Raw genomic sequence first — 57,671 nt, 5'->3', positions numbered from 1 at the left:
CGCGCCAGGTAATCGGCATAATCCTTCGCATTGCGAAAGGGCGTGCTGCCGACGAGCTGGCCGAAGAGGATTTGTACGCCGTTCATCTGATCCACCGGCATAAGCTCGGTCGGGAAGCGTGCGCCTTCGACACTGAGACGCTTGTCGCGCAGGAAGAGATCGTAAGAGATGACGTCCTGGCCGGCGAGCTTGGCGCGGTCGATCTTCTGGATGCGGTCGAGCATCTCGCGGTCGTGGGCCTTGTTGCGCGCCAGGGCCTCGGGCGAGTAGTCGGTGAGGCGGTCGTTGTAGCGGTCGTCGCCCAGCAGCGTCGCCATCTCCGGGAACTGCTTGAGGCCCCACTGCCAATCTTCATCAAACAGCGCGTGGAGCTTCTTGGCTTCGTCGCCGGGCGTCACGACCTGCGCCAGTGCGAAGGAGGCGCCAAAGAGTAGGAGCGAGATGAAAGCGGTGTTGCGGGTCACGTGTCCTCCCGATGGGTGAGGCGGCGCGGGCGGCCCGTACCTCTCACAAGGATTCTATGGCCGGGGGGTGCCGCGGGTCAAAGAAGGCGTTGTGAGGCGTGGGTCGCCTGGCTCAGTCGGCGTCGCTGGCCGCGGCGCGCTCGACTTCAGCGCGCCTGGCTTCGGCAATCCGCTTGCGCCGTTTGTACAGTTGGAAGCCGACGATCAGGACGACGACAGCGCCGGCCATCACGAAGCCCGCGCCCTTGATGTACTGCTCAAGCAGGTCCCAGCTCTTGCCGAAGAAGTAGCCGAGCAGCGTCATCACCACCGCCCACGAGATGGCGCCGAGCACGTTGAAGATGAAAAACGTCCGCCAGCGCATGTGCGACGCGCCGGCAAACAGCGCCGTGAAGACGCGAAAGCCGGTGATGAAGCGCGCCACCAGCACGGTCTTATCGCCGTGCGAGGCGAAATATTTTTCCATCGCGACAAAGCGCGTCTCGGTCAGCATCACAAAGCGCCCATACTTGATCAGCACGCCGCGCCCGACCCGGTGGCCGACCCAGTAGCCGCAGTTGTCGCCGAGGACCGCGCCGGCGGTGGCAATCAGCATGACCAGCGGCATTGAAAAATCGCCCTCGCTGGCAAAGAAACCGGCGGCCAGCAGAATCGTTTCGCCGGGCACCGGCAGGCCGGCATTCTCTAGCATCACGCCGAAGAAGACGATCCAATAGCCGTAGCTCTTGAATAGTCCCAGCAGCGTGTCGAGTAAGCTCATCTGGTTCATGCGCAATCAATCCGCGAGCGACTAACATCATAGCATTGCCGCGCGATTATTGATTGGCCGCAGGCTTGGGGACGTCGAGCGCCGGGTTGCGGGCGAAGAAGCCCGCCGGCATGAGCTTGAAGCCGGCGCGGTGACAGGTCATGACGGGCCACTCTTCGGGGCGCGGGATGTGCGTGACGCCGAGCGTGTACCACAGCACCAAATCCTGATTGTCAATCGGGCGATTGGCCGCCGTCCACTTCGGCAAGCCCTCGCCGCCCATGCTCTGATTGATGTAATCACCGGCAGCGAATTGCTCGTCCTGTTTATAAGGCGTCGCCCAGAGGTGTGCGTTGAGGAAGCCTGCACGCTTGCGCACGCTTGATGTCGGCGCGGCGTATGGCACCGCGTTTTCGCCAGGGAAGAGAATGTACCCGGTCGGCTCGCCTAGCTGGTTCTTCACCGCCGGGTTGATCACTTTCCACTTGCGGCTCGTCGCCATGCTCATCTGTCGTTGCGCGGCGCGCTCTGTAAGCAGAGGGGTCTCGATCATGGTGAAGGAATTGTTATGCGGGTTCTGCGGCCCGGCCGCCGACGCCTGCGTGTTCATCTCGACCAGGCGATTGTTTGCGCCGTCAACGTCCATGTCGAGCCTGAAGTTGAAGAAGTGCTGATGGTGTACGGCCTCGACACCCGGCGCGACTTTGTGCCCGTGGCCTTCGCCGTTGTGGGCCGGGTGGTTCTCGGTTTCGTCAATGCCGCGCGCCGCCATGATGCCGGTCAACTGCACTTCCATCTCGAGCGAGCCATCCTGATGAAATATCCAGTTAAACCCGTATTCGTAATTGCCGACGTTGGCGAACCACGCGAGCACCAGATCGCGCGCCCGCCGCGATTCATTATGCATAAACGGAAACGATGAGTAATCGGCATGCTTCCACAGCACGCCGCCGTCGCGTTCGTAGAGCGCCACGGCGCGCTTGACCGGCAAGACGCCGCCGCCGGTCTCGCCGGGGAAGACCGCGTCAAAGGTCACGGCGTTGTCGGGCGTGTCGGTCTGCGGCTCAAGCGACAAGGCCAGCCGCCCGATGCCGTATTCGCCTTCGTCGAACGCGTTGCGAAAGAACCATCCGGCCTGCGGGTCACCGTACGGCACGACCATCTCTGCCAGCGACGCGCGGTAGAGGATCGGGCGCACGCGGCCTTCGTCTTCGTAACCGACCGTGTGCAGCACCAGCCCTTCGCGCGGCGTCATGCTGAAACGGAAACGCCACTTCTGCCAGCGCACTTCGCTGCCATTGACTTCAAAGCTCGCGCCCTGCGGCTGAACGATCTGCAAAGGCTTCGGCGCTTCGCGCTGCTTGCCGATTGCCTGCATGTCGAGGTCGGCCTTCTGTGGCGGTATCGGCACGACGCCCGTATCCACAAGCTTGTAGACGTGTTTGGTGTTCAGGTTCACATAAGCAATGACGCCCTCAATGGGCCGTGCGTCAGCGTTCCGCGTGCCTTCGTTGTAGTAAGAGACGACGCGTGCGGTGCGCGCGCCGTTTTCGTCGGCGGTGCCGTAGAAGCCCGATGCCCACGCGTCCGCGTTTACATTCTTGAAGTCGGTGATGCCGCGCTTGCGCATGGCGGCCTGCCACTGCGGGTCGGCCTTAACGATCTGCTCCGCCATGATGAGGTCTTCGATCAGAAACGCCGGCTGCACACCCGGCGCTTCTTTCCACGACAGCAGCGCCTTCTTGTTCAGATCAACGACGGCCTCGAAGGTTTTGTTAGTGGCGCGCTCGTAGACGACCGCGAAGGCTTCGCGGCGAAAGGCGCTGCCCGGTTTGAAGGCCAACACCTCGGCCTTCGGCGGCTCGCGCAGCATGATCGTGGCGTAGCGGCTGGCATCTGTGGTTTTGCCGCCGGCCTTGAGGATTTCGACAGTCGTTAGAATCTCTTCACGACTCAGCGAATCGAGCGGGTGCGTAGGATAATCCGCCGCGCGCGCGAGCAGAGGGCAGAGAATCAGCAGCGCCAACGACAACGGCAAGCACTTGAGCGACAAGGAGCGTGATTGCATAGCAACCTCACCTATCGAGTTGGTTTTGAGAGCCCAGAGGGTGCAGCGATGATTATTCCGGCGGCGCGGCCTTGTCAAGACCGGCGGCGATGCGGCGGATGCCCTCTTCAATCAAGTGCGGCGCAATCGAGAACGACAGCCGCAGGTAGCCTTCGCCTTCCGAGCCGAAGGCCGCGCCCGGCACTGTGATGACGCGATGCTTGAGCAGGCGCATCGCCGTATCCATCGAAGGGCCAAAACTGGACACGCCGAGCATGATGTAATACGCGCCTTCGCCCTGCACGAATGGCAATTGCAGGTCGCGCTCGATGGCGCGGGCCATCACTTCGTTGCGGCGTTTTAATTCGTCGCGCATCTCGGCGGTCGCCCTTCGGCCCTCGTCGGTGAAGGCCGCCAGCGCCGCGCGCTGTGACACGCCTGACGCGCAGGTCGAAATATACTGGTGCATCACCGTGATGTGACCGATCACTTCCGCGGGGCCGACGCACCAGCCCAACCGCCAGCCGGTCATGCTCATGCTCTTCGACAGGCCGGAGATGATGATCGTCCGGTCATAGAACTCCGAGATCGTCGCGGGGCGCTCGGCAAAATAGAGCTCGCGGTAAATCTCGTCGGCGATAACGTAGGCGTTTGTGCCGCGCAAACGCTCGGCGATGAATCGCAAGTCGGCGGCGGCGATCACGCGGCTCGTCGGGTTGGATGGCGATAGCAAGATAACGAGCTTCGTCTTCTCGCTAACCGCGGCGGCAAAAATTTCGCGGTCGAACATGAAGCCGCGCGCCGCGGGCATTCGGTAGTAAGTCGCCCGCGCCCCCGCCAACTCAACAATCGGCGGATAGGCGAGATAGCAGGGGTCGGGCAGCAGCACCTCATCGCCCGGCCCGGCAATCGTCATCACCGTGGCAAACAGCGCCTCTTCGGTGCCGTTCATCACGCAGACCTGATCGGCCGTAAACGGCGCGCGCGCCCCTTCGCTGTGATAAGCGGCGATCTGCTCGCGCAATGGCAGGATGCCGGCGTTCGGCGTGTAGCCGACAAAGCCCTCTTCAATAAACTCGATGGCGGCGCGGCGCGCGACCACAGGCGTCGGAAAGTCCGGCTCGCCCAGACCGAGATTGATCGAGCCCGGCGGCGCGTTGTCGTATAGCACGCGCGTCGCGCTCTTGCGGACATTCTTCAATCGCTCGGCGGGAGAAAACATAGTCAGGAGTCAGAAGTCAGGAGTCAGAAGTCAGAAGTCAGAATAAAAGTGGAAGGCGCTGCGTGCCGACTTCCTTATTCATTCTGACTTCGGTCTCCTGACTTCTGACTTCTATCTTAGAAAGTCTTCCAGGCGCACGGCGGCGTCGGTCTTCTCGTCGCGGTACTTGACGATGATGGGCGTATAGATCGCCATGCCGAACTCAGGCCCGCGGCCTTTGGTGACGGCGCGCGTGCCCGGCACGACGACCGCGCCCGCGGGGATTTCGAGCGGCGCGGCGGCGGTCTTGCGATAGAATTCGTCGCGCACCAGATCATAGACCACCGTGCCGCCCGTCAGGATCGTCCCCGGCGCAAGCACGGCGCGCTCGCGGACAATGGCGCCTTCGTAGACGCCGCAGTTGCCGCCCACCAGCACGTCGTCTTCGATAATCACCGGCATCTGGCCGATGGGTTCGAGCACGCCGCCGATCTGTGCCGCCGCCGAGATGTGGACGCGACGCCCTACCTGCGCGCACGAGCCGACCAGCGCGTGCGAATCGATCATCGTGCCTTCGTCAACATAAGCGCCGACGTTGACGTACATCGGCGGCATACAGGTGACGCCGCTGGCAATGTAACATCCGTCACGCAGCGACGAGCCGCCCGGCACCACCCTCACGCCGCTGTCCGCGGTCAGGTGTTTGAGCGGGTAAGTGTGCTTGTCATAGAAGCGGAATTGATTGTTGATCGAGAAGTTTTCTATCCGCCCCATGCGAAAGCCGAGCAGGATGCCTTGCTTGACCCAGAAGTTGACGCGCCACTCGCCGTCGCGCTTTTCGGCAGCGCGCACCTCGCCGGCATTGAGCCGCTGCTTGAATTCGTCGAACAGCGCGAAGTGCTCGTCGGTAAATTCGCCGGGCGGGTTGTCGAAGAGTTGTTGAATGCGCTCTGCCAGTTCCATCCGTTTACCCGTGTCGTTCAAACCAGTTTCAGCTCAGTCAGCACGCCGCGCAGCCTGTCTCTGGTCGCCGTCGTCACCGGCACGATGGGCAGCCGGTAGTTTTCTTTGATCTTGCCCATCATCGCCAGCGCCGCTTTGACCGGGCCGGGGCTCGCTTCGATGAAGTTGACCTTCATCAGCGACCATAGCTCGCGATTCAAGCGCCGCGCTTCTTCCCAATCATTCTCTAAGGCGGCGCGCGCCAGCGCCGTCATCTGGCGCGGCGCTTCGTTCGACGCCACCGAGATCAAGCCGACGCCGCCGACGGCGACGACCGGCAGCGTCATCGAATCATCGCCCGAAAAAACCTTGAACCCTGCCGGCGCGCGCGTGACGATCTCAGCGATCTGCGAGATGTCGCCCGACGCTTCCTTGACCCCGATGATGTTCGGCAGCTCGGCCAAACGGATGAGCGTGTCAGGCAGCAGGTTGACGTTGGTGCGCGGCGGCACGTTATAGACGATGATCGGCAACGCGGTCGCTTCGGCGATGGCGCGATAGTGCTGATAGAGCCCTTCCTGCGTCGGCTTGTTGTAGTAAGGCGTGACCGAGAGCAGCCCGCGCGCGCCGAGGCGCTCGTATTCTTGCGCCAGCTCGATGACGTGCGCCGTGTTGTTGCCGCCGGCGCCGGCCACCACCTGCACGCGGCCCTGCGCCGTCTGCAAGACGATCTCGACGACGCGCCGCATCTCGTCATCGCCGAGCGTCGCGCTTTCGCCGGTCGTGCCGCAGGGCACCAGAAAGTCTATGCCTTCGGCAATCTGCCATTCGACCAGCGCCCGCAGAGCGGCTTCGTCAACTGTGCGGTCTTCATTAAATGGCGTGACGAGCGCCGTGCCGCAACCGTTCAAGTTGGCCATCTCTAACATTATGACTCATCTCTTTCTTTAAGCTGTTCGGCGATGATTTCAGAAAACTCGTAAAAGCCGCGGCGCGGGGCGATCCACTCGGCGGCGACGATGGCGCCATCGGCAAAGCCTGCGCGGCTGCGCGCCGTGTGGGTGATCGCCAGGGTGTCGGCTTCGGAGTCAAAGCCGACGGTGTGCGTGCCGGGAATGAAGCCTGCGCGCAGACTGGCGACCGGCACGTCACGCTTCGTTTCGGCTTCGACTTCGCGCTTCAGGAAGATCGCCGTGCCTGATGGCGCGTCTTTCTTAAACTGGTGATGCGCCTCGGTGAGAAACGGCTCGTGTGAGTTGAAGCGGCTAAACAGGCGAGCGCTGTAGCGGGCGATCTTGAACATCAGGTTGACGGCGATGGAAAAGTTCGAGCCGTAGACGAAACCGACCTGCCCCATGTCTACGATGCGGCGCACCTCTTCGATGCGGTCATACCAGCCGGTGGTGCCGACGACCATCGCCCGCCCGGCAGCCGCGACCCGTTTGATGTTATCGATCACCGCCGCCGGTTCAGAGAAATCGATGCACACGTCGGCGTCTTCGAGCCGCCCGCGCGAGCCGGCCAGCGGATCAATGACGCAGACGACTTCGATCTGCCGGCGGCTGGCCGCCTCTTCAACCATCCGCCCCATCTTGCCGTAACCGAGCAACGCGATTTTCATAGTGACAAGTGACAAGTGACAAGTGACAAGAAGTGGCCGAGTGGTGCGTCTTGGCACTCGTCACTTGTCACTTGTCACCGCCCTAGAAGACGCATTCCGTGTTGACCGCCAGGCGCTGAATCTCGGCGCGCGACGGCTGATAGATGATCGTTTCCACCGTGTCGTCGCCGCGGCGCATGCGGTAGGCGATGCCGGCGTCATTGACCAGATAATAATAGCCAGGCGTCTGCTGCTCCTTGCACACTCTGAAGCTGGCAGCGAGTTTCAGGTCGGCGCGCTCGATGCGACCGAGCGGCGTGAAATAGATCGTGAAGAGCTTGCCATGCAGGGTGCGCGGCGCGCGGTACATTTTAGCAAGGCTCGGCGTCAGGAACGAGAAGGTCACTTCGCCGCCATCCACTTTGTAAGGCCCGCCGACCGGCGCATTCGACAGGTCAGCGTCCGTGCCGACCAGTTGCGCGACCTCGCCGGCGGAAGACTGCAACGGCGTCAGGCCGCGCCAGGTGTTTTTGACTACGGGTGCCGGGGCGCTCGGCTTGACGCTGCGCGGCGGCGATTTGAGCCGCGCCGACTGCGCCGCGCTCGATAGCGCCAGCAAACCCGTCACCATTAAGACAATCAGTATTCTTGTTTTCCTCAGCATACACATACGACATTCAACCATTGGGACGACCGGAGAAAATAAAATCAACCGACGGTGATTATAACGCATCGGGCATGCACGGTGCCCGATCAATCATACCGAACCGCAGATGATCAGCCAAACCATGATATGGAGCGATGGCCGGTCACTATTCAAACACCTGCGGGTCGGGAGAGGCGAAAAAGACCTTGTGCAAGCGCGCAATCACCTCGGCGACGGCGGCTTCGGCGACGACCAGATTCATGCTGATGGGCGACGAGCCGTGCAGGATGACGCCGATTTCGGTTTCGTCAATGGCCGCAAAGACGCGGCTCGCAAGCCGCGTGTCGGCGCGCAACTCTTCGCCGACCAGTGAAACGATGGCGCAGTCGCGGTCGAGGCTTACGGTCGCGAACCTGCCGATCTCTTCAAGCAGATCGCGCTGGCGCGCTTCGGTCAATTCGCGCCCGTCAACCGCCGCGGCGACGCTCGAAGCCGAGACGCCGACCAGCAGCGGACGGGCCGCGTGCCGGGTCAGCGCATTGAGCAGCGTCTTCAGGAAATCTTCCGGCGCGACCGCCCGCGTGTCGTTGCTGATGCTCTCGCCTTGCGCATGGATAACCGTGATGGGCCGCTTGTAGGCGATGGACTTGATCAGGTTGGCGCAGCGCGGCGCGGTCGCATTGATGGCGGTGCCGGTCGCCTCAGGCTGCTTCGAGTTATAGATGTGGACGGGGATGTTCTGCCGCGCCGCCGGATGAATGGCTTTCGGGTGCAGCACCTTGGCGCCAAAGTAAGTCAGATCGGCGGCCTCCGCGAACGTGCAAGCCTTGACCGTGCGCGCCTCGGCAAAGATGCGCGGGTCGGTGGTCATCAAGCCTGAAACGTCTTTCCAGATTTGAATGTCGTCTGCGGCGAGCGCCGCGCCGACGACTGCCGCCGTGTAATCCGAGCCTTCAAAGCCGAGCGTTGTCGTCGCGCCTTCGCGGGTCGCGCCGATGAAGCCTTGAATGACCGCGACCTCGCCCCGTTCGATGACCGGTTGAATGACCTCGCGCGCCTTCGCGTTGGTGATGTCGAACAGCGGCGATGCGCCGCCGAAGCGATCATCGGTGATCATGAAGTCGCGCGCGTCGAGCAAGCGCGCCGGCACGCCGCGCTCGGCCAAAGCGTCTGCGACGATTGCCGACGACAACAGCTCGCCGTACGAGAGAATCTTGTCGAGCCCGCGCGGCGGCACTTCGCCGAGGATGGCCAGCCCTTCGAGCAGTTTTTTCAGCTCGTCGAAATGGCGATCAATGATCGAGAAGACGGCGCGCTCAGCAGACGACCTCACGAGCGCGCGGGCTTCGCTCAGGTGGCGAGTCTTCAGGTCGGCGACGATGGCAAGCGTCGTGCGAGCGTCGCCCGCGGCGCTGGCTTCGGCGGCCTGCAAGAGCTTGCGCGTCGTCTTGCCCATTGCCGAGACGACGACGACGGGCCGCTGCTGCAATCGCGCCCGAATGATTTCCGTAACCCGCTCGACGGACGCGGCATCTTCGACCGAAGTGCCGCCGAATTTCATCACAATCATGGTGTAATCCAAAGGAGGCAGGAAGCAGGAGGCAGGAGGCAGGCAGTTGATCTGCAAGCTCCGTTAGGAGTGCGATGTTTATAGTTACCGCCCCCCTAAAGGATGCAAGCTCCGTAGGAGCGCAATGTCAAGATTTCGCCCCTACGGGGCTTCATCATTTTCGCCATCTATCACTATAAACATTGCGTCCCTGCCGGGACTGCCTCCTGCCTCCTGCTTCCTGCCTCCTAATCAAGATAGCCTTGCACCTTCATCAGCTCGGCGTTGAGGATGGCCGCGCCCGCCGCACCGCGAATCGTGTTGTGCGACAGCACGACGAAGCGCAGGTCGAAGACCGGGCACGGGCGCAGGCGACCGACGACGGCGCTCATGCCATTGCCGGCGTCGCGGTCAAAGCGCGGCTGCGGACGGTCGCGCTCGCTCATCACGATCACCGGGTGCTCAGGCGCAAACGGCAACCGCAGCTCTTGCGGCAGGGAAGTGAATTCGGCGAGCACGCGCGTGACTTCTTCGATTGACGGTTTCTTTTCAAACTCGACCGACACGCACTCGCTGTGACCGTCTTCGACGGCGACGCGATTGACGTGCGCGCTGATTTTGCAATCGAGCATCTCGACGTGGTCGCCGGCAAGCCGGCCCATGATCTTGCGCGGCTCGGTTTCGATCTTGTCTTCTTCGCTGCCGCCGATGAACGGAATGATGTTGCCGACGATATCTGTGGCCGACACGCCGGGATAGCCCGCGCCCGACAACGCTTGCAGGGTGACGACGACGGCGCGCTTGATGCCGAAGGCGCGGTCGAGCGGCGCAAACGGCATCACCAGCCCGATGGTCGAACAGTTGGGATTCGTAACGATGGCCCCCGACCAGTTGCGGCGCGCGCGCTGCGTTTTGATCAGGCCGAGGTGGTCGGGATTGACTTCGGGGATCAGCAGCGGCACGTCTTCGTCCATGCGATGGTTCTTCGAGTTGCTGACGACAATGTAACCGGCGCGCGCGAAGTTCTCTTCGACTTCGCCTGCAACCGACGAGTCGAGCCCTGAAAAGACGACACGAGTGTCGAGCGTCGGCTCGCACGGCTTGACCACGCGGTCTTTGACCCGGTCAGGGATGGGCGTGTATTGCCGCCAGAGCGTCGCGTCTTTATAAGGCTTGCCGGCAGAGCGGTCAGAGGCCGCCAGCTCGGTCAGCTCGAACCACGGATGATTCTCTAATAGCTTAACGAATTTCTGTCCGACGGCGCCGGTCGCGCCGAGCACGCCGACGGGTATTTTGTTCGCCATGAGTGACTCCCCAAAGTGTGCGCCCGCTAGATTCAAGCCGGTCGCGCGCCGTCCGCGATTCTCGCTCGTAGCGTCGTGACTATCGCTGTGTAAACGTCCACGGCGCGCAATAGCTCTGACTTTGAAATTCTCTCATGCTCGGTGTGCGCGTCAAGTATCGAGCCGGGGCCGAACAGCAGCGGCTTGCCCCAGTTACTGAGCAGCGGAATGTCTGTGGTGAAGGCGACGACTTCGGTCTCGAAGCCTTCAAGCGCCTCCATAAACACCGCATCACAGGCGAAGCTGTAAGCGATCTCGGCCCGCCCGTTGACCGTCGCTTCAAACAACCGCTTGACCGTCGCGGCATCGGTGACGATGCGAAAGAGCAATTCGGCTTCGGCTTCGGGCGCGATGACGTTCGTAGCGACGCCGCCACGGATGATGCCGATGTTCAACGTCGTAGGGCCGAGCCTCGCATCGGTCGGTAATTCAAGGCGGCGCAGGTCGGCGAGAATGTCGAGCAGCTTATCAATCGCGGACTCGCCAATGTGCGGATAGGCCGAATGCGCGGCGCGCCCTACGGCCTTTAAAGCGGCTCTGAGAGCCCCTTTCGAGCCGAGCGCCAGGCGCGATTCGGTCGGCTCGCCGTTAATCAGATAGCGCGAGCGATTGGCGATCTGGTTGGCGGCGCGCGCCCCGGCGCTGCCGGCCTCTTCACCAACGACAAGCAGCAGCCCGAAGTCCGTACCACCCGCGGCAAGCAATTGCTCGGCGGCTTTGACCATCGCCGCAATGATCCCTTTGGCGTCGCAGGCACCGCGCCCGTAGATGGCTTGCTCGTCTTCGCGAAACTCGACGTAAGGCGGCACGGTGTCTGTGTGCGTGGACATCACGACCCGCGGCTCGCCGTGGCGGGCATAGAGGTTCGGGCGGTTGGCTTCGGCTTCCTGCAATTCGACCTTGAAGCCCATGCGGCTCAGGTAGTCGGCCAGGAATTCGGCCACGGCTTTTTCCTCGCCGCTGATGGATGGAATCTCGATCAGCCGGCGGGTCAACTCGAATACATTCATCATGTGATGATCAGGGGGCGGGCGGCGCGAGCCTTATTGAATCGCATCGCTCTGGTGCTGGAAGGCGTCGTCCTTCTCCGGCGTCGGCTTGGCGATGTAAGGCTCGAAGCAGACGCGGCAGCGCGCCTCGTAAGAGATATCGCCGACTTCGATCTGCGAATTGCCACCCGAGACGCGCTGCGAATAATGCGCCGGGCCGCCGCAGCGCACGCAGACCGCATGCATCTTGGCGACGTATTCGGCCACCGACAGCAGCGCCGGCATGGGGCCGAACGGGCGGCGCATGTAATCCTGATCCAGCCCGGCGGCGATGACGCGGATGCCGGCGTCGGCCAGTTCCATACAGAGGTCTACGATGGGGTTATCGAAGAACTGCACTTCGTCAATGCCGACGACCTTGACGCCAAAGACGAGGTTGGCGCGCAGCTCGGCGGTGTTGGCGACGGCGATGGCATCGATGCCGCGGTTGTCGCGCGAGATGATGCGCTTGGCATCGAAGCGGTTATCAATGGCCGGCTTGAAGATCTGCGTGCGCTGGCGGGCGATCTCGGCGCGGCGCACGCGGCGGATCAACTCTTCGCTCTTGCCGCTGAACATGCCGCCGGCGATTACTTCGATCCAGCCGCCTCGGTGAGTCAATACGTCCATTCGTTCTCCCCTACTCTGCTGCCGTCCGCTGCTCTACGGATGATTGGAAATATGCCCTTCGACGATGCGGATGAGCGCGTTGATTCTCTCGTCCTGCTCTTTCCCCTGTTCGCGCAGCGCGGCGATCTCCTGCGTGTTTTTCTCGGCGAGCCTGCGGCTTTCTTCCATCAGCCTGCCGGTTTCTTCTTGCTGCTTTTCGATCCGCTCAAGCCGCTCATCATGACTGCGGGCCACCTCGATCAGCGCGACGAGTTGTTGGCGGCTTTCCTCAATGCGCGTATTTTGGATGCGCTCTACTTTTGGGAGTTCGGCTATCGCTTCGCGAAGATTTGCTTGTAATTCAACGAGGGCCTCTATCTTGTTGTTGATTCGCCGTTCTAATTCGTCATTGCTCATTTTCGCCTCGCTTCAATTCAGCTTGCTCTGCAATCGTCTGAGGGCGCGCGCCGCCAGCACGTACTGCGGATTCAACTGAAGCGCCGCCTGATAATGATCGAGCGCGTCGTAATAGCGGCGCTCGGCTTCATAGACCCGACCGAGATTGAAGTGCGGATAAAAGCTGGCTTCATAACGCGGCGCCGTGAGCGCGCGCCGCAACCAGGGCAGCGCCCCTCTCAGGTCGCCTCTCTCAATCAGGTAAGCGCCGATGTCGTTATACGGATTTCCGAAGTCGGGGTCAACCTCAATCGCCCGATGGCATTCGGCAATCGCTTCGTCGGTCAGCCCCATGAAACTGTACGTCCATCCCAGGAAGGTGTGCGCCTCGGCAGTCGGGCGCGCCGCAAGCGATTGTCTGTAAAGCTCGGCGGCCTCGTCCAGCTCGCCGCGCATCTGCGCTTCGTAAGCCGCCTGGAACAAGCGCAAAGCCTCGCGCTTGGCGGCCTCTTCGTCGGCGCTCAGGTATTCGGCGCGACCGAAAGGCATGTCGCCGATGCCGGTTTCGAGCGCCACCAGCCGGCGGCCCTCGGTTAAAGGTGTCTGTGACATAAGGGCTCTACATTTTGGATTTTGGATTTTGGATTAAGGGAAACGCACCCGATAGAATCTGTAGCCCTCTGCCAATCTAAAATCCAAAATCGCCGGCGCGAAGCGCCAAGCCATGAAAATCCAAAATTCCTACTGCGCTGGTCGCTGCTGGCCGCGATGGCAGGTGTAACAACTGACGCGCGCCGCGCCGATCTTGGCGTTGGCGTCCCTGACCAGAGCGATCATCTTGCGCGCCGTCTGCTTCTCCGGCTTGTCGTCTTTCTCGAACTGGTCTTTGATGTGACAGAAGGTGCAGTCAACGCCGAGCGAATCTTTGAAAGCGAACATGATCTTCATCAAGCGTTCGGCGGGCAGCCCCTTGAGCATCTGGATGTTTTTATACTTTTGCTCGGTGCGCTCTTCTTTGTTGCCGGCAGGCAGCGGGTCGAGTGACGGCAGCGACACGCTGGTTGCGCCGGCGTTCGAGCCGGGAGCCGCGGCAGGGGTTTCGCCCGCCGGCGCATCACTCGCGCCCGGCGGCAGCGGCCCGGCGGGGACGGTCTTGCCCGGCTCGATGGTCGGGTGATTCGGCGGCAGTTGCTGATTCGGGCCGCCGTTGACCGACAGATTGCCCCCGCTCGCGGCGACGTTCTGCTGCGAAGCGCTGGTGCCCGGATACATGGCATTGCCGACAAAGAAGCCAATGACCAGCCCGGCCACAATGCCGATCAAGCCATAGCCGACGTATTCTTTCTTCATGGCGGTTTGCTCCAGCCGCGCTGCCTGCGCCTCTGGCGCAATCTGTCGGATTGCGTCACCCCAGGCGAAATTCGATTTAATGCCCGTCGCGGCCGCGGTTTTAAATTCCGGATTGCTTGCCCTTATAATGACGGCTTCAATCGCCAACCATTTTAACACAGCAAGGAATCGAGAACGAATGCGCCCGCCGATCATGACGGACTGAAGAAACGGCGCGGCGCACCTCTTTGCCTGCCTTTCTGCGACTGGTCATGCGGCCGTGCTGAAGCTGTGGTTTCTTCTTTTGCTTTGCGATAAAATGCGGCGCGAAGGGGGGCAGTCGAGATGGAGATTAAAACCGTGTTGGCCGAAGACGCGCCGGCGCCGGGCGGGCATTACTCGCAGGCGGTCGTCTACAACGGACTGGTCTTTGTCGCCGGGCAATTGGCCATCAAGGCGAACGGCGAGCGCGTGCTCGATTCCATCGAGGCGCAGACCGAGCAAGCGATGGCCAACGTCGCCGCCATCTTGCGGGCCGCCGGTAGCGACCTGGGCCGGCTATTGAAAGTCACGATCTACATTTCGGACATCGATCTATGGGGCGCGGTCAATCAAGTCTATGCGCGGCTGATGGGCGAACATCGCCCGGCACGCGCCGTCGTGCCTGTCAAAGAGCTGCACTACGGCTTTCAGATCGAGATCGAAGCCATCGCCGCGCTGGGCGATTGACAGGAGCAGTGAAGGATGGCGGATTGGGTGAAGGACGAGCTAAAGCTCAAGGAGAATCACACCTGGCGCGCGCCCAACGGTTATCGCATCTTTGTTGCCGACCGCGGCGCGGTGCGTTTCAACATTCCCGAAGGCTGGGTCATCGAGCCGGACTCTGATTCGATCAAGTTCTACGATGCCAAACCGCCGGACGACAACTGCCGGCTCGCCTGCTCTTACCTGCGCCTGCCGCCGCAGGTGGATTGGAGCAGCCTGCCGCTCGCCGACCTCATCAACGTCGCCTTGAACGGCGATGAAAGAGGGCCGCGGCGCACAGGCGAGATCACCCACAAACAGCGCGCCGATCTGGAAGTCGCCTGGGCCGATTACACCTTCACTGACCCTGTGTTGAAGCGCCTGGCCTATACGCGGCTGTGCATCGCCCGCGGCTCGCTCATCCAGGCGCTGATTACATTCGAGTACTGGCCCGAAGACGCGGCGCGGCTGGCGGCGGTCTGGGCCGAAGTGATCCGCTCGCTGCAACTGGGCCGCTATGTCAAAGACCCGACCGTCGGCGATGTCTTGCATTAGATTCTGATCGAAGGGGGTGAGCGATGCGCCAAACTCTATTGATTGCCCTATTGATTGCGATGATGATGATCGGCAGCGCCGCGGCTTGCTACGCGCAGGCGAGCGGCAACGTCGCCTATTCGCAGCAGGGCGGCCAGGCGCGCGCCGAGCAGAACGAGCGCAACAAACGCGTCGTCGCGCCGACCGAAGCGCCGCCCTCTGCGACCACGATGTTTGTCGAAGCCAGCGTCTTGATGAACGTCAAAGCCGACGAGTACGTTGCCATCTTCGGCGTCAACCAGGAATGCATGACGGTGCCCGAATGCAACCAGCAGATGGACACGACGGTCGGCGGTTTCATCACCGAGCTGCAACGGCTCGGCGTCGGCAAAGATGATGTCTTTGTTGATTTCGCAGCGCAGAACAAGATCTACTCGTATCAGCTCTCTGGCTCGGTCGCCAAGCAGCGGCTTTCGGGCTTCGAGCTGAAGAAGAACGTCGCCATCCATTATAAAGACAAGCTGTTGCTCGACCGCCTGGTGATCGCGGCGTCGCGCTCGAACATCTTCGATCTGATTAAAGTGGATTACCTCGTCCGCGACACGGCCGGCGTGCAGAACCGTTTGATGGAAGAGGCGGCGCGCGTCGTCAAGCAAAAAGCGGCGCGCTACGAGCGCCTGCTCGCCATTCAGCTTCAACCGCCGGCGCAGGTCTACGCCGAGCGCCACAGCATCTACTTCCCGACAGAGATGTACGACTCTTACACGGCCTATGAAACGGATGATGTCAGCCCCGACTTCTACCGCGAGCGCTACACTGTGCAGAGCGCCCGTAAGAGCCGCACCTTCTTTTTCAACCCGCTGAACGCCGACGGCTTCGACGCAGTGGTCAACCCCGTCGTCATTGAGCCGGTCGTACAGTTCACGCTTTATCTCAAGGTGAAGTACGAGATCGAGCCGCCGAAGAAGTAAGCCGGCGCCGGCTCGCTTCAAAAGCTGAGAGGCGATGGGCGGGGCATCCCATCGGTGACTCACCTGAACCGGATAACCTGCGGCTATTTCCTGGGAGAACAATCGATGCGACTTGTAAGAACGCTTGCGCGGCTCTTCGTCATTGTGCCGCTCCTCCATTTAGCGACACACGCCTACGCGCAACCGCCGAGCGCCGACGAGGTCAAAGCCAGTTACACCAAGACAGAAGTGCGGATCACGATGCGCGACGGCGTCAAACTCTTCACATCCATTTACCTGCCCAAAGACCAGGCGCAAAAATATCCGATTCTCATGCAGCGCACTCCCTACAGCGTTGCCCCTTACGGAGCTGACGCCTTCAAGACTTCGCTGGGGCCGTCACCGCTGTTTCAGAAGGAAGGCTACATCTTCGTTTACCAGGACGTGCGCGGGCGCTTTATGTCCGAAGGCGGCTTCAAAATGATGACGCCGTACAAGACTGTGAAGGCGGGGCCGACCGACGTTGACGAGTCCACAGACACCTGGGACACGATTGAGTGGCTGATTAAGAACGTGCCGAATAACAACGGGCGGGTCGGTGTCTGGGGCATCTCCTTCCCCGGCCATTACGCCGCACAGACCGTCATCGATGCCCACCCGGCGCTGCGGGCGGTGTCGCCGCAGGCCCCGATGGCGGACAATTACCTGGGCGACGATCTGCACCACAATGGCGCTTTCTGTGTGGAGGACGCCTTCCTCTTCGCTTCCTTCTTTGGCCCGCCGCGCCCTGGCCCGACGACCGAAACGCCGAGCCCCTTCGACTACCCCACGCCTGACGGATACAAGTTCTTCCTTGAGATGGGATCGCTTGCCAACGCCAACACCAAATACTTCCACAACCAGATCAGCATCTGGAACGAGTGGATGCGGCACGGCAATTACGATGATTACTGGCAAGCGCAGAACGTCCCGAAGAACCTGACGCAGGTTAAATCCTCGGTCGCGGTATTGACGGTCGGCGGCTGGTTCGACGCTGAAGATTTACAGGGGCCGTTGAAGATTTATGAGGCGGTCGAGAAAAACAACCCGAAGACTTACAACGCGATTGTCATGGGGCCGTGGTTTCATGGCGGCTGGGCGCGTAGCGATGGCGAAAACCTTGGCAACGTACATTTCGGCTCGAAGACTTCGGAATTCTACCGGCAGAATATCGAGCTGCCGTTCTTCAATTATTTTCTGAAAGACAAGGGCGAGAATAAATTGCCCGAAGCTTATGTGTTCAACACGGGCGCGAACCGGTGGCGGTCGCTATCCGAGTGGCCGCCGAAGAATGTCGAAGCAAGGCGCTTTTACTTCGACGCCAGCGGCAAGCTGCCGGCGACAGCGCCGGCGGCGAAAGGGTGTTTTGCCGAATACGTGAGCGACCCGGCCCGGCCCGTCCCATTCGTCAACTACACGACGATCTACACGCCGCGCGAGTACATGACCGACGATCAGCGCTTTGCGGCGACGCGCCCTGATGTTGTGGTCTTTCAGACCGAGCCGCTGGGCGGGGAGATGACCGTGGCCGGGCCGGTCCACATCAGCCTCGACGTTTCGACGACGGGTACGGATTCGGATTTCGTCGTCAAGTTGATCGACGTCTACCCCGACGACGCGCCCGACAACGAGCCGAACCCGGCGGGCGTGAGGATGGGCGGCTACCAGATGATGGTTAGAGGCGAGCCGTTCCGCGCCAAGTATCGAAAGAGCTTCGTTAAACCCGAAGCGATGGTCCCAGGAAAGATGACACGCATCGAGTTCGACATGCCGGACATCTTTCACACCTGGCTGAAAGGGCACCGCTTGATGGTGCAGGTGCAGAGCAGCTGGTTCCCGTTTGTCGACAGGAATCCACAGCGGTTCGAGGACATCTATAGCGCCAAAGACACGGACTTTCAGAAAGCGACCCAGCGCATCTACTGCTCGTCGCATGTGACGCTGCGGGTCGTGAAGCCGACCGAAGCGGGCAGGTAAGAAATCAGACGGGCGTAGCAAGAAGCGTCGCCATGAATCTGCACCGCTGCCCGCTGGCCGGCGTTCAGGCGCTCAGACGCCCGGTCGAGTGGGTGAGCGTTTCAAGTGCTGAAGCGTCTACTAATCAGAGTTGTGTCAGGGCTGCCTGAGAGAAGAAGTTTCCCGTGCACCCGTCTGCACTTTTCCGCCGCCCGACTTCGGGTCAATCATATTTTGGATTTCATCCAGTAGCCCTTTATCCAGGGGCCCCTCAATCTTCTTGCTGTTAGTTACCTTATCTTTGGCTTGCTTGATGCTATCTATCCGTTGACGTAACTCGGAGAGGTGATCGGCGGAGATGAGGTCCCAGACCTTCGTCGTTTTGTCGTCAGCGCTAATCGTGGCGAGGTAAAGATGTTGGCCAGTTCGGTTCGGCTGGTTGCCCTGATCCCAGAATGCAAGGCCCGTGACATGGCCATGATGCCCATTCAGGGTCAGCAATAACCTCGGCTTTGTTTTGTCGTTCCCCGCAGCATCCCAGATTTTCACGGTTTTGTCTTGACTGGCCGTGGCGATGAGTTTTCCGTCGGGGCTGAAAGCGGCTTGTACGACCGCGCCATCGTGAGCCCTGGGACCACCTTCAGTATTCCAGGAGGCATCTGATAGATCAAAACTCGCGGGCTTTGGTTGCTTAGAGCCTGCTTTACACGACCCCAGTTCAATATCCCACACCTTGGCCGTCCTATCCTTGCTCACCGTGACCAGGCGGGACGCATTAGGCTTAGACGCATTAGGCTTAACGGCAGGATCAAAGGCGACGCCGATCACCGCCTGGGTGTGACTATCCCACTTCAACCGACATTGACCACTATGCACATCCCGAATTTCGGTTTTACCGTCTTCGTGAGCAATCGCAACGAGACTCCCGTCTTTATTGAAGGCCATACTGTTTACGAGATAGTTGTTTCTCGTCCCGAACAATATACTAGGCCAGGCGAGAAGGTTTGGCTTTCTCCAACTGCGCTTCGGATGACCACGTAAGTCCCCTACTGCCCAGGACCAAAATATACTTGCGTTAGCTAATAGATAACCCTTCTGCTGCCCATGTCTTAGCTTTGGGAAGTCGATTTCGTTGCTGAAAGCCATCCCATTAATCGGGTGATAGTGGCGAGTTATTTTTTCGGGGAGGATTTCCTCATTACCGCTCTCTATTTTACCGAATCTCAGATCCCCGTGATCCGAGCCGACACCGAACATCTCGCCGTCCGGGCTTACAGAGGCGACGGTTATCTTACCGAACTTCTTATCCTTATTCTCCGGATCAATTTTAATCTGGTGCTTTTCATAAGGAACCCCGGCGTTCACAAAATCATTGTCGATATGATCCGGGAGCTTCCAGACACGGGCCTCTCCGTCTATTCCAACAGTCACCGGTTTTCCGTCCTTATTGAACGCGACGTCGGTAACTTCTCTGTTCTCCTTGAAACTGGCGACCAGGTGAGATGCCCGTAGCGCTTTCTCTAAAGCTTCGAGCCCATCCGATATGGCCTGCTTGCGGTCCCGCTCATACCCGGCTTGATCCGGCAGCGCTTCGCCGCCAACGCTCAGAAGTGGCTTCACCGCCTGCATCGCCCATTGAATTCGCTGCGTTCGCGGTTTGAGCCATGGATTCGGCTCGTCTTGCGCCGCTTTATCCGCATTCGCATGCGACTTGGATAACTTTTGTTCGGCCTGCGCAATGGTTAGTGCCTCCTTGGCTTTGTTTTTTGACGCCTCGGCGGCGTCCTTTGACGCCTGGGCGGCGGCCAGTGAAGCGCGTAATGCTCCCTCAGCTATCTCGGCCTTTTTCTGCGCCGCGTAGGCCCTTTTGCTGTCGGCCTCAGCCTTAATTTGCAGATCCTTTGCTTTTGAAGCGTTCGCCTCTGCTATTGCTTTCTGGCGGACCGCATCTTCAGCATTCTTCTTAGCTAACGCCGTTGACTTGGTTGCCACCTTTTCTGCATCTCTCGCCATCTTCAACGCTGCCTGCAACTCGTTATTCTTTGAGTACAATTCATTCTTACTTATTTCCATATCCTCGTTTTGTTTCTTAATCACCGCCGTCTGTTTATCGAGTTCCGTATTCCTTGCTGTCAATTTGTCGTTCGTCTTGTTCAAGCTGTAGGAAATGGCGAGCAAAGCAACTATAAAAATTAAATTCAACGCCAGTCCCAGGATGCCCAGTCGCCTGAGCCAGTCTATCCCCAGGTGCTCCCTGATCCACTTTCTGTTGAATACTTTTCTGTAGATGCGATTGCGCACGCGCAGCGTGCCCCGTTCGGCCTTGACGATGCCCGACAGCTTCAAACGGGATTTGACCCGCGACCGCTCCTCGTCGCGCACCGCCGGCAAGCCTCGCCGCACCTTTCTGTAGGCGGCCAAGACCTTGGCCGGTTCCCTCGTGCGCTTGGTTAGCAGGTCGCGCACGGCGGTCAGGTTGGAATCTTTCCTGGTATTCTCGCCGAAGAAGGTCTTGGCCACCAGGCGGTCAACATCACTCTTCAACCATTTCTCCTGACCTCCGTTGGCTATCGCTCGACAGAGGCGCTGGGTCAGGAACGGGTGGCCTTGCGTCCATTTCAGCACGTAGCCGAGCACCCGCGCGGCCTCTTTGGCCGGCAGCCCGAAGCCTTCGGCGAGCGGCAAGGCTTCTTCAAAGGTGAAGTCCGTCAAGTCGACGGCAGACATATTGATGTTGAAGGATGTCCGGTTCGGGTCGCTGATCAGATCTCCCGGCGTCGCTACGCCGATGAGCACGAAAGACAGGCGGCGCAGGTTGTGCGTATTCGGGCGCGCGTTAAACAGGTGGCGGATGGCAATGAAGAAATCGTCCGAGAACGCCAGCGACAGCGTCGTGTCGATCTCGTCGATGAAGATGACGACCCGCTCCTTGATTCTGCTCAACAGCACATCTTCAAAAAACAAGGCGAGCCGGTCCGTCTCCCCCAAATGATCATTCTCCTGCCACCAGGTCTTCAGGCAATCCCACTCGGGTATTAATTTTTGCGCGATCCGGTTCAGTATGCTCAGATACCACTGGTCACGGGTGACTTCGACGCCTATTCTGGAAAGATCAATGATGGCTGAGCAGATGCCTTCATCGGCGAGCCTTTTAGCGGTTCGAAACATCAGGCTCGATTTGCCGACCTGGCGCGTCGCCAGTACGTAGGCGTACTCGCCGCGGCGGCATAGCTCCAAAAGCTTCGTGTCGCCCTTGCGTGAGATGTAAATCCCGTTGCTGACCGGGCCGCCCGGCGTGTAAAGCTTATTTGACATTGAAGTACTCCTTGAAATACCGGTTATACAATTCACAGCGCGGCACAATCGTGTTGCCCTGAGGGCGCACCAGCCCTCGCCTCCGCAGCTTGAAGCGCAGCGGCTCGTCGCAGTCCTCGTGACGCAGCACCTTGATCATCGCGTTTCTCAACGATTCATTTTCACGTAACCACGAGCCGTAAGCAGACAAGTGCGTGCCGAAGGGGCCTTTATCCTGATAAGCCGCGTCGATGAATTCATCCAGCCCATAAGTTCCCCTGGCGATCAGGTATAGCGTACTCTGCCAGAGGTACGGATGTCCGCCGATAATCCCCATCAGCTTCATCAGGTGCGAGACCTTCAGCGGCGACCCGTAACATTGGTTCAGCCTTTCCACCTCCTCCTTGCCGAAATCTTGCAATTCGACAACCTCGGTTACGTTAAACGGCGATTGATTGGGATCGTCGATCAGCTTGTGCGGCTCGAGGGAGGTTACCAATACGAGATCAAGTTTATTGAAGCATTCCTCTGTGTGGCGGTCGTTGTGCCAGTTCCGCAGGATGGCAAAGAAACTGGAACGGAACCGCGTATCAAGTAACCGATCAACTTCATCCAACGCAATGACCAGGGGGCGTGGACGAGGTTGCAAAAGGCGCCGTACATAATTGCTGCAATTGTCCCCGAGACTCAACCACTCGTCCCAGTCGTCCATGCGGTTTGGGACGCTTAAACGATTCGCGAGCACGGCACAGAAACGCCGGTGAAAGGCGACGCTGTCTCCAAAGTCCAGGTCATTAAAGGCGGTCGTGAAATTGATTAGAGCCACCTCTTTCCCGGCCTCTTGCGCCGCCTCGATCATACGGCGCAAGAAGGAGCTGCCGCCGGCCTGCCCGCAAGCCTGAATCGAGATGGTGACGCCCTCGTCTTTTTGTCTGATCGAGGCGAGCGCCGGGCTGTCAACGCCGGAGCGCTCGACGTAGAAGCGCGATTGGGGTGACAAGGTCCCCGAAGGGACAGCGGGCGGCAGCCCCATCTCCGGCGGCAGTTTCACAGCGAGCTGTTGTTGGCTCGGCTCACTGAGCGCTGGCGGCGCACTTTCGTCGGCTGAATCGCCTGCCGGAACAATGTCGAACAGGCGGGAGTTGGGCGCCCGCAGGTAAAGCACCGGCGTCCCCCATTCGCATCCCAAACTTTTTTTGCTGAACATCTGCTCACGGGCACAGGTCAGCGCCGACTCCACGGTCTCGCCCCTGGCCAGTGACTCATAGAAGTTACGCGCGAAAACAATCGCCGCCTCATCGGAAATCTCAAACTGCATGGCAATAACAGCGGGGATGCCCATCTTGGTCAGGCTCTGCGCGACCCCGGAGAAGATGTCTGTCGAGGTTGCCTGCGCGCTGTCGCAACAATTCAGAATGGCTAACCTGAGCGTGCGGTGATTGTGCAGTATGGTCGCTAATCTGTCGCCGCTCTCAAACTCGCTGTGCTTCTCATCATTCTCCAGGACGACCGTCCCTTCTTCTGCTGCCCGGTCGAACCACCCATGCCCGATGTAATGAAAGACGTGATAGGGTTCCCGTCTAACCTCGGCCTCTTTCAGCTCTCTTTGTAGTGCCTCCAGGGATGGGGTCTCCAATTGCTTGATCCGCACCCTGTTCCCAAGTTTAGCGACGACTCCCTGCATGTAATCTAGCTCTTGATCGCCTGCCACACTCTCCTGGTTGTCGGGGGTTGAAATCAGCACCAGGATCGAGAGTTGCTCCACTTTTGCTAAAGGCGGGTCTTCGAAAGGCAGGTCAATATAACGGACAAGCGAAAATTGATTGTCCAGGGCCAGGTGCTGTCGGTACTCGTCATATAAGAACTCCCAGGGGAGGTTGGCCAGTTTCGGGACGTCATTCAGCCGCAGGCGGATGCGCAGCTTGGCGTGTTTCTTGGAAGCCGATGCCTGGCTCTGATGAAGGCAGTGACCGACCGGCCCATTAAACAAAGCCTGGTACAAGTTATTCCCGAATCCTCTGGGCGTCACTTCATCTGGCCGGACAGCGCTGCGCACACGCCGGGGCGGTCCGAACAGCTCTAAGTAATCATTCAAGTTCTCGTCCGTGAATGGGAGATCAAATGTGTGGGTGAACACGCCCTTCGCCAACTTGGATTCGGCGCGGGCAGAATAGCGGGGCGTTCCTCCTGATAGCTGAATCAGCACGTCCAGGTCATAATAGTTATCCGTCATACTACCTCCTCGACCGGGCTAATGGGGATGGCGTTGAATTAAGGCTCGTGCCCCTCCGCCTTATTACGCTTCCAGGTTAACGACACCTTGAAGTTCGCTTCCGCATCTGAGGATGCAATAAACGCGCTCGCCTTGGCGCTTAGCTTGATGCCGAATTCGACGCCGATCTGGTCAGGCGGGTCACTGATGCTTTTTAGCTTATCAACGATTGCTGAGGCCGCCGGCTTGATCTTCTCTAACGCACTCTCAAATGTTTGTTTCGCCTGTTCTGCAACCTCGGTCGGGCTGATCGAGCGAATCCCGGTTCGTATCTCAGGATCATCGACCTCAATTAGAAGAGTGCCGCCCTGTTCTAAAGGGACTTCAACAATACGTTTCATGATGTCAGCCTCGGGATGGAGGGTTTTGCCTATACTGCCAAAAGAAGGAAGCTTTGATAACTCACCGCGGTAGGATAACCGAGAGGTTTATCAAGCTCTCCACAATCACAACCACTTTCGAAGAGTGACCACGAGCGGGCGGCATTATATCACCAGAGAAGCCTTTTGCAACATAATTATGAAAAAGGTTACAAACCAGCGTGTAGCCCGGCAAGGCAATGACAAGAACGATAGGAACTCACGCTGGCGAAGCTGAAGATCGATCATTTCAAAAGTTGGCTGGCGATGACCAGCTTTTGAATCTCCGAGGTGCCTTCGTAGATGCGCAGGGCGCGGACGTCGCGGTAGAGATGCTCGACCGCCGCGCCGCGCACCAGCCCGGCGCCGCCATGAATCTGCACCGCCGCGTCAATAATCCGTTGCGCGCTCTCGCTCGCATACAGCTTGGCCATCGCCGCTTCGGCGGTGATTCGTTCAGCGCCCTGGTCTTTGCGCCACGCGGCGCGATAGACCAGCAAGCGCGCCGCGTCTAATTCAACCGCCATCTCGGCAATCTTCATCTGCGTTGCTTGAAAGTCGGCGAGCGCCCGCCCGAACTGCACACGCCGCTTCGCGTACCCGATTGCCTCGTCCAGCGCCCGCCACGCCAGCCCGCAGGCGGCGGCCCCGACCGTCGGGCGAAAGGTGTCGAGCGTCTGCATGGCGATCTTGAATCCCGCGCCCTCGTTGCCCAGGCGGTTCGCCGCCGGCACGCGACAACCATCAAAGCGCAGACGGCCAATCGGGTGCGGCGCGATCAGCTCAAGCCGGGCTTCGACCGCAAAGCCCGCCGCGTCGCGCTCGACTAAAAATGCCGAGATGCCGCGATGCCCGGCCTCCATGTCAGTCTTCGCAAAGACCGTGTAGAAGTCGGCCAGCCCGGCGTTCGAGATGAACGTCTTGGTGCCTTCGATGACATAGCTGTCGCCGTCGCGCCGCGCCGTCGTCTTGAGCGCCGAAACGTCCGAGCCGGCGTCGGGCTCGGTGATGGCGAAGGCGGCGATGGCCGCGCCCGATTTGACGCGCGGCAGCCAGCGGCGCTTGAGCGCGTCGTCGCCGGCAATCGTCACGGGGAAGCTGCCTAGACCCTGCATGGCGAACATCAAATCCGAAAGTGACGAATCATACGAAAGATGCTCGCGGGCGACGCACAGCGCCCGCACGTCGAGCGGCGCGCTAAGGAAATCCGCCGGCACCGCGTAAGCGAGCAAGCCCTCGTCGGCAAGCGCCCGCACGAGCCCGCGCGCCTGCTCGTCTTCGCCGGCAGTCGTCTGGCGCGGGCGTTCGCGGTTGAAGCGGTCAACCTGTGCGGCAAGCTCCGTGTGATGAGTGTCGAGAAAAGGCGTGTCAATCATAAGCAGCTCAACTTTCGTATGTGGCGCAAGCTGTTAGCTTGCGCGAGTCTTTGCGCAGTCTAACAGCTTGCGCCACATCAAGCTCTAAAGGGTCAAACCACCTGGTTTTCTTCTGCGAGTAACTGTGTGACCCGCGCCACACAACTGGCGCCGCCGTCGCGCGCCAGCAATCGAATGCGTGTGCGGCGCGCTAAGAAATCTTCGACCGTGACCGTCATCTCGCGGCGCGCGGCATAAACCGTTTCGGCCTCGATGTGCGGCAAGTCGGCGATCAGTCGTCGCTTTAACACTTCGCGCCGGCGCGTCAGCTCAAGCACGGCGACGCCGTTGCCGCCATAACTTTGCAGCAGGTGTTCAGCCGTCTGCCGCGGCACGGCATACTCATCAGCGAGACGGGCGGCTTCCGCGCCCAGGTCACCCGTCAGAAGTGCGCTGCCGGCCAGCTCGATCTCGGCGGTGCGGCTGTGCGTTGACGTGAGGCGCGCAGGGGCGTGCGCCGCCAGCCGCTTGAGGGCGAGGTCAACCGCGCGCTCGGCCATTGCCCGCCACGTTGTCAGCTTGCCGCCGATGATCGAGATCATCCCTGCTTGCGTTTCAATGATCGTTTCGCGCCGCGACAGCTCTTTGGTCGCGCTCGCGCCGCCAGCGGCCAGCGGGCGCAAGCCGGCGAATGTGCTGATGACATCTCGCATCGTGATGCCCGCGTCGGGAAAACTTCGCGCCGCCGATTCGACAACGCGGCGCACTTCCGCGGCAGTCGCCCGCGGCTCTTCGGGATGGCCGACATAGTCCGTATCAGTCGTGCCGATCACCGTGCGATTCTGCCACGGGATGACGAAAAGAAAACGCTGCTCGCCCAGCGACGGGATCAAGACCGCCGCCCGATTGCTCAACTTCTCGGCAGGCAACACGGCGTGAATGCCTTTCGATGGGCGCAAGCTTTTCGGTGCCGCCGCATCGCTCATGCGGATGACCTGATCGGCCCAGACGCCTGTGGCATTGATTACAATTCGCGCGGCGGCGGTCAAACGCTCGCCGCTCAAGCGGTCGCTGATTTCAACGCCCGCGATGTAGCCGTCACGCTCGACGAAGCCGGTGGCGGCGACGTAATTGGCGACCACTGCGCCGTGCGCCGCTGCCGTCTTGATGATCTCGATGACCAGTCGCGCGTCGTCGGTCAGGCCATCGTAATAGAGGAAGGCGCCGCGCAATCCCTCGGCTGACAGGTGCGGCGCAAAGGTCAGCGCCTCGGCAGGCGGCAGCCAGCGATGGCGGGCGAAGTTTTGCCGGCCCGCCAAGCCGTCATAGAGCGTCAGCCCGGCGCGCAGTTTTAGCACCCGGTTGCCGAGCGGCGAACGTTCGCCGGTTTTATAAACTGGAACCAGAAACGGCAGCGGCGCGCTCAGGTGCGGCGCGTTTTTCCGCAAGCGCGCGCGCTCGCGCAAGCCTTCGCGGACGAGCCCCAGCTCGAAGCGCTCAAGGTAACGGAGGCCCCCATGAATGAGCTTTGACGAGCGCGAGCTGGTGCCGCTGGCAAAGTCACGCTGTTCGACCAGCGCGACCGTCAGGCCACGCGCCGCCGCGTCGAGCGCCACACCCGCGCCGGTCGCGCCGCCGCCGATCACGACGACATCGAACCGCTCACGCCGCATGCGCTCAAGGTTCGCCGCGCGCGTTCTCAGCGAAAGCTCCGGCGCCGTGCTATTTCTCGCATTGCTCATCTGCGACCCTCCCCAACTGTAGTCGAAGCCTGCCGGCCAGGCAAAGCGCGCCGCCGCGCGCGGCGGCGCGCTTGCGCCGGCTTCATCGAGCAGGTACGATGCTGCGCGATACGCCGCAAAGGATCAACATGCCCGGACTGCTCGAAGGCATTCGCGTCATCGATTTTGGGCGCTTCATCGCCGCGCCCTACTGCGCCATGCTGCTTGCGGATTTCGGCGCCGACGTTATCCGCGTCGAGCGGCGCGAGGGCGGCGAAGACCGTCGGCTCGGCCCGGTCACCGGCAGCGGCGAAGGCGGGCTCTTCTTGAACCTCAACCGCAACAAGCGCGGCATGACGCTCGACCTCGCGCACCCGGTGGCTGAAGAAATTGTCCGCCGCCTTGTCCACAGCGCCGACATCGTCATCGTTAATCTGCCTATTGGCGTGATGCGAAAGCTCAAGCTCGATTACGACCGCCTGCGGCAGATCAAAGAAGAGATCATCCTGGTGCGCGCGTCAGCCTTCGGCCCCGACGGGCCATACCGCGACCGTATCGGCTTCGACGGCGTCGTGCAGGCGATGAGCGGCGCGATGAGCCTGACCGGCTTTCCTGATGGCCCGCCCGTGCGCTCCATCGTCTCGTGGGTGGATTACGGCACGGCGCTGCACGCCGCTTTCGGGGCGATGGCGGCTCTGTATCATCGCTTACAAACCGGGCGCGGCCAGGTCATAGACGTTTCGCTGCTGGCGACCGGCGTGACGTTCATGATGCCGCTGCTCGCCGAGCGCCAGGCGACGGGGATTCGCCGCGAGCAGTCGGGCAATACAGGATACTACGCCGCGCCCGCCGACGCTTATCGCGCGCGCGACGGCTGGCTGCTGGTGCCGACCATCGGTGATGACATGTTTCGCCGCTGGGCGCGGCTCGTGGGCCGCGCAGACTTGATCGAAGACCCGCGCTGCAAAGACGACATCATGCGCGCCGCTCATGCCGACCTCATCAACGCGGTGATGAAAGCGTGGTGCGCGGCGCGCACGCGCGACGAAGCGCTCGCCGAGCTTGAGCGCGCCCGCATCCCCTGCGGCCCGGTCTATGATCTTGATGAAGTGCTGGCCGACCCGCAGGTTGCGGCGCGCGGTCTGCTCGAAGCGGTTGAATACCCCGGCGGCGCTGTGCCGGTTCCCATCGCGGCAACGCCCGTGCGGCTCGGCGGGTCGTCAGCCGAACTACGCCGCCGCGCCCCGCAACTCGGCGAGCATACAGACGAGGTGCTGCAAGAGCTTGGCTTTGCGGCGCATGACATCGCCGGCTTTCGCCACGAAGGCGTCATCTAGGGCGGTATTCAATCGGGAGTAGCGCAATCTAACAGATTGCGCAGCGACTCGCGCAATCGTTAGATTGCGCTACTAAGGAGAGACTATGGCAACGCGAACTATCAACGGCATTGAAGAATTAAAGACGCTCGTCGGCGAAGAGATCGGCGCGAGCGACTGGTTCGAAGTGACGCAGGCGCGCATCAACGCTTTTGCCGACGCCACCGAAGATCATCAGTGGATTCACATCGACGCCGAGCGCGCCAAAACCGACTCGCCATTCGGCGGCACCATCGCGCACGGCTTCCTGACGCTGTCGCTGTTACCGCACCTGGCGGCGCAAGCCTACCGCGTGCAGGGCAGTATCAAGATGGGGATCAACTATGGCTTGAACCGCCTGCGCTTCGTTTCGCCTGTGCCTTCGGGGTCACGCGTCCGCGCGCGCTTCACCTTGCAGGCGGTCGAAGACGTCGCGGGCGGCGCCCAGCTTACGGTCGCCGTCACGGTCGAGATCGAAGGCGGCCAGAAACCGGCGCTGGTCGCTGAGTGGCTGACGCGCTACTACCTGTAACGACCGGCGAGCGCATTGTCCAGCGAGTGCGGCACACGGCGATTTATCGCCCGCGCTTTGTGTAAAACTTTCGCCCCGGTATTCTTTGGAGCCGTTATCGATTGCGGTTGCCCTGTAGCGCCATCTAACAGATTGCGCGAGCCAGTGCGCAAGCTAACCGCCGTGCGCTACAGCCGTCCACCTGTGCTGCCCGACTGCGCGTTTGCTTGACGCCTTCCGAAGCGCTCCGGTATAACACGCGCGGAGAAAACTATGGCAGGCATCACTCGATTCGGCGCATACATTCCTTATTACCGGCTCACTCACAAAGACATCGCCCGCGCCTGGGGCGGTCGCGCCGGCGACGCGGAGCGTGCCGTCGCCGCCGCCGACGAGGACTCGATCACCATGGCCGTCGAAGCCGTGCGCGATCTGCTCGCCGGGCGCGCGGCCGGCGACGTGGACGGCTTGATCTTCGCCAGCACGACTTCGCCTTACGCCGAAAAGCAGGCGTCGGCGCTCGTCGCCACGGTCACAGACCTGCGCCACGACGTGCGTAGCGCAGATCACACCAGCTCGCTGCGGGCGGCGACCTCGGCGCTCAATGCGGCGCTCGATACGGTTGCCGCCGGGTCGGCTTCGCGCATCATCGTCACGGCTGCCGACACGCGGCTCGGCGCGCCACGCTCAATGAATGAACGCCTGTTCGGTGATGCGGCGGCGGCGATAGAAGTCGGGCGCGATGGCGTCATCGCCAATCTGCTCGCCGCGCATTCGACGGTTGACGAAATGACAGACCTCTGGCGCAAGCCGGGCGAGCCGTTCGTCGCCGGCTGGGAAGAACGCTTTGCCATCACGCAAGGCTATCAGCGCGTGGTGCGGCAGACGGTCAGCGAGCTGTTCGAGCGCACAGGCATCGGCCCCGCCGAAATCTCCAAAGCCATCTTTTATGCGCCCGATCCTGGCTCGCTGGCCGGCGTTGCGAAGGGGCTGGGGCTCAAGGCCGAACAGATCCCCGACCACCTGCTCACGTCGGTCGGCAACAGCGGCGCGGCGATGCCGGCGCTCGTCCTGTCGTCGGTCCTTGAGCAGGCCGAGGCCGGCGACAAGCTGCTCGTGGTCGGTTACGGCTCAGGCGCCGACGCCTTGTTGTTTGAAGTGACCGAAGAGATCGCGCGCGAACAGGCAGTGGCGCGGCGCGGCGTGCGCGGCTACCTGGTGTCGAAGGCGAGCCTTGAAAGTTATGAGCGCTACATGAAATTTCGCGAGCTGGTCGAGACCGAAGCGCCGCGCCGCCAGATGCCTTCGGCGTCGGCGACGCAAATCTGGCGCAACCGCGACGACATCTATCGCTTCTATGGCCACCGCTGCTTGAACTGCGGCAAGGTGCAATACCCGCGCCAGCGACTCTGCATCGCCTGTCAGGCGCGGGACCAGTTTGAAACCTTGCGGCTTGCGGATAAGCAAGCCGCGGTCTTTACCTTCACCGTAGATTTTCTCAATGCCGACCCCGACCCGCCGACGGTGATGACGGTCGTTGATTTCGAGGGCGGCGGGCGCGCCTACTTGCAGATGACCGACCGCAACCCGGCAGAGGTGCGTATCGAGCAAAGGGTCGAGATGACCTTCCGCCGCATGTACGAAGCCGAAGGCTTCACCAACTATTACTGGAAGTGCCGCCCGATCAGATAAAAGAAGGAGGCAGGAGGCAGGAAGCAGGAGGCAGTCAAGAGAACATACGAATGGTCTTGACGGTCAGCAGCAGGTAACGAAGAACCATAACTGCCTCCTGCCTCCTGCCTCCTGCTTCCCGCTTCCGCCTCCTGCTTCCTGCCTCCTGCCTCCTTCTTTATGGAACCAATCCGCCAATTGCGCGTCTAAACATCACAGAGCGCCGCCGGAGCTGAGAATTGTGCAAGGCCCGCCGGCTTATGGCGTTCTCCCGCTGACACGAATTCCCCAGCCCGGCTCCGACCCTCATCCACAAGGAGTCTCACATGAAAACACTGGCTGCTCTCCTGGCGAGCGTTCTGCTGGTCGCGCTGGCGCTGGCCGGTACGTCGCGTCACCGCACGGTTAAAACAAGCAGACCGGCGCGGCAGGCCGCCGCCGCGGCGCATCAAGACTGGCGCGTCGGCTCGCCCGCAAGCTTTGACAACCTGACCGTCTTTCCGGTGCTTTCCGAGCAGGCCGCGAGCGTTGACGACTTCATCACCCTCGACGAAGGCTTGCGCAGCGGCAAAGTCATCATCACCGAACTGGGCGGCGACGGGCGCGCGCACCGCCTGCGCGCCCACCGACGGAGCGATGATGATGCCGAAGTCAACCGGCTGGCGCTGACCAACCGCTCCGGCAAGAAGCTGATCCTGATTGCCGGCGAGATGATCGTTGGCGGCAAGCAGGACCGCATCGTCGGCCACGACTGCGTCATTGAAGCGACGGCCAGGCCGGTGCCGATTGATGTCTTCTGCGTCGAGCACGGCAGGTGGTCGGGCAGCGAGAGCTTCGGTCAGAGCCGCGGCGACGGCGAGGGAAGCCTGAGGGAGAGCCGCATCAGTCAGCGGCAACGTAGAGGCCAGGGCGGCGGCATCGGCAGAGGCGCGGGCGGCGGCGTCGCGGCGGGCCACGGCTACGTAGCCGGCGGCGCTCCGGGTGGTGTGGCCTCCGGCGTCATCGCCATGCCGGTGGTGCGCGAGAAGGCGCAGGCCAGCAAGAGCCAGGCGGATGTCTGGGCTAAGGTTTCTGAAACCGTTGAGGTCAACGGCGTGAGCAGCGATACCGGCGATCTCAAGAGCGTCTACAAAGACAAGCATGTGAACCGCAAGCTGGACGATTACGAGCGCGCTTTTAAAAACAGGATGCAAGCCGCAAACATTGTCGGCGTGGTTGCGGCAATCAATGGCCGCATCATCTCTGCCGATGTCTTCGCCAATCACAGGCTCTTTCAAGCCTACTGGCCGAAGGTGCTGAAGTCATACGCGCTGCAAGCGGTCAGCGCCACCGAGCGACAGTCGCAAGAGGTTGCGCGCGGCGACGCCGAGGCTTATCTGGCGCGCGTCGAAGGCGCGAACGCGGCGACCGGCGACCAGGGCGCTTACCGGCTGGTCGAGAACCAGTCGAGCAAAGACGCTAGCTTCGAGCTGGAAAGCCGCGCCGCCCGGCGCACTCTAATCCACTTCAACCGCGTCAGCAAGGAATGAGCATACGACGCGGCGATGGGGCGACAAAGCGATAGGGCGATGGGGCGGAGGAACAACACCGAATCTCATCGCCCCGTTTCTTCCCCCTGTCGCCCCATCGCCGCGTCGCCCTGTCGCCCCATCGCCGCGTCACCTTTCGCATCGTCTGACTTGAAAATACCGCCGGATATGGGTAGCGTACAGGCTTGCTTGTCAGGCTCCATTGCAAGCTGCTCGCGATTCACCCAAGTTAGACGCGAAAGGAAAGATTCATGCAGAGAGTTATAGATGTCTGGCGCAGCCCTAGCCTGAACCGCCAGATGGAGATTGTCACGTATGGAGACTACGGCTTCCCTTTGTTGCTGTTCCCGACCGCTGCCGCTGACTTTCTAGAGTATGAAAGGTTCCAACTGATTGATGCCATCCGGGACTTGATTGAGGCGGGCCGCGTCAAGGTCTTCTCGATCAACTCGATCAACCGTGATTCCTGGCTGAACGATCAGGTGCATCCGCATGACAAAGGCATTCGCCAGGCACAGTACAACCAGTACATCAGCCGCGAAGTCGTGCCCTACATCTGGAACAGTTGCCGCGGCCGTGTTGGCATCATCACGGCGGGCGCCAGCCTCGGCGCGTTTCACTGCGCCAATCAACTCTTTCGCCGCCCCGACCTCTTCGACGGTATGATCGCCATGAGCGGCGCGTATGATATTCGCGGCTATTACGACGGCGACTATTACGACGACAACGTCTATTACAACAACCCTGTCGATTACCTGCCGAACCTCGGCGGCCACGACCTCTGGCTGCTGCAACAGAAGCGGCACATTCACATCGTCACCGGTCAGGGCAATTACGAAAACCCGGACGCTTCGCGCCGCCTCGCCGGCATCCTTTATAACAAGGGCATCACCTACGAGCTGGCCTTGTGGGGCTACGACATGCCGCACGACTGGCCGACCTGGCGCGCCATGTTGCGTTATTACCTGAGCGAGAAGTTTTGAGAGGAAGAAGTCAGGAGTCAGGAGTCAGAAGTCAGAATAAAAGCAGAGGCGATAGCCGACTCCCTTATTCATTCTGACTCCTGACTCCTGACTCCTGACTTCTTAAAAGAAGCATGCCCAACGAAGAACACGTCAAGTGGTACAGCCACCGCATGGGGCGAGACATGGACGTGCTGGTTCATGGTCACGCCGGCGCGCCGGTCATCGTCTGCCCAAGCTCGTGGGGCCATTATTACGAGTGGAAAGACTTTCTGATGGTCGAGACGCTGGCCGATAAGCTCGACGCCGGCCACATCCAGCTTTTCGGCGTCGATAGTCATTGCGCCGACTCGTGGTATAACGACCAGATACCGCCGCGCGAGCGCGTCCGCCGCCACAACGTCTGGGAAGACTACGTGCTGAGCGAAGTCGTGCCGTTCATCCGCTCGCGCAACCGCAACGATTATTTCATCACCGCCGGCGTCAGCTTCGGCGCCTACCTGGCGGTCAACCTCGCCTTCAAGCATCCCGGCCTGGTGCGCAAGACCGTGGGGCTAAGCGGCTCGTATCGCGTCCAGCGTTTGCTCGACGGCTACTATGACCAGGACGCCTATTACAACTGCCCCGTCGCTTATATGAGCGGCTTGAGCGACGAGTGGTATTTATCACAGATTCGCCGCATGGAGATTTTCCTGGTCACCAGCGACCGCGACCTCGGCATCTGTCGTGAGCGCACCTATGATATGTCGCGCGTCTTGACCGAGCGCGCCATTCCGCACAGCCTCGACGATTGGGGCGGCGAATTGATTCACGACTGGCCGAGCTGGCGCAAGATGATCCGCCACTACCTTTGAAACGCGGAGGACGGGTTGGATGAATAAACTGCAAGATCAGGTAGTCATCATCACCGGCGCGTCGGCAGGCATCGGCGAAGCCAGCGCCAGGATGCTGGCGCGACAGGGCGCAATCATCGTGCTGGCGGCGCGGCGCAAAGAGCGGCTCGATCAATTGAAAGGCGAGATTGAAGCTGCCGGCGGGCGGGCGCTGGCCATCGCCGCCGACATCACCGACGCCGCGGGCCGCGAGCGCCTGGTGAGTGAAACGCTCGCCGCCTTTGGTCGCATTGACGCGCTCGTCAACAACGCCGGCTACGGGCAGCGCGGCCCAATCGAGATGGTGCCGGTCGAAGCCATTCGCGAGAATTTCGAGACCAACCTCTTCTCGCTGATCGCGCTGACGCAACTGGTGATCCCGGTCATGAGGCGGCAGGCGAGCGGGCGCATCGTCAACATCAGCTCGGTCGCCGGGCGCATTGCGCGCCCGCTGTCGAGCATCTATGACGCCACGAAACACGCTCTGGAAGCCATTTCCGACGGCCTGCGCGGCGAGCTGGCGCCTTTCGGCATCAAGGTGGTGGTCATCGAGCCGGGCTTCATCGTCACAGAGTTCTTAGGCGTCGCCAACGAGCGCGCCCGCGACGTGATCGAACAGGACAGCCCGTACAAGCCGTTCTTTGAAGGCTTCGCCGAAGGCTATCAGCGCATGCGCAAGATGGCGGGCCGCCCCGACGACATCGCCGAGCTGGTGCTGAAAGCCCTGACGCTCGACCGCCCGCGCCCGCGCTACGCAGCGCCGCGCCATGCGCGGTTGGCGCTCAGGGCCAAGCGCTGGCTGCCGGAGCGCTTGTTCAACCGGCTGGCGGCGAAGCAGTCGGGCGTGGACGAAAAGAAGCTGCGCGAACAAGCGCAGGGCCGCTGACCGCGAATGCTGATGATTCAGCCGGGGGAGTAGATGAAGACGGAAAAGAATATCAGTCCGGCTACGGAGTTTCAGCGCGAAGAAGACCGCGTCGTCGCGCGCAGCGCCGTCTTCAAAAAAGAGCTTGGCCTCACAGACCTGGCGCTCACCCAGATCTTGTTCATCGTCGGATTGCCGTGGATCGGCGTCGCCGCCAAGCAAGGCCCGTCGCATGTCGTCTTGTGGCTGCTGGCCATGCTGTTCTTCTACATTCCGTCGGCGGTCGTGGTCATCTATCTCAACCGCGTCATGCCGCTCGAAGGCGGGCTGTATCAATGGGCCAAGCTCGGCTTCAACGAGCTGATCGGATTCCTGGTGGCCTGGAACCTGTGGCTGTTCGCCATCTTGAACACCTCCGAGATCGGCCTGCAAGTGACGCAATACGTCCGCTATGTGATCGGCCCCGAAGGCGAATGGCTGACGGCGAGCCGCTGGTTTATCGGCCTGGTCAGCACGGCGGCCATCGCCTTGCTGGTCGTCCTTGCGACGGTCGGCCTCAGCGTCGGCAAGTGGGTTCATAAGGCCGGCGGCGTGCTGATGCTCTTGACCTTTGCCGCTGTCCTGATCCTGCCACTCTTGCACAGAGGGGGCGGCGCGGCGGGCGATGGCCACGGGCTCAGAATTGAAATGCCGATGCTCTCGCTGATGAGCTTTAATCTGCTCGGCAAGATGGGATTCGGGGCGCTCGGCGGTTTCGAGTATGTCGCCATCCATGCGGGCGAGTGCCGCGACCCTGTGCGCGCCATCAGTCGCTCGGTTATGTTGGCGGCGCCCATCATCGCCGTGATGTTCATCCTGGGGACGAACTCCGTCCTGACGCTGATCCCGCAGGACCGCATCGATTTGATCGCGCCCATCCCGCAGGTCTTGAGCGAAGGCTTTCGCTCGTTGAGCTTCGCGGCGGCCATCGTGCCGCTCGCCATAGTCGCCATGCTCTGCATACGGGTGGCGCAATCGAGCGTGATGTTCACAGGCAACACGCGGCTGCCGATGGTGGCCGGCTGGGATCGTTTGTTGCCGGAATGGTTCACGCGATTGCACGCCCGCTATCGAACGCCGGTCAATTCGATCCTCTTCGTCGGCGCGGCAACGCTCGTGCTGGGCGTCCTCGGACTGATCGGCGTCGGTAAGCAAGAAGCGTTTCAGTTATTGTGGAATGCGTCGGGGGTGTTCTACGCGCTGACCTACCTGGCGATGTTCGCCCTGCCGCTGCTCGGCTTGCGCGATAGCGATGCGCCGCGGCCCTGGTGGCTGAAGCTATGCGCGTTATCCGGCGGGTTGATGACCCTGCTCTACGTCGCGCTTTCCATCGTTCCCATCATCGAGGTCGAAAGCCGCGTCAGCTTTGCGGTGAAAATATCGGGACTGATCGTCGTGACCAACATCGTCGGGCTATTGATCTTTGTCGCCGCGGGCCGCCGCCGCGCCCGGGCCGCCCTTGAAATCCCCGCAGCCGACCGTTAGCATTTCTCTTTCTCATCATGGCAAAAACATCTATTCATCCACGCACGCAGGCCGTTGCGCGCCGGCTGCTGATCATCTTTGCGGTGCTTTGTCTGGCGGTGCCTTTGATGCCCGTGGCGCTGGCCGCAGTGCCGAGCGCGCCGTTCGTCTATATGAGCATGACGCGGCGCGATTTCGGCGATGTCTTCGCCGGCGAAGAGATCGAGCAGACCTTCGCCGTGCGCAATGACGGTGACGCGCCGCTAGAGATGCAACAGAAATCGCTCACCGGTCAGGCGGAGCCCGCGACTCAGTTGATGCGGGCGGCGTTGTATGGCGGCAGCCGGCTTGCGCTGAAGCCTGTGGCGCTGCGCCGGGCGGCGCCGAGCTGATGCCCGCCCGCGGACTTTTACTTCGATAAAGTCCTTCAGCCTGGTCAGGCTGGCGTCATTCGCATCCGTATCCGAACCAAAGACCTTGAGCCCGGTCCCATCGAGCAGTCGTACGAGTTGCAGACCAACGACCCGAAACACCGCATCATCAAGGTCACGATGGCGGCAACCGTCAAGCCGCTGCCGGCCTTCGTCAATCGTCTGAGCAATGCCGACATTGAGCACGGCGAGCAGGTCGGCGCCTTCATTGTCTGGCCGGCGGCGCGGCCTATCATCCCGCTCGAAGCCGGAGAGCGGCTGCCGCTTCTGCTGCGCATTCGCCCCGCCCAACCGGGCCAGAGCGTCAATCTCACGACCACAGGCGACGGCTACAAGCTGTCGCGCGAAAGCCACGGCGACGGCTATCTGTTGGAGGTGACCGCCGAGCCGTCTGCCAATGCGGCATCGCGCGTGCTGCCGCTGGTCGTCAAAGTCGAAGGCGGCGAAGAGTTGAAGCTGCAAGTCACGACCAGGACACAGGCTGAGAATTTGGTGACCACGCCGCGGCAGGTCGATTTCGGCGAAGTCTCTTTTGCGAAGTTGCAGGCGGGGGGAACGCTGTTCAGCCGGCTCGGCATTCGCAAGCAGGTCGGCAGCTTTCAGATCAAATCGCTAAAGTCGTCGCTCGAATTCTTGCAGGTGGATTCGCAGACCATCGTTGACGGCAGCAACTACCTGATTCGCTTGCGACTCGATCCGACACGGCTGCCGAAACCGGCGACCTACATCGGCACGCTGCACATCGAAACGACCGACACCACCCGTCCGCAACTCGACGTGCCGATCAAGCTGGTGGTGACGCCGTAGGGCAGGAGCCAGGAGGCAGGAAGCAGGAAGCAGGAGGCAGCCAACACAGCGGGATAAATGCAGAAGGCAGCAGGCGACGGTGCGAAGTTCACCGACCTGCTGCCTTTCGTATTTCAACTGCTTCCTGCCTCCTGCTTACTGCTTCACGTCGCTGGTCTCTTCGCGCCCTTCGAGGCGTTCGAGGCGGCGGCGCAGCGTTTCGGTGCGGGCGCGCAGTTGCGTGACCTGGGTTTGCAACTCGGCGATGCGCTGCTGCGCCTGCTGTTGCTGGCTGCGCGTGTCGTCTAAGGCGCGCTGGTATTCGGCGCGCAACGCCGCTTCGCCTTCGTCGCGCCGCAGAAAGCCGCGCATGGTGACCTCTTGCTGAATGTTCTTCTGCCGGCGCTGAATCTCGGCCTCGCGCGCGTCGAGCTCGATTTTGCGCTGCGTCGCCTGGTCGAGCTTGTCTTCGATCTTCGCCAGCCGCTCTTCTGAAAGCAACAACTCCAGCCCCAGCGAATTGCGGTCAGTGGCGCGCCGCAGCAGCTTGATCTCGGCGTTAAGCGCATCAATCTGCGCCGTCAGACTCACGAGCGTGCGGCGCATCTGCTCGTCGGAAGTGGGTGCTTCGGCCACGGCATCCGCCGGCGCCGGCGGTTCGGCCTCCGTCTTCTGCGCCGGGCGCTGTGTGCGCGGCCTGGCCGGTCTGGTTGTCGGCTCCTGTGCCGGGCTGGCAAGCGCGAGGAGTGTGGCGAAGATCACGGACAGAAAGATGGCGCTCAAGGTTCGCTTCATGCTCAATGCTCCTTTGTCTCTGCCATCATAATAAGTCCTGCGCGCCCACATCGGTTCCATTTTTTGCTCGGGCTTGCTGCGGCCAGAGCGCTTCTCCAATCAGTTTACTCCGACCACGGCCATCAGGACACAGCGACAGGAGCAGTTTTTTATAGGAAGGGTGGCCACGGCAGGGCCATTCAGTTCTGCAAAACAGGAATGAAAGAAAAACACAGAGACACAGAGGTATGGAGGCACGGAGGACTCCTCTGTGTGCCTCCGTGTCTCTGTGTCTCTGTGTTTAACTCATCTTTATCAATGTCGAGAACTGAATGGCTCTGGGCCACGGGCGGCGCTATTGCCGGATGGGCTTAGCGCCGGGCTTATCGAATAGGCCATCGTCAATCGGCAGGTTGTGTTTGACTTCGTCCAGCTTGATGTTGAACCGCTCTTCGTCGGTGATGCCGATGGCGAAGGGAATCTTGACGCCGTCCACCGCGCGGTAATCGTCATAATCTTCGGCGCGCTCCAGCTTGCCTTTGGCGTTCCATTCCTCGACGCGCAGCAGTAGGCCGGTCGTCGTGTCAAAGTACCAGCGCCTGGGCCGGGCATTGCGCGGCGCTTCGAGCAGGTAGGCGGCGCGGCCATTCATGGTCACTCGGCCTTTGAGGCTGATCTTCGGATACAGCTCGCGGAGTCTGAGCGGTTGATCGAAGGCGGCATCGCGCCGCGCCTGCGCCAGCTCCGCGCCGCCCATTTCGGCCAGCTCCTCATCGGGGACTTGCTTCCAGCCCGCCGCGCCATCGAAGGCTTCGGTCATCTCGATCTGTCCCGGCACGGTAAACCTGATCAGTCGCTTGTTCGGCGCTTTGCCGTAGATGACGACCTCTCCGCTGAGCGCCGTGGCGACGGTTTCGAAGCGGCCTTTCTCGACGCGGCTGGTGATATGATCGAGCGCCGCTCTGCCGCCGAGCGCCTCGACATACTTTTCAAGCACCTGCTCTGTTGTCACCGTGCCGAGCACCGAGGTATCGAGCGGCTGGGCCGCGTCACTCGCTGCCGGCGTCGTCAGGTCTAATCCGAGCAGCAGCTTCATCGCCGCCCCCGACAGGTCACAAACGAAGCACTCTGAGTCTGCCTCGTAGTTGCTCATGGCGACGACCGCAACGCCGTCGTCGGGGGCGAGAATCAGGAACGAGTTGAAGCCCGTGTCGCCGCCCGAGTGCATCACGATGCGGTGGCCTTGAATCTCATGCACGAACCAACTGATGCCGACCTTCGTCGTGCCCTTCGAGCCGATGGCGGCTGAAGGCTTCCACATCACGTCATAGGTCGAGGCTTTCAGTATCCGCTTGCCATCAAGCTCGCCGCGGTTGAGGTTGGCGATTGCCCAGCGGCTCATATCTTCAATGTTTGAATAGAGGGTTGAGCTTGGCGCGTGCGGGCGGTTGTAAGGGAAAATTTTGCTGACGACGACCTGTTCGCCCTGCGCGACATGCGGCGCGGTCAGTAGCTGCGGGTCAGCCTGACGCACGAGCAGCGTGCTGTGCTTCATGCCGAGCGGCGCGAGGATGTGGCGCTGCACGTAGTCTTCAAAACTCATCCCCGAAACTTTCGCGATCATATCGCCAAGCACTTCAAAGGCGATGTTGCTGTAGCGGCTTTTCTCGCCGGGGTCGCCGATCATCGGCAGACGACTGAGGCCGCGCACGTACCTCTCCAGCGCCCCGTCGTCGTACTCCGGCTTATCCCAGTTGTAGTTGATGGCATCGGGCATGCCCGACGTGTGATTGAGCATCTGGCGAATCGTGATGCGCGGGTAACGGGCGTCATTCAGCTTAAAGTAAGGCAGGTACTTGACGAGCGGCGCGTCGAGATCAACCTTGCCCTGCTCGACTAACTGCATCACTGCCGTCGCCACGAAGAGCTTGGTGACCGAGGCCATGTGAAAGAGCGAGGCCGGCGTGATCGCCCGGCTGGTGTTGAGCCGGGCGACGCCAAAGCCTTTCGCGTAAATCAGCTTGCCGTTTTTCACGACGCCGATGGCCAGGCCGGGAATGCGGTTTTCGCGCATCGTCTTTTCGATGATCGGCCCAAGCCTGGATTCGAGCAGTCTATCGTCCTGCCGCGCCGAAACGGCGGGCGCCAATCCGAGAAGTAAAACGACGAGTAGCAGACGCGGATTCATCTTCATAAAGTTTTGGTGGCGGAACCCTATCACGCTTTTATTGCGGCGCCACGGCTGATTTGCGCGCCAGCTTTTGTATCTGACTGATCGCCGCTTCAAGCTGCGGATCGCCGCCCCGCAAGAGCGTGGCGCGCGTCAGCTTCACTTCGACATCAGGGATGACGCCGCGCCCTTCGATGACGACGCCCTTCGGCGTCCGACATTCGGCGAAGGCGTAGAGCAGTGTTGCGCCCGTCGGCAACCGCTTCATGTCGGCGTCGAGATCGGCGGCGGCGGTGCGCACACCGACAATGACGGCGCGGCCAAGCTCCTGCATCGGCGCCGCGAACTGCTCGCTCGCCGAGCCGCTTCCCTCATCCACCAGAATGACGACCGGGCCGGCATAGGTCTTCGCTTCCGGCTGGACGCTGACGTTCTTGATGCCTTGCCGCGTCCGCATCACGTTGAAGACCGTCGGTTGCGCGAAGAGATGAGCGGCCATCTCCAGGCCAATCCTGTCGTCGCCGCCGCCGTTGCCGCGCAGATCGATGATGATCCCCGGCGCATCGCCCATTGCCAGCATCGCTTCGTGAATCGGCTGCTTGAGCTTCGGCAGAAATTGACTGAAGCGCAGGTAGCCGATGCCGCCCGTCAGGCGCTTCGTTTCCATTTCGGCGTACAGGGGCAACCCTTCGATCAGCACCATCTCGCCTTTGTCTTTGTCGCGCACCATCGTGACCTCGTGCGCGTTGTCGCGTTCGTCCAGATAAACCATGCGGACTGCGGTGCCGGCTTTGCCCGCGAGCACATCCTCAATCTGGTCGGCGACCGATTCGCTGGCCTGCGCGAGCGTCTGACCCTGGCCTGAGCTTGCGGCAATCACTTTCTCGACAAGGGTGTCATCAACCTGCTTGATGACGAATCCCGGTCGCAGGCCGGCGCGCGCCGCCGCCGAATCCGCCTCGACCCGCGTGACCAGCACCTGCCCGCCGATGAGCTGGTACTTGATGCCGACGCTCGCATGGCTCTCCTGCATGCCTTTGAGCATCTGCGGCGCCATCACCCAGTGGTGTGACTGGTGCAGCTCGCCGAGCATCTGGTTGAGCAGCTTGTAAAACTCTTCATCGTTTTTCGCGGCCCGGATGCGCGGCGCGTACTGCTCGCGCATCTTCGCCCAGTCCACGCCGTTGTGGTTGGGGTCGAAATGCTTGTCGTTGACGGTGCGCCAGACGATCTCGAAGGTGCGTTCTCTGAGCGACTGCGGCGTCTCTGTGATGGCGGTCTCTGTTGCCGCGCCGTTTTTCTTCGGCGAACCGGCAGGGTTTTCAAACTTCGCGTCGTCAATCTCGGCGTCGTGCTTGACCTCCGTGACTTTGAGCCGGAGCGTCGTGCCTCCGTCATCAAGGCGGCGGATGCTGAAAGGCAGCTTGACGCCGTCCACCGTTCGGTAATCGTCAAAGTCTTCGCTCTCGGTGACCTGGCCATCGGGCGTGCGGCTTTCGCTACGGATGAGCAGGCCGCTTTCGGTGTCGAAGTACCAGCGTTTGGGATTCCCGACACGCGGCGCTTCGAGCGCGTAAGCCTGGCGCGTGCCGACCTTCTGTTTGCCGACGAGGGTTAGCTTCGGGAACAGCTCATGAAACTTGATGGGCAGGTAGAAGTCGGCTTCGCGCTTCTGGAATCCCGGCATGGCTTCGGCCTCGTCATCGCGGGGCTGTTGTTGCCAGGCGGTCGTGCCGTTGAAGCCCTGCCGGTAGGTGCCAAAGCTGGGGGACTGCAAAATGGTGAACTGTTTATTCGGCGCTTTGGCATCAATCTCGAACGTGCCCTCGGCTTGGAGCTCGGCGCTGCTGAACGTCCCCTTGATGACGCGGCGCGACAGGCGCTGCAACGCCGCTTTGCCGCCGAGCGCCTGCACGTAGCGGTCGAGTATCTGGTCAACCGTCGGCGCGGCTTCGCCGGCTTGCGCCGCAGCGGGGCGCGCGGCTGATGCGGGCGCGCGGTCTTGCGCGCCGCCGAGCGCCGCCAGCGTCAACAGCAAAAGGATCATTGGCAAACTTCTTTTCATCGGATAACCTCGCAACCATTAGACTGCAACTGCCGCGCTCCGGGCAATAAGTATTGCGGGAACGCGCTCCATTTCTTTAGAATTAAGCTTGCGCTCAGGTTGATTTTCGCGCGCGTTTTGATGGCCGCCTTCCACGCACCAGACCATACCTGAACACGGAGCGGGCAGTCTTTAGAAAGCGCTCAAAAAGTTCTTACAAAGTTCTCACAGCCGCTATGACGAAGTATGCAAAGCACTTTTATGATTTCGCGCCGTTCCGCGTGGACGCCGTAGAGCGCGTCTTGTTGCGCGACAACGAGCCGGTGCCGCTGACGCCCAAGGTCTTTGACACACTGCTCCTGCTGGTCGAGAACCGTGGCCGCACGGTCACCAAAGAAGAGATGATCGCCTGCCTGTGGCCTGAGAGCTTCGTCGAAGAAGGCAGCCTGTCGCAGAATATCTTTCTGTTGAGAAGAGCGCTCGGCGGCGACGCGCAAGGCAACAAGATCATCAAGACCGTGCCCAAGCGCGGCTATAGCTTCGTTGCCGACGCCATCGAAATCCGCGAGGACGTGACCGAGACCCGCGAGAGCGAGGTTGATACGGTCATCGAGGCGCAGCGTCATGAGGAAATCGCCTTCGACGCGCAGGCAGCCGACCCCGCGCCGCCGCGCCGCCGCGTCGTCACCCCGGCGCTTGCGGGCCGGTCGCGCGCCTGGACGCTGGCCCGGCGTCTGCTGATCGTCGCGGTGGTTTGCGGCCTCGCCGGCACGGCTTATCTTTTGCGAACGGCGGGCAAATCAAACGGCTCAGCGGGGATTCATTCAATCGCCATCCTGCCGTTCACTTCGTTGAGCGCCGAGCCGGATGATTATCTCGGGCTGGGGATGGCCGACGCCTTGATCACGCGGCTCAGCGACACGCGGCAGATTGCCGTCAGCCCGACCAGTGCCGTCATCAAGTACGGGCGCGCCACCGACGCCTTAACCGCCGGGCGCGAGCTGAACGTCGATTCGGTGCTCGAAGGCAAGGTGCAGATGGCCGGCGACAAGGTGCGCGTTACCGTGCAGCTCTTACGCGTCAGCAATGGCGCATCGCTGTGGGCGCGGTCGTTCGACGAGAACTTCACCAACATCTTCAGCGTGCAAGACGTGATCTCTGAGAAGGTCGCCGCGACCTTGATGTTGAGCCTGACCAGTGACGAGCGCCGCCAACTGACCCGCCGCTACACCGAGAATGTCGAAGCCTACCAGCTCTACTTGAAAGGCCGCTATTTCTGGAATCGCAGCGCCACGAAAGATATTGAAAAAGGCGTCGAGTACTTCGAGCAAGCCATCGCGCAGGACGCCGGCTTCGGCCCGGCCTACGCGGGGCTCGCGGATGCGTACGCGCTGCTCGGCTATCGCTACGACACGCCAGTGCAAAGAGAGGCGATGGCCAGAGCCAAGGCGGCGGCGCGGCGCGCCCTGGAGATAGATGATCGGCTGGCTGAAGCACACAGCGCGCTTGCCCTCGTGCTATTCCGCCATGAGTGGAACTGGCCGGAGGCCGAGCGCGAGTTCAAGCGCGCTATCGAGCTCGATCCCAATTACGCCATCGCGCATCATTACTATGGCCGTTACCTGTCAGCGGTGGGCCGCCTCCCTGAAGCCATCCGCGAGCTTCAACTCGCCCAGGAGCTTGATCCGCTATCGCTGCGCATCAGCACGACGCTTGCCGAGCTGCTTTATCTCGACCGGCGCTATGATGAAGCTATCGAGCAGTTCCGCAAGGCGCTGGAGATGGACCCGAATTTCGCGGCGGCGCATGAATTCCTGTCGCTGGCTTACGAGCAGAAGCAGCTTTACCGCGCGTCTATCGAAGAAGCGTTGCGCGCCAGGGCGCTCGGCGGCGGCGCGCCGAAGGCGTTAGATGAATTGCAGCGCGCTTATGAAAAAGGCGGGATGAACGGCTTTCGGCGACAGTCGCTCAACCTGCTCAAAGGCCGACTCGATGGCGGCGCGGTTGCGCCCTATCTCGTCGCTGTGCTCTATGCCTGTCTCGGCGACAATGACCGCGCCTTTGAATGGCTGGCGAAAGCCTACGAAGACCGCTCGGTATGGATTGCTTATCTCCGATATGACCCGCGCCTCGACGCCCTGCGGAACGAGCCGAGATACAAAGCCCTGCTCAAGCGCATCGAGTCGCCGGCCTGAGAGCGAGTCTGAAAAGACAGCTCCGTTAGGAGCGTGATGTTTATAGTCACGGGTCGGTTTATTCATCAAGCTCCGTAGGAGCGCAATGTTGATATTGCGCTCCTACGGAGCTTGTTTCTTTTTCATGCCTGTAACTATAAACATCGCGTCCCTACGGGACTTTTCAAACACGCTCTAGAGCGGTTTCCAGCCGGGTGTAGCGCAAACGGTTATTCCAACATAGAATTCCTGTGCCCCCGGTAATGTTTCGCCGACAATCCGGCTCTTATTTAGTGAAGGCTGATGAATCGGAGTTGCGGTCTTGCAAGAGATGGATGCGCTTATTGCGGGTGTGCTTGATTCGCAGGCTGACCTAGCCGACAGGCACCGCGCGTTCGCTGAAATTGTCGCCCGCTTCCAGGACATGGCCTTTGCCTGTGCGTATGCCATCCTCAGGGATTACTACCTGGCCGAAGACGCCGCGCAGGAAGCCTTCATCACCGCATGGCAGAAGCTCGATCAGCTTAAGGAGCCCGCCGCCTTTCCCGGATGGTTTAAGCGAATTGTCTTCAGCCAGTGCCATCGCCTGACGCGCGGGCGGCGGCTGCTGGTTCTGCCATTGGACGCCGGGTCGGGCCTTGCCTCAAGCCGCCCTGACCCGCAAGCCATCGCCGAGAAGCTCGAATTGTCTGAGAAGGTACTGGCGGCGGTCGGGGCGCTGCCCGACGGCGAGCGCATGGTGACAACGCTCTTTTACATAGACGGCTATTCGCAGCATGACATCGGCGACTTTCTTGAGCTACAGGCGACGACCGTGGCCAAACGGCTCTTCTCTGCCAGGCGACGGCTGAAGCAAGAACTGATCGGCATGCTCAAAGACGATTTACGACAGCACCGCCCCTCCCGCCGCAGCGACTTTGCCGAGCAGGTTCAGGCGCGACTTCGCCCTTTCGCCGAGTCGGACTGGGAGACGGTCTCCTCGATGGCCTGCGGGATGGCCGGCGATCCTCGCGACGCGGGCGACTGGCTGCGCCGCCGCCGGCAGTTTGACGAGAGCCGTCTGATCCGCCGCCACTACGTCGCCCAACATGCCGAGACCGGACAGGTGCTCGGTTACGGGGCGGTCGAGCAGACGATCTTTCTGCCGCAGTACCAGTTGCTTTTCGTCGTCGCCCCGGAGCACTGGCGCAGCGGCGTCTGCGACCTGTTGCTCGACCAGTTGATGAAAGACCTGCGCGAGGTCAATGCCATTGCGGTCCGGCACCGCAATGACGCGCGGCTCACCGAGGCGCTGGAGTTTCTCAAAGCGCGCGGCTTTGTCGAAACCGATGTGGTCAGAGAATGGCGACTGCCTGTCACCGAGTTTGCCGCCGCGCCTTTCGCGTTGCTTGCCGAGCGGGCGGCAGGCGAGGTGTCGATTGTGACTTACGCCGAAGCGCGCGAGCGCGACCCTTTGTGTTTGCGCAAGCTGCACGAGCTGCTCAATCCGGTCATGGCCGACGAGCCCGGGCGTCAGCCCTTCGCGCCCGTCCCCCTCGACACGGTGGCGCGGTGGTTCTCGGCCCGCGGCCTTCTGCCCGATGCCTGCTTCATCGCCATTGATGGCGACCGTTATGTCGGGCTGACTAGCTTGCGCCTGGCCGACGAAGTCGCCGGCAGCATCACACAAGGGTTCACCGGCGTCCTCCGCGAATATCGCCGCCGAGGCATCGCCGCCGCGCTCAAGCTGCGAGCCCTTGAATACGCTCGGCAGCACGGCTATTCGTTCATCCGCGCCTTCTGCCATCATCTGAACCTTTCGGCGATGGCGCTCAATGAAAAGCTCGGCTTCCGCCAGCACCTCGCTCACGCGACGCTGGAGAGATGCCTGAGAGAAGTTCAGCCGATTGACCCGGCGGTCTATGACGATTACGTTGGGCGCTATGCCTTCGACGCCGCGCACCTGGAAACGCATCAACTGCCGGCCAACCTGACGGTCAGCGTCAAGAAAGTCGGGGCGCGGCTCATCAGTGAGATCAGAGACATGCAGGATGAGCTATTCCCCGAATCCGAAAACCGCTTCTTCATCAAGATGCATTATGGCGAGGTCGAATTCCTGCGTGACCAGCAGGGGCGAGTCAGCGGCCTGACCTACTGCGAATCAGGAAAGGCGATGTGCGCCGCCAGGATCGAATGATCCGATGTGGCGCAAGCTGTTAGCTTGCGCCAGCCACTGCGCAAGCTAACAGCTTGCGCCACATAAAGGAAGGCTTGCGATGAAAAAAGGATTGCGCTTGATGACGGTCATGGTTGTGCTGCTGATCGGCGGCTTCAGCCTGCTTGATCGGAGCGAGGCCGCCGCCGCCGCGCCCGCGGAACCGGCGCAGGAAAAAACCACCGAGCAAATGTATCGCAACATACAAGTCCTGAAAGGGCTGCCGGCGTCCGAGTTGCAGGCCATTATGGCGTTGATGACCGGCGCGCTCGGCGTGAAGTGCAACTACTGCCACGTGAATCCATTCGACAAGGACGAGAAGCCGACGAAGCAGACGGCGCGCATGATGATGCAAATGGTCTTTGACCTCAACAAAGACCGGTTTGCCGGCAGAGCGACGATCACCTGCTACACCTGCCATCGCGGCCAGCCAAAGCCTGTGGCGGTGGTCGCCCTCGGACAAAACCTCTGGCAAAGCCCGGCGGGCGCAAAGCCTGAGGCCGCATTGCCGAGCGTCGAGCAAGTGCTTGAGCGTTACGAGCAGGCCCTCGGCGGCAAAGCGGCCCTGACGCGCCAGACCAGCCGAATCCTGAAAGGCTCGCGCGTCGGCGCTGACGGCGTCCTGGTGCCTGAAGAAGTCTATCAGAAGGCCCCGAACAAGCTGCTGGTGGTGACCAGCTATCCTGACATCGTCTTCCGCAGCGGGTTCGATGGCACCAGCGGGTGGGCCAAAAGCAGCAAGGGGGAAAGTCAGATCGGCAGCGAGCAGTTAGCTGAAATCGTGCGCGATGCCGAGTCTTATGGCAACACGCGGATCAGAGAACTCTATTCGCAAATGGCGGTAGAGGGCCGCACCCCTGTCGGCGAACGCGAAGCAATTGTCGTCAATGCCACGACGCGCCAGGGGCTGTCTGAAAAACTCTACTTCGATTCGCAGACCGGCTTGTTGATCCGTCGTTACCGAGAATCAAAGACCACGTTCGGCCCGTTCCCGACGCAGACCGAGTATGAAGACTATAAAGAAGTGGATGGCGTTAAACTGCCCTTCAGCATCCGCTGGTCGATGCCGGGCCGGAGCTGGGGCCGCAAGATCGCCGAGGTCAAACAAAACGCCGCCATTGATGACGCGGTCTTCAACCCGCCTGATGTGAAGCAGTGAGCTTCTCGTTCGTCGAACGCGTCAGCAGGCGCGCGCGATGAATCAACCGGCAGCGAGCAGCTTGTTGATTTCGGCGAGCGCCGCCGCTGCCAGCCGCTCATTGACGCGGTTGCCGTAGAGCGCTTCAACGATTGAAGAATAGAAGTCTTGGAGCGCGCGCTCGGTGTCGCTTACGGGCGCCATTCGCACATTCAGTTGAACGCGACTGAGGTCGGCGTTCACGCCCAGCGCCCGGCTGTCGAGCGCCTCCAGCCGAAAGTACATCACGCCGACGAACGCTTCACGCCCGGCGCTTTCCGTCAATGGCAGCGCATGCACAGGCATCTTCGCCGACTCGTTCGACTTCTTGTCATTTTCGCTTGCCAGTTGCTGCTTTTCTTCAGCCGTCGCCGTCGTGTCGGATTGCGCCCCGGCGGCCAGTAGCTGGCGGCGCACCGGCGAAGCGCCGACGCCGCCCTGCGTGGCTTCCAGCGTGGCATGCACCTGTTCAAGCGAGCGCTGCTGTCCTCTGGCGCCTGTGACCGTGAGCCGCCCGGTTAACTGGAGCTTGCCCGCGGCAACCTCTGCGCGCTGCGGCGCGTAATCGAACTTGTAGACGGCACCGTGAACGTCGAAGCTGCCGCCGAAGCCGCGCTCTTTGAGCAGCGCCGCCATTGAATGAATCTTCATCGCGCTGCCGACAGCGCGCCCTGCCGCCCGCCCACTTCTGGCTTTTTTCGCTTGTGCCATAATCACTCCGATTTTGGATTTTGGATTTTCATGGCTTGGCGCTTCGCCTGGCGATTTTGGATTGAGGGACAGGACGTGACCGCTTGGTGCTTCAGTCTGCTAATCCAAAATCCAAAATCTAAAATCCAAAATTAAAGATTGCCGCGTTTGTGTTCGTCAGCGATGTACTCGCAGGCGCGCATGGTCAAGGCCAGAATCGTCAGCGTCGGGTTCTGGTTGGCCGAGTTGACGAAGGCTGCGCCATCGGTGACAAACACATTCTTTGCGTCCCAGCACTGGTTGAATTTATTCAGCACCGACTTCTTCGGGTCGTTGCCCATGCGCGCCGTGCCTAATTCGTGGATGATGCGACCGGGCGTAGTGACCTTGCCGCCGGTCGAGACGACTTCGGCGCCGGCCGCGCGCAATATCTCTTCGCTGGTCTCGGCGGCGTCACGGGCCATCTCAAGCTCGTTGTCCGAGTGCTGAATGTGAATCTTCAACACGGGGATGCCCCAGGCGTCAACGATGCCCGCCGGGTCTATCTCGGCGTAGTTCTCGAAGCGCTCAAGCATCGCCGCGCGCGTCGTCATGCTGACCGGCGCGGTGTAGTAGTAGCGCACGCGCTTCTTGAACTCTGAGCCGAAGCCCGGCACCACCGCGGGGTTCTTGGCAAAGCCGGGAAAGCGTGACGCGCCGGCACCGCATTCAAACCCATAGCCGCGCAGGAAGCGCGGGTGGCGCGTCTTCTTGTCGAGGTTGCGGAAACGCGGAATGAACAGCCCCGACGCCTTGCCGTCTTCATTGATCGGGTCGCGCCCGGCCAGAATGTGGAAGTAGCCCGACGCGCCGATGCCGCCGAAATGATCCACCAGGTAATGGCCCAGCACGCCCGATGAGTTGCCGAGGCCGTTCGGATGCTGGCGCGATTTCGAGTTCAACAAGATGCGGGTTGATTCAAGCGTCGAAGCGGCGACGACGACGACTTTGGCCGACGCTTCCAGCTCTTGCCGCGTCACGCGATCAACGAAGGCGACGCCTCTGGCGTTGCCGGTGTTGTTATCGATGATGAGGTGGCGCACGACGGAGTTTGGCCTGAGCGTCAGCCGGCCCGTGCGCGCCGCCACCGGCAGCGTCGAAGCGACCGAGTTGAACATCGCGCCGACGTCACAGCCTTTGCCACACTCGCCGCAGAAGTGGCACTTGTGGCGCTGCGGGCGCATCCACGGCCTGGGCTCGCCGGTCACCTGCGCCGTACGCATGACGATGCCGACGCGCCCGGTCTTCTGCGCGCCGCGACGGAGCATCTGTTCGCCGCAGGTCAGATTCATCGGCGGCATGAATTTGCCGTCGGGCAAGTACCAGAGCCCATCGCGGTTGCCGCTGATGCCGACGAACTCTTCGGCGCGGTCATAGTAGGGCTCAAGCTCTTTGTAGCTGATCGGCCAGTCGTCGCCGTAGCCGTCGTGCGAGGCGGCTTTGAAATCCAGATCCGAAAAGCGCCACGACAGCCGCCCCCAGTGCAAGGTCTTGCCGCCGACGATGCGGGCGCGCACCCAGAGGAACGGCTTGCCGGGGTCTGTGGTGTAGGGATGCTCTGTGTCTTTGACGTAGAAGTGGCGCGAGAACTCGCCCGCCGTGTCCTGCATCCACTGCTCTTGCGCCTTCCAGCCGGGCGGGCCGAGGCCGCGGTACATCGATTCATAGGGCCACTTGTGCGACATGAAGTCGCGCTCGGGATTGACCGGCGGGCCGGCTTCCAGCACCAGCACTTCAAAGCCGCGCTCGGTTAGCTCTTTAGCGGCCATGCCGCCCGAAGCGCCCGAGCCGATGACGATAGCGTCATAGGTTTTCTGTTTTGCCATGATGGCCTCCAGCAAACGGAAAAGAATTCACCGCCAAGACGCCAAGAACACCAAGACAGCCCCAAGCCTTCTTTGCGTTTCCTTGGCGACCTTGGCGTCTTGGCGGTTAGAAATTAATCGCCCTGTTCGTCGGCGGCCAGTCTGACCACTTTATAGCCGCCCCGCGCTTTGTCGTGCAGCCAGATGCCTGTGAAGATGACGATCAGGATGACGGGCAGGATGGCCATGTAACGCAGCGCCATGCGCGGCCCGGCGTTGTCATAAAGGCCGCCCATAATCCATGTGAAGATTGCCACCGACAGCGTCCCTGTGCCGCCGATGATGGCCAGCGCCAGCGCCCCGCCTTCGGGGAAACGTTCGCTGGTCACGCCCAACATCGTCGGCCAAAAATAACAGATGCCGATGGCAAAGATCGTCGCCGCGGCGATGGCGGTCGCCGGCGAATTGGCCATGCTCAAGCCGACCAGCCCGATGGCCGACATCGTCGCCGAGCCGATCAGCAGCCCGATGGGTGAAATGCGATGGACGATTGGCCCGGCGAACATGCGCCCGACCGCCATCAAGCCGTTGATCCACACCAGCACCAGAATGCCGCCCGCCGCCATGCCTGCGGTGCTTGAGAGAATGTAGGCGAGCCACTGGTTGGTCGCCAGCTCCGTCGAAGCCGTCAAAATCATGCAGAAGAGCAGAATCAAAAACAGCGGGCGGAGAATCGCTCGGTACATGCCGGCGGTGCTGACGCCTTGTTGAACGCGCTCGGTCGGCGGGAACTTCTGACCGAGAAACAAGAGCCCATAAGCAATCGTCGGCAGCAGGATGAAGGCCATCTTCACCTGCCAGTTCATGTGCATCTTCGCCAGCGCGTAGGCCGCCAGCCCGCCGATGACGTTGCCGCCGGGGAACCAGACGTGCAGCAGGTTCAGCTTTTCGGTCTTGCGGTCGGGATAGATCGTCGCCGTCAGCGGATTGATAAAGGCTTCGACCAGGCCGTTGCCCAGGCCGATAGCCAGCGTCCCGGCAAACAGCATCCAGAAGCCATTGGCAAAGATGGTTAACGCCACCCCGGCGACGTGCATCAGAAACGCCAGCCCGAAGATGCGCCGCATGCCTAAGAGGTCAACAAGCAGGCCGCCGATGAAGATCGACACGCTAAAGCCATAAGCCCATGCGCCGGTGGCTTTGCCCAGTTGTTCGTTGCTGAGAGAGAAGGTCGTGCCCAGGTCGCCGAGGATGTCAGCGCGAATCGCGAAGGTCACCGCAGTTGCCACCAGTGCGATGCAACTGGCGACAAACAGGCGGCGGCGCTCGGCATCCGTAATCGTGACCTGCCCTTGCTGAGATCGTTGTGTGCTCATGCGCGTCTCACTTTCTGAAGAAATAGAATCTGACGTTCCATCAAGCGGCATCCTTTGGGTGCGGCGCAAGCTAACCGCATTGCGCCAAATTACCAATTGGGCGGCGCGCCGACCGGGTATTGCTCAAGGTCTAGCACCGACCCCGTCACGCATTCGCTTTCATCGCTGGCAAAGTAGATCGCTGCCAGCGCGATGTCGCGCGGCAACAGCAGTCGCCCAAACGGGCGTGTGGCGACCGCCTCTTCTAGCCAGTCTTCGCCCTTGCCTTCGGCGAGCTTGACGCGCTGCTCGTTCGGCGTCAGCGTCCAGCCCGGATTAATCTGATTGACGCGGATGCGATATTGATTCAAGTAGCTCGCGGCATTCTTCGTCAGCGTCATCAACGCGCCCTTGGATGCCGAATAGGCCATCAGCTTCGGCTCGCCGATGTAGGCATTGACCGAGCCGATGTTGATGATCGAGCCACGCTGCCGCGGCTTCATATACGTGACGGCTTGCTGCATGCAGATGAAAGCGCCGCGCACGTTGACCGCAAAGATGTTGTCCCACATTTCGACCGTGGTGTTTTCGATGTTGCCGCGCGTGCTGATGCCGACGTTGTTGACCAGCACATCAAGTCGCCCGTAGGCGGCGACGGCGCGATCTATCAGGGCGCGACAATCGGCTTCGCTGCTCGCGTCGGCGCGCTGAAAGATAGCCTGGCCGCCCGCCGCGTTGATGCCGGCGGCAAGGGCTTCGCCGCCGTCCGTAGCGATGTCAGAAATGACCACGCGAGCGCCTTCTTCGGCAAACAGCCGGGCGATGCCTGCGCCCATGCCTGCGCCCGAGCCGGTGATGACTGCGACATGATCTTGCAAACGAGCCATAGTTAAAAATGCTCCGCAATCTTTGCCCGCAAGTAGCGGACGGATTCTCGCAAGTCGTCCATACCGTTCTCGCCATCTTCGATAGAAATCCAGCCGTCGAAGCCTTCGCCGCTTAGCGTCGCAAAGATGGCGTCATAATCATTCAGCCCTTTGCCGATGACTCCGTGCTTGAGCCCCTTAGCATAACCCACCGAGCCTTCGTGCTGCTTCAGGTCTGCAAGCGTGCCGCTCGCGAGGTATCTGTCCGAGGCATGCATCGAGACGACGCGGTGCTTGACGGCGCTCAAGACGGCGAGCGGGTCTTCGCCGGCGACAATCGCGTTCGACGGATCGTAATTGACGCCGAACCAGGGCGAATCGATCTGACCGATGATCTCCAGAAAAACGTCGAGGCGCTGGGCGAATTCGGGATAGCGCCAGTAGCCATCCTTGTAATGATTCTCCATCGTCAGCACGACCTTGCGCGACGCCGCGTGATCGAAGAGCGCGGTGATGCACTCGACCGTCCAGCCGACGCCCTCGGCGCGCGTGACTTCTTCGCGCCGCTGTCCCGACAGCACACGGCAGTAGCCGCCGCCGAGCCGCGCCGTCACATCGATGACGGCCTTCTCGCGCTCGACTTCAGCGCGGCGACTCTCGGCGTCCGGGATCGTGAAATCGGGCGACGCGCACATCATCGGCGCTTCCAGCTTGAACCGCTCAAGCTGCTGCTTGACGCGCTCAAGATAACCGGGATCGAAGCTCTCGAAGAACGCCGGGTACATCTCGACGCCGTCGACGCCGAGCGATGCGGCCAGCTCGATCCACTCGAACAGTGTCATCGTCCGGGTGACGCACAGCTCGTCCATGTAACACTTCGGGAAGACGCTCAGTTTGGGCATAACAAAGTAGTCAGGAGTCAGTTGCCAGTTATCAGTTATCAGTTGCCGGCAGGAAAGAGTCTGCACTCAATGACGAATCACTGACCACGGACAACTGGCAACCGGTAACTGGCAACTGCTCATGGTTTCAGCACGGCTTTGACGTACCTCCCCGTATGCATGCCGTCGAAGCTGTCGCGCCAGTTATCGAGCGGCGCGATACAACTGATGATCGGGTCGAGATTGATCTGACCCGCGGCCAGCAGGGCGACGACCTTCTCCCAGTTCTTGAAGGTGTGGCTGAAGCTGCCCTGCAAGGTAATCGCTTTTTGCACCAGCGGGTCGAGCGAGAAGCCTAGCGGCTGCGGCCCCCAGCCGACCTTGGTGATCTGCCCGCCGGGGCGCACTATCTCTAGCGCCGGCTTGAGCGCCCCGGCGCTTCCCGTCGCGTCTACGACCAGGTCTGCGCCGAGCCCATCACCCAGACTGCGAATCAGCTCCAGCAAGTCGGTCACGTCACCGTTAACCGCATGCGTGACGCCGAGCGCGCGGGCTGCGTCGAGCCTGGATTCGTCCTGGCTCATGCCGCTGACGATCAAGGTGCCCGCGCCGCTCAGTCGCGCCATCTCGGCGGCCAGCAATCCGATGGGGCCGGGGCCGAGGACGACGACGAGATCGCCGGGGCGAATGTGGCTCTTGATGGCGACGGCGTTGTAGCCGACGCAGCACGGCTCGGTCAGCGCGGCACGCTCGAAGCCGAGGGAATCGGGAATGTGATGTAGACAACGTTCAGGCACGCGCACGAATTCGGCCATCGCGCCATTCGTGCCATAGCCGAAGCCCGAGCGCCGCGGGCAAAGGTTGTATTCGCCCGTGCGGCAGTAGAGGCACTGGCCGCAGATCGAAGCGGCGGTTTCGGAGACCACGCGGTCGCCTTCTTTAAAGCCGCGCACGCGACGGCCTGCGCGCGCCACCTCGCCGCAGAATTCGTGACCGAGCACGACCGGCACGCTGACCGGCCAGCTCTGCTCGTTGTGATACTGATGGATGTCGCTGCCGCAAACGCTCACCGCGCCGACTCGGAGCAAGACGTCGTCTTCACCGACTTCGGGCACCGGCAGCTCGCGCAGCTCGACGGCCCGGGGTCGCAGCTCGTACTGCACCAGCCCGGTCATCACCTCGGTCATCCGCGAATCCTCCGCGTGATCTCCGCGAGCAAGGCTTGCAAATCGCCCTCGACGACGTTGAACGAATCGGCGGCGATGGCCAGCGGCGCGCCGATGACGACGAGCGGCGCACCGCGCTTCGGCATGTCAATCGCCTCTTCGACGGTCAACCCGCCGACCGCCTGCACGGGGATGCGGACGGCGCGCACCACGGCGTCCAGCTCGTCGAGCGGGGTGAGTCGCCCGCGCCCTTCAGCCTGCGCGCCGTTGCGCTCGTCATAGCCTGTGTGATGCACGATGTAATCTACGCCGAGGTCTTCCATCATCCGCGCCGCCGCCGGCTTATCGGCGCAGGCGAGATCATCGCCCATGATCTTGAGGCCGAAATCGCGCCCGGCCTTGACGACGGCTTTGATGGTTTCTTGATGCGCGCGGCCCATGACGACCAGATGCGTCGCGCCCGCCCGCGCCACCATCTCGGCTTCCAGGTAGCCGCCATCCATCGTCTTCAGGTCGGCGACGAGCGGAACATCAGGGAAGGCGGCGCGCAAGGCGCGCACGCTGTGCAAGCCTTCGGCCAGCAACAGCGGCGTCCCGGCTTCGAGCCAGTCTACGCCCGCCGCCACGGCGATGCGCGCCGTCTCCAGCGCCTCGCCGAGGTCGGTGAGGTCCAGCGAAATCTGCACGATAGGGGGATGCATATCAATCTTGTGGTGGCAAGTTATACCATACGCCGCGGAGCAATTGAAGCGGGGAAGCGGATCACGTTGACCTTCTTGAGCATGATCTGAAAGCTTCGACGCTCAGCGTCACAGCGACTCAAAGAAAAGGTCGTCCGGGTAGCAATAGCCCCACTCCTCACCGGGCTCGAAGGATTTGATGATCGGGTGCTGCGTGGCGTGATAGTGTTTGGTCGCGTGCTTATTCGGAGAGCTATCACAACAGCCGACGTGGCCGCAGGTTTCGCACAGGCGCAGATGCACCCAACGGTCACCGATCTTCAGGCAATCTTCACAGCCCTTGGCGCTGGGCGTAACTGATCGTATCTGATCGAGGTGGGAGCACTGAGGCGTCATGGTCTTTCCCTCCATTAACGAGTTCCGCGAAGGATGCGGCTAACACGATACGGCGAAGCATGCGGTCAGGCAAAGATCAGCCGCCGGGGCGCTCTAATGCCGCGCGGTCCCAGTGCGCGAGGTCGGCCCCCGCCTCATACGTGCTCTGGAGAAAATCCATCAGCGCGGCTTCGGGCGAGTCGGCTTGTCGCATGTCATCATAGAGCAAGATGAATTCATTAAGCTGCCCGCTGTAGTAGGCTTGCTCCGGGCGAATTTTCGCTTCGTTCAAGCCGGGCGGCGGCGGCGCGGTATAGGAATAGAAAGCGGGCGCGTAGATCATGCCGTCCGACTGCGAGCGTTCGACGGGGCCGGCGGCACGCTGACCGGGCCAGAAGCCGTGACTGATACATTCGTGCGAGTAGGCTTCGCGCGTAATCAAGTCCGCTCCCTCGCGCTCCGGTGCCAGTCTGCCCGAAAACCGCGTCACCGCCAGATCGAAGCTGCCCCAGAAGAAATGCACAGGGCTACACTTGCCGAGAAAGCGCGAGCGAAACTCGGTGAATACGGTGTTGGTGCGCTCCAGAATGCGCCAGAACCGCTGCGCGTATTCGGGGTCGTATGCGGTGTTCTTGTCATCCTGCTCGAAGGGAATCGGGTCTTGCACCTCCACGGGCACCGGCCAGATGTTCACCTCGATGCCGAGACCGCCGAGCATGCGTTTCACTTCGCGGTGAAACTCGGCGACCGACCGTGGCGCCAGCGCGAGGTTTGCGGTTGCCCCGTCGTCACACTTGATGAGGAGTTGATGGTCAATGAAATCGAAGTCGATCTCAAAGCTGCGATTCCGGTAAGGCATCGCCGAAGTGGTCAGCCCGCGCGCCGTCACATACAGCGGCACATTCCACCAGTGGTTGACGACAGGGGTTTGCGCTAGACGGATCTTGCCGACGACCTGCGTCCACATGTGCAGCGTCGCGTAAGTGTCCTGCCACTCTTCCAGCGGCAAAGCCGGCCAGATGTCATTCTTCAATGATTCGCCTCCTTGTGATCTTGAGTAGATCGAAGAGCGCTGATGCGACGCCGTTAATGACGCCCGCCTCGCTGTGTTCACGGCCCTAGCTTATCGCTTCGGCGTCCAATCATGGCCCTGTATCGGGAGAGCGTCAAGCTCAAAGGTCGAGCCCCATGCGTTCACGTAGCGGCTGCCTTGCGGCTCGGCAGCCGGCGCTTTGTCCGTCTCGCAACTCAGAGGTGCTGGCCCCTTTGCCTTCCCGTTCAGAAGAGCCGGCAAGACTATAGCCTCGGCGCATATCCTTCATGGATGATGGCGTCTGCCTGCCAATGGTCAGTGGCCGGTGAGGTAGGGTAAAGAAGGTAAGGCATTGGAAAGCGGACACGATACGAAAGAAGAGGCAACGCACTCGCGGTTTTCGCCGGGCGGCATGCCGGGCGGGATCTGCAAGTCGATGCCCGCTATGAGAAGGTGCGCGAAGGCGGCCTGGTCATTGACGAGGCACTGTTACAAGCGGTCGGCTGCAAGCGGTAAGGGTCGAACTCGACGTGCTGCCAGAGGTTGTTGCCGAGCTTGAGGTCTTTGACGCCGCCGTGGGCGGTGTAGCTGAACTGGCTGAGGTAGTGGGTGGTGCCGCTGCTGACATCATTGAGGC

General features: G+C 61.3%; 50 protein-coding genes (1 of these 50 running past the window's edge). 17 read left to right on the top strand and 33 right to left on the bottom strand.

Annotated features, from left to right (window positions below; genetic code table 11):
• The 15 genes from VJ464_21025 to VJ464_20955 form a co-directional block, all read right to left on the bottom strand.
• A protein-coding gene (locus VJ464_21025) for a DUF885 domain-containing protein (GenBank protein HKQ07622.1) crosses the window boundary here: on the bottom strand, positions 1-464 show its 5' portion. 1,306 nt of this gene lie to the left of the window's left edge; 464 of the gene's 1,770 nt are visible here — the first part of the coding sequence; it begins with the start codon at positions 462-464; its stop codon lies beyond the left edge, outside the window.
• A 112-nt stretch (positions 465-576) separates the two neighbouring features.
• Positions 577-1,233 carry a DedA family protein gene (locus VJ464_21020; GenBank protein HKQ07621.1) on the bottom strand — a complete coding sequence of 219 codons (657 nt, stop codon included), beginning with the start codon at positions 1,231-1,233 and terminating at the stop codon, positions 577-579.
• 46 nt (positions 1,234-1,279) lie between these two features.
• Entirely contained in the window at positions 1,280-3,280 is a 2,001-nt protein-coding gene (locus VJ464_21015; protein ID HKQ07620.1) for a primary-amine oxidase, read from the bottom strand.
• Between the two features lie 52 nt (positions 3,281-3,332).
• Complete coding sequence (locus VJ464_21010) at positions 3,333-4,481, bottom strand: aminotransferase class I/II-fold pyridoxal phosphate-dependent enzyme (GenBank protein ID HKQ07619.1); 1,149 nt, start codon at positions 4,479-4,481, stop codon at positions 3,333-3,335.
• Positions 4,482-4,592: 111 nt separating this feature from the next.
• A complete protein-coding gene (locus tag VJ464_21005; protein HKQ07618.1) occupies positions 4,593-5,423 on the bottom strand; it encodes a 2,3,4,5-tetrahydropyridine-2,6-dicarboxylate N-succinyltransferase in 831 nt (276 codons plus the stop codon).
• A 17-nt stretch (positions 5,424-5,440) separates the two neighbouring features.
• Positions 5,441-6,331, bottom strand: a complete 891-nt coding sequence (gene dapA / locus VJ464_21000; GenBank protein HKQ07617.1) for a 4-hydroxy-tetrahydrodipicolinate synthase — start codon at positions 6,329-6,331, stop codon at positions 5,441-5,443.
• Positions 6,331-7,023: a dihydrodipicolinate reductase C-terminal domain-containing protein gene (locus VJ464_20995; protein ID HKQ07616.1), complete on the bottom strand. Its 693-nt coding sequence runs from the start codon at positions 7,021-7,023 to the stop codon at positions 6,331-6,333. Before VJ464_20995 ends, dapA begins: the two co-directional genes overlap by 1 nt.
• Positions 7,024-7,105: 82 nt before the next feature.
• Positions 7,106-7,666: a hypothetical protein gene (locus VJ464_20990; GenBank protein ID HKQ07615.1), complete on the bottom strand. Its 561-nt coding sequence runs from the start codon at positions 7,664-7,666 to the stop codon at positions 7,106-7,108.
• 148 nt (positions 7,667-7,814) lie between these two features.
• Positions 7,815-9,218 (bottom strand): aspartate kinase, encoded by a 1,404-nt coding sequence (locus VJ464_20985; GenBank protein ID HKQ07614.1) that lies wholly within the window; start codon positions 9,216-9,218, stop codon positions 7,815-7,817.
• A 227-nt stretch (positions 9,219-9,445) separates the two neighbouring features.
• A complete protein-coding gene (asd, locus tag VJ464_20980; GenBank protein ID HKQ07613.1) occupies positions 9,446-10,501 on the bottom strand; it encodes an aspartate-semialdehyde dehydrogenase in 1,056 nt (351 codons plus the stop codon).
• A gap of 32 nt (positions 10,502-10,533) precedes the next feature.
• The gene (locus tag VJ464_20975; GenBank protein HKQ07612.1) at positions 10,534-11,553 is read right to left on the bottom strand and encodes a M20/M25/M40 family metallo-hydrolase; all 1,020 of its coding nucleotides are present in this window, start codon (positions 11,551-11,553) and stop codon (positions 10,534-10,536) included.
• 30 nt (positions 11,554-11,583) lie between these two features.
• Positions 11,584-12,198 carry a thymidine kinase gene (locus VJ464_20970; GenBank protein ID HKQ07611.1) on the bottom strand — a complete coding sequence of 205 codons (615 nt, stop codon included), beginning with the start codon at positions 12,196-12,198 and terminating at the stop codon, positions 11,584-11,586.
• Between the two features lie 33 nt (positions 12,199-12,231).
• Positions 12,232-12,594: a hypothetical protein gene (locus tag VJ464_20965; protein ID HKQ07610.1), complete on the bottom strand. Its 363-nt coding sequence runs from the start codon at positions 12,592-12,594 to the stop codon at positions 12,232-12,234.
• Between the two features lie 12 nt (positions 12,595-12,606).
• Positions 12,607-13,185, bottom strand: a complete 579-nt coding sequence (locus VJ464_20960; protein HKQ07609.1) for a tetratricopeptide repeat protein — start codon at positions 13,183-13,185, stop codon at positions 12,607-12,609.
• A gap of 129 nt (positions 13,186-13,314) precedes the next feature.
• Positions 13,315-13,923: a c-type cytochrome gene (locus tag VJ464_20955; protein HKQ07608.1), complete on the bottom strand. Its 609-nt coding sequence runs from the start codon at positions 13,921-13,923 to the stop codon at positions 13,315-13,317.
• 324 nt (positions 13,924-14,247) lie between these two features.
• Between VJ464_20955 and VJ464_20950 the strand changes: the two genes are divergently transcribed.
• The 4 genes from VJ464_20950 (at position 14,248) to VJ464_20935 (ending at position 18,146) form a co-directional block, all read left to right on the top strand.
• Positions 14,248-14,631: a RidA family protein gene (locus VJ464_20950; protein HKQ07607.1), complete on the top strand. Its 384-nt coding sequence runs from the start codon at positions 14,248-14,250 to the stop codon at positions 14,629-14,631.
• 15 nt (positions 14,632-14,646) lie between these two features.
• Complete coding sequence (locus VJ464_20945) at positions 14,647-15,201, top strand: hypothetical protein (GenBank protein ID HKQ07606.1); 555 nt, start codon at positions 14,647-14,649, stop codon at positions 15,199-15,201.
• Positions 15,202-15,224: 23 nt separating this feature from the next.
• The gene (locus VJ464_20940) at positions 15,225-16,151 is read left to right on the top strand and encodes an SIMPL domain-containing protein (protein ID HKQ07605.1); all 927 of its coding nucleotides are present in this window, start codon (positions 15,225-15,227) and stop codon (positions 16,149-16,151) included.
• 105 nt (positions 16,152-16,256) lie between these two features.
• Positions 16,257-18,146, top strand: coding sequence for a CocE/NonD family hydrolase (locus tag VJ464_20935; GenBank protein ID HKQ07604.1), 1,890 nt, complete (start codon positions 16,257-16,259; stop codon positions 18,144-18,146).
• A 135-nt stretch (positions 18,147-18,281) separates the two neighbouring features.
• On the opposite strand, the gene VJ464_20930 is transcribed toward VJ464_20935, so the two are convergent.
• From VJ464_20930 to VJ464_20910, 5 genes are all read right to left on the bottom strand, one after another.
• Positions 18,282-21,440 (bottom strand): AAA-like domain-containing protein, encoded by a 3,159-nt coding sequence (locus tag VJ464_20930; GenBank protein HKQ07603.1) that lies wholly within the window; start codon positions 21,438-21,440, stop codon positions 18,282-18,284.
• Positions 21,430-23,652, bottom strand: coding sequence for an AAA-like domain-containing protein (locus tag VJ464_20925; GenBank protein ID HKQ07602.1), 2,223 nt, complete (start codon positions 23,650-23,652; stop codon positions 21,430-21,432). The genes VJ464_20930 and VJ464_20925 overlap by 11 nt, the downstream gene beginning before the upstream one ends.
• A gap of 38 nt (positions 23,653-23,690) precedes the next feature.
• A complete protein-coding gene (locus tag VJ464_20920; protein ID HKQ07601.1) occupies positions 23,691-24,032 on the bottom strand; it encodes a CU044_2847 family protein in 342 nt (113 codons plus the stop codon).
• A gap of 263 nt (positions 24,033-24,295) precedes the next feature.
• Positions 24,296-25,426: an acyl-CoA dehydrogenase family protein gene (locus VJ464_20915; protein ID HKQ07600.1), complete on the bottom strand. Its 1,131-nt coding sequence runs from the start codon at positions 25,424-25,426 to the stop codon at positions 24,296-24,298.
• A gap of 92 nt (positions 25,427-25,518) precedes the next feature.
• A complete protein-coding gene (locus VJ464_20910) occupies positions 25,519-27,147 on the bottom strand; it encodes a glycerol-3-phosphate dehydrogenase/oxidase (protein HKQ07599.1) in 1,629 nt (542 codons plus the stop codon).
• A gap of 98 nt (positions 27,148-27,245) precedes the next feature.
• Here VJ464_20910 and VJ464_20905 point away from each other — a divergent pair, with 98 nt between their 5' ends.
• The 10 genes from VJ464_20905 to VJ464_20860 all read left to right on the top strand — a co-directional run bounded on the left by VJ464_20905 (position 27,246) and on the right by VJ464_20860 (position 37,632).
• On the top strand, positions 27,246-28,463 hold the full coding sequence (locus VJ464_20905; protein HKQ07598.1) for a CoA transferase: 1,218 nt from the start codon (positions 27,246-27,248) through the stop codon (positions 28,461-28,463).
• An 85-nt stretch (positions 28,464-28,548) separates the two neighbouring features.
• The gene (locus VJ464_20900; GenBank protein HKQ07597.1) at positions 28,549-29,013 is read left to right on the top strand and encodes a MaoC family dehydratase; all 465 of its coding nucleotides are present in this window, start codon (positions 28,549-28,551) and stop codon (positions 29,011-29,013) included.
• 252 nt (positions 29,014-29,265) lie between these two features.
• The gene (locus VJ464_20895) at positions 29,266-30,684 is read left to right on the top strand and encodes a 3-oxoacyl-[acyl-carrier-protein] synthase III C-terminal domain-containing protein (protein ID HKQ07596.1); all 1,419 of its coding nucleotides are present in this window, start codon (positions 29,266-29,268) and stop codon (positions 30,682-30,684) included.
• A gap of 305 nt (positions 30,685-30,989) precedes the next feature.
• The gene (locus VJ464_20890; GenBank protein ID HKQ07595.1) at positions 30,990-32,192 is read left to right on the top strand and encodes a DUF6569 family protein; all 1,203 of its coding nucleotides are present in this window, start codon (positions 30,990-30,992) and stop codon (positions 32,190-32,192) included.
• A gap of 251 nt (positions 32,193-32,443) precedes the next feature.
• Positions 32,444-33,175 carry an alpha/beta hydrolase-fold protein gene (locus VJ464_20885; protein ID HKQ07594.1) on the top strand — a complete coding sequence of 244 codons (732 nt, stop codon included), beginning with the start codon at positions 32,444-32,446 and terminating at the stop codon, positions 33,173-33,175.
• Positions 33,176-33,288: 113 nt separating this feature from the next.
• Positions 33,289-34,008: an alpha/beta hydrolase-fold protein gene (locus tag VJ464_20880; protein ID HKQ07593.1), complete on the top strand. Its 720-nt coding sequence runs from the start codon at positions 33,289-33,291 to the stop codon at positions 34,006-34,008.
• Between the two features lie 19 nt (positions 34,009-34,027).
• On the top strand, positions 34,028-34,912 hold the full coding sequence (locus VJ464_20875) for an SDR family NAD(P)-dependent oxidoreductase (protein HKQ07592.1): 885 nt from the start codon (positions 34,028-34,030) through the stop codon (positions 34,910-34,912).
• Positions 34,913-34,945: 33 nt separating this feature from the next.
• Positions 34,946-36,415: an APC family permease gene (locus tag VJ464_20870; GenBank protein HKQ07591.1), complete on the top strand. Its 1,470-nt coding sequence runs from the start codon at positions 34,946-34,948 to the stop codon at positions 36,413-36,415.
• Positions 36,416-36,432: 17 nt separating this feature from the next.
• A complete protein-coding gene (locus VJ464_20865; GenBank protein ID HKQ07590.1) occupies positions 36,433-36,786 on the top strand; it encodes a hypothetical protein in 354 nt (117 codons plus the stop codon).
• Positions 36,787-36,903: 117 nt separating this feature from the next.
• Entirely contained in the window at positions 36,904-37,632 is a 729-nt protein-coding gene (locus tag VJ464_20860; GenBank protein ID HKQ07589.1) for a hypothetical protein, read from the top strand.
• A gap of 135 nt (positions 37,633-37,767) precedes the next feature.
• On the opposite strand, the gene VJ464_20855 is transcribed toward VJ464_20860, so the two are convergent.
• The 3 genes from VJ464_20855 to VJ464_20845 form a co-directional block, all read right to left on the bottom strand.
• Complete coding sequence (locus VJ464_20855; protein HKQ07588.1) at positions 37,768-38,406, bottom strand: hypothetical protein; 639 nt, start codon at positions 38,404-38,406, stop codon at positions 37,768-37,770.
• 334 nt (positions 38,407-38,740) lie between these two features.
• Entirely contained in the window at positions 38,741-40,579 is a 1,839-nt protein-coding gene (locus VJ464_20850) for a serine hydrolase (GenBank protein HKQ07587.1), read from the bottom strand.
• A gap of 31 nt (positions 40,580-40,610) precedes the next feature.
• On the bottom strand, positions 40,611-42,620 hold the full coding sequence (locus tag VJ464_20845; GenBank protein ID HKQ07586.1) for a S41 family peptidase: 2,010 nt from the start codon (positions 42,618-42,620) through the stop codon (positions 40,611-40,613).
• 215 nt (positions 42,621-42,835) lie between these two features.
• On the opposite strand from VJ464_20845, the gene VJ464_20840 reads away from it, so the two are divergent.
• From VJ464_20840 to VJ464_20830, 3 genes are all read left to right on the top strand, one after another.
• On the top strand, positions 42,836-44,794 hold the full coding sequence (locus VJ464_20840; GenBank protein ID HKQ07585.1) for a winged helix-turn-helix domain-containing protein: 1,959 nt from the start codon (positions 42,836-42,838) through the stop codon (positions 44,792-44,794).
• Between the two features lie 310 nt (positions 44,795-45,104).
• Complete coding sequence (locus tag VJ464_20835; GenBank protein ID HKQ07584.1) at positions 45,105-46,949, top strand: GNAT family N-acetyltransferase; 1,845 nt, start codon at positions 45,105-45,107, stop codon at positions 46,947-46,949.
• A 79-nt stretch (positions 46,950-47,028) separates the two neighbouring features.
• Positions 47,029-48,126, top strand: coding sequence for a c-type cytochrome (locus VJ464_20830; protein HKQ07583.1), 1,098 nt, complete (start codon positions 47,029-47,031; stop codon positions 48,124-48,126).
• Between the two features lie 42 nt (positions 48,127-48,168).
• Here VJ464_20830 and VJ464_20825 read toward each other — a convergent pair whose 3' ends face one another.
• The 10 genes from VJ464_20825 to VJ464_20780 form a co-directional block, all read right to left on the bottom strand.
• On the bottom strand, positions 48,169-48,855 hold the full coding sequence (locus tag VJ464_20825; protein ID HKQ07582.1) for a hypothetical protein: 687 nt from the start codon (positions 48,853-48,855) through the stop codon (positions 48,169-48,171).
• Positions 48,856-48,986: 131 nt separating this feature from the next.
• Positions 48,987-50,699, bottom strand: coding sequence for a GMC family oxidoreductase (locus VJ464_20820; GenBank protein ID HKQ07581.1), 1,713 nt, complete (start codon positions 50,697-50,699; stop codon positions 48,987-48,989).
• 113 nt (positions 50,700-50,812) lie between these two features.
• On the bottom strand, positions 50,813-52,054 hold the full coding sequence (locus tag VJ464_20815) for an MFS transporter (protein HKQ07580.1): 1,242 nt from the start codon (positions 52,052-52,054) through the stop codon (positions 50,813-50,815).
• A gap of 89 nt (positions 52,055-52,143) precedes the next feature.
• A complete protein-coding gene (locus tag VJ464_20810) occupies positions 52,144-52,920 on the bottom strand; it encodes an oxidoreductase (protein ID HKQ07579.1) in 777 nt (258 codons plus the stop codon).
• 2 nt (positions 52,921-52,922) lie between these two features.
• A complete protein-coding gene (locus tag VJ464_20805) occupies positions 52,923-53,801 on the bottom strand; it encodes a sugar phosphate isomerase/epimerase family protein (GenBank protein ID HKQ07578.1) in 879 nt (292 codons plus the stop codon).
• 119 nt (positions 53,802-53,920) lie between these two features.
• Positions 53,921-54,967, bottom strand: a complete 1,047-nt coding sequence (locus VJ464_20800) for a zinc-binding dehydrogenase (GenBank protein ID HKQ07577.1) — start codon at positions 54,965-54,967, stop codon at positions 53,921-53,923.
• Positions 54,964-55,647 (bottom strand): orotidine 5'-phosphate decarboxylase / HUMPS family protein, encoded by a 684-nt coding sequence (locus tag VJ464_20795; protein ID HKQ07576.1) that lies wholly within the window; start codon positions 55,645-55,647, stop codon positions 54,964-54,966. Before VJ464_20795 ends, VJ464_20800 begins: the two co-directional genes overlap by 4 nt.
• A 108-nt stretch (positions 55,648-55,755) precedes the next feature.
• Positions 55,756-56,022: a UBP-type zinc finger domain-containing protein gene (locus VJ464_20790; protein HKQ07575.1), complete on the bottom strand. Its 267-nt coding sequence runs from the start codon at positions 56,020-56,022 to the stop codon at positions 55,756-55,758.
• Positions 56,023-56,098: 76 nt separating this feature from the next.
• On the bottom strand, positions 56,099-57,034 hold the full coding sequence (locus VJ464_20785) for a DUF5996 family protein (GenBank protein ID HKQ07574.1): 936 nt from the start codon (positions 57,032-57,034) through the stop codon (positions 56,099-56,101).
• Positions 57,035-57,477: 443 nt separating this feature from the next.
• The coding region (locus VJ464_20780) for a hypothetical protein (GenBank protein ID HKQ07573.1) at positions 57,478-57,671 on the bottom strand (194 nt) is incomplete at its 5' end.

It is taken from the genome of Blastocatellia bacterium (assembly GCA_035275065.1).
Taxonomy (GTDB): domain Bacteria; phylum Acidobacteriota; class Blastocatellia; order UBA7656; family UBA7656; genus DATENM01.
Note: the sequence above shows the minus strand (reverse complement) of the source record. Positions and strands in the feature narration are given on the sequence as shown.

Bases quoted from the DNA above. Each gene is read 5' to 3' on its own strand.
- VJ464_20995 (HKQ07616.1), bottom strand. From the start codon at position 7,023: ATGAAAATCGCGTTGCTCGGTTACGGCAAGATGGGGCGGATGGTTGAA.
- VJ464_20920 (HKQ07601.1), bottom strand. From the start codon at position 24,032: ATGAAACGTATTGTTGAAGTCCCTTTAGAACAGGGCGGCACTCTTCTA.
- VJ464_21020 (HKQ07621.1), bottom strand. From the start codon at position 1,233: ATGAACCAGATGAGCTTACTCGACACGCTGCTGGGACTATTCAAGAGC.
- VJ464_20865 (HKQ07590.1), top strand. From the start codon at position 36,433: ATGGCAAAAACATCTATTCATCCACGCACGCAGGCCGTTGCGCGCCGG.
- VJ464_20960 (HKQ07609.1), bottom strand. From the start codon at position 13,185: ATGTCACAGACACCTTTAACCGAGGGCCGCCGGCTGGTGGCGCTCGAA.
- VJ464_20990 (HKQ07615.1), bottom strand. From the start codon at position 7,666: ATGCTGAGGAAAACAAGAATACTGATTGTCTTAATGGTGACGGGTTTG.
- VJ464_20875 (HKQ07592.1), top strand. From the start codon at position 34,028: ATGAATAAACTGCAAGATCAGGTAGTCATCATCACCGGCGCGTCGGCA.
- VJ464_20800 (HKQ07577.1), bottom strand. From the start codon at position 54,967: ATGACCGAGGTGATGACCGGGCTGGTGCAGTACGAGCTGCGACCCCGG.
- VJ464_20825 (HKQ07582.1), bottom strand. From the start codon at position 48,855: ATGGCACAAGCGAAAAAAGCCAGAAGTGGGCGGGCGGCAGGGCGCGCT.
- VJ464_20805 (HKQ07578.1), bottom strand. From the start codon at position 53,801: ATGCCCAAACTGAGCGTCTTCCCGAAGTGTTACATGGACGAGCTGTGC.
- VJ464_20850 (HKQ07587.1), bottom strand. From the start codon at position 40,579: ATGAAGATGAATCCGCGTCTGCTACTCGTCGTTTTACTTCTCGGATTG.
- VJ464_20855 (HKQ07588.1), bottom strand. From the start codon at position 38,406: ATGAAGCGAACCTTGAGCGCCATCTTTCTGTCCGTGATCTTCGCCACA.
- VJ464_20970 (HKQ07611.1), bottom strand. From the start codon at position 12,198: ATGGACGTATTGACTCACCGAGGCGGCTGGATCGAAGTAATCGCCGGC.
- VJ464_20930 (HKQ07603.1), bottom strand. From the start codon at position 21,440: ATGTCAAATAAGCTTTACACGCCGGGCGGCCCGGTCAGCAACGGGATT.
- VJ464_20830 (HKQ07583.1), top strand. From the start codon at position 47,029: ATGAAAAAAGGATTGCGCTTGATGACGGTCATGGTTGTGCTGCTGATC.
- VJ464_20945 (HKQ07606.1), top strand. From the start codon at position 14,647: ATGGCGGATTGGGTGAAGGACGAGCTAAAGCTCAAGGAGAATCACACC.
- VJ464_20820 (HKQ07581.1), bottom strand. From the start codon at position 50,699: ATGGCAAAACAGAAAACCTATGACGCTATCGTCATCGGCTCGGGCGCT.
- VJ464_20965 (HKQ07610.1), bottom strand. From the start codon at position 12,594: ATGAGCAATGACGAATTAGAACGGCGAATCAACAACAAGATAGAGGCC.
- VJ464_20890 (HKQ07595.1), top strand. From the start codon at position 30,990: ATGAAAACACTGGCTGCTCTCCTGGCGAGCGTTCTGCTGGTCGCGCTG.
- VJ464_20915 (HKQ07600.1), bottom strand. From the start codon at position 25,426: ATGATTGACACGCCTTTTCTCGACACTCATCACACGGAGCTTGCCGCA.
- VJ464_20935 (HKQ07604.1), top strand. From the start codon at position 16,257: ATGCGACTTGTAAGAACGCTTGCGCGGCTCTTCGTCATTGTGCCGCTC.
- VJ464_20905 (HKQ07598.1), top strand. From the start codon at position 27,246: ATGCTGCGCGATACGCCGCAAAGGATCAACATGCCCGGACTGCTCGAA.
- VJ464_20910 (HKQ07599.1), bottom strand. From the start codon at position 27,147: ATGAGCAATGCGAGAAATAGCACGGCGCCGGAGCTTTCGCTGAGAACG.
- VJ464_20975 (HKQ07612.1), bottom strand. From the start codon at position 11,553: ATGATGAATGTATTCGAGTTGACCCGCCGGCTGATCGAGATTCCATCC.
- VJ464_20870 (HKQ07591.1), top strand. From the start codon at position 34,946: ATGAAGACGGAAAAGAATATCAGTCCGGCTACGGAGTTTCAGCGCGAA.
- VJ464_20985 (HKQ07614.1), bottom strand. From the start codon at position 9,218: ATGATTGTGATGAAATTCGGCGGCACTTCGGTCGAAGATGCCGCGTCC.
- VJ464_20940 (HKQ07605.1), top strand. From the start codon at position 15,225: ATGCGCCAAACTCTATTGATTGCCCTATTGATTGCGATGATGATGATC.
- VJ464_20815 (HKQ07580.1), bottom strand. From the start codon at position 52,054: ATGAGCACACAACGATCTCAGCAAGGGCAGGTCACGATTACGGATGCC.
- VJ464_20840 (HKQ07585.1), top strand. From the start codon at position 42,836: ATGACGAAGTATGCAAAGCACTTTTATGATTTCGCGCCGTTCCGCGTG.
- VJ464_20810 (HKQ07579.1), bottom strand. From the start codon at position 52,920: ATGGCTCGTTTGCAAGATCATGTCGCAGTCATCACCGGCTCGGGCGCA.
- VJ464_20900 (HKQ07597.1), top strand. From the start codon at position 28,549: ATGGCAACGCGAACTATCAACGGCATTGAAGAATTAAAGACGCTCGTC.
- VJ464_21010 (HKQ07619.1), bottom strand. From the start codon at position 4,481: ATGTTTTCTCCCGCCGAGCGATTGAAGAATGTCCGCAAGAGCGCGACG.
- VJ464_20845 (HKQ07586.1), bottom strand. From the start codon at position 42,620: ATGAAAAGAAGTTTGCCAATGATCCTTTTGCTGTTGACGCTGGCGGCG.
- VJ464_20880 (HKQ07593.1), top strand. From the start codon at position 33,289: ATGCCCAACGAAGAACACGTCAAGTGGTACAGCCACCGCATGGGGCGA.
- VJ464_20885 (HKQ07594.1), top strand. From the start codon at position 32,444: ATGCAGAGAGTTATAGATGTCTGGCGCAGCCCTAGCCTGAACCGCCAG.
- VJ464_20955 (HKQ07608.1), bottom strand. From the start codon at position 13,923: ATGAAGAAAGAATACGTCGGCTATGGCTTGATCGGCATTGTGGCCGGG.
- asd (HKQ07613.1), bottom strand. From the start codon at position 10,501: ATGGCGAACAAAATACCCGTCGGCGTGCTCGGCGCGACCGGCGCCGTC.
- VJ464_20795 (HKQ07576.1), bottom strand. From the start codon at position 55,647: ATGCATCCCCCTATCGTGCAGATTTCGCTGGACCTCACCGACCTCGGC.
- dapA (HKQ07617.1), bottom strand. From the start codon at position 6,331: ATGTTAGAGATGGCCAACTTGAACGGTTGCGGCACGGCGCTCGTCACG.
- VJ464_20790 (HKQ07575.1), bottom strand. From the start codon at position 56,022: ATGACGCCTCAGTGCTCCCACCTCGATCAGATACGATCAGTTACGCCC.
- VJ464_20950 (HKQ07607.1), top strand. From the start codon at position 14,248: ATGGAGATTAAAACCGTGTTGGCCGAAGACGCGCCGGCGCCGGGCGGG.
- VJ464_20925 (HKQ07602.1), bottom strand. From the start codon at position 23,652: ATGACGGATAACTATTATGACCTGGACGTGCTGATTCAGCTATCAGGA.
- VJ464_21015 (HKQ07620.1), bottom strand. From the start codon at position 3,280: ATGCAATCACGCTCCTTGTCGCTCAAGTGCTTGCCGTTGTCGTTGGCG.
- VJ464_20835 (HKQ07584.1), top strand. From the start codon at position 45,105: ATGGATGCGCTTATTGCGGGTGTGCTTGATTCGCAGGCTGACCTAGCC.
- VJ464_20895 (HKQ07596.1), top strand. From the start codon at position 29,266: ATGGCAGGCATCACTCGATTCGGCGCATACATTCCTTATTACCGGCTC.
- VJ464_21005 (HKQ07618.1), bottom strand. From the start codon at position 5,423: ATGGAACTGGCAGAGCGCATTCAACAACTCTTCGACAACCCGCCCGGC.